Genomic DNA, 54742 nt, shown 5'->3' on the forward strand with positions numbered 1-54742 from the left:
GGGCACCGGCGCGCGCGCGGGCAGGCGGGCCGGCGCGGCGGCACCCACGGCGCGCGATGGCGCGGCGGCCGGCTCCTGCTGCGCGGGCGCCTGCGGTGCCTGCGCCGGCAGGTGCAAGGTGAAGGTGCTGCCCTGGCCCGGTTCGCTCTGCACGCTGAGCGTGCCGCCCAGCAGTTGCGTGAGGTCGCGCGAGATCGACAGGCCCAGGCCGGTGCCGCCGTAGCGGCGGCTGGTGGTGCCGTCGGCCTGGCGGAAGGCCTCGAAGATCACTTCCTGCTGGTGCGGCGCGATGCCGATGCCCGAGTCGGAGACGGCAAACGAGGCGCCGCCGTCGGCCGTGCCCGAGATCACCAGCGAGACCTCGCCCTGCTCGGTGAACTTGAGCGCGTTCGACAGCAGGTTCTTGAGGATCTGCTCCACGCGCTGGCGATCGGTGACCAGCGAGGCCGGCGCGGCCGGATGCAGCTCGAGGCGGAAGCTCAGCCGCTTCTCGTCGGCCAGCGGGCGGAAGGTGCTCTCCAGGCCCTGCGCCAGGCGGTCCAGGCGCGTGTCTTCGGGCACCAGGTCGAGCTTGCCGGCCTCGACCTTGGCGATGTCGAGGATGTCGTTGATCAGCACCAGCAGGTCGTTGCCCGAGGCATAGATCGACTCGGCGAACTTCACCTGCTCGGTGCTCAGGTTGCCCTGCGGGTTGTCGCCCAGCAGCTTGGCCAGGATCAGCGCGCTGTTGAGCGGCGTGCGCAGCTCGTGCGACATGTTGGCGAGGAATTCCGACTTGTAGCGGCTCGCGCGCTGCAGCTCGTCGGCGCGCTCCTCGAGGTCGCGCTGGGCGTGGCGCAGCGCCATGTTGCGCTGGTCGAGCGCCTCGGTGCGTTCGGACAGCTGGCTGTTGGTCTGCTCGAGCTCGGCCTGCTGGTTCTCGAGCATGGCCTGCGAGGCGCGCAGCGCGCGCGACTGCTCCTCGAGCTCCTCGTTGGCGGTGCGCAGCTCTTCCTGCTGCACCTGCAGTTCCTCGTTGAGCTGCTGGGTCTCGGCCAGCACGTCCTGCAGCTGCTCGCGGTAGCGCGCCGCGGCCAGCGAGGTGCCGATGTCCTCGGCCACCACCTCGAACAGGTCGCGCGCGCGCTGGTCGGGCGTGCCGGGCAGGCCGAGCTCGACCACGCCGTTGGACACGCCGTCGTTGGCCACCGGCAGCAGCACCACGGCGCGCGGGCGCATCTCGCCCAGGCCCGAGTTGACCTTGAGGTAGTCGGCCTCGACCGGGTCGATCAGCATCAGCCGCTTCTCGGCGGCGGCCTGGCCGACCAGGCTCTCGGTGGGCGAGAACACCTGTTGCGCGTTCTCGGCCTCGACCGAGAAGCCGTAGCTGGCCGCGCGGCGCAGCGGGCCATGACGCTCGCGCACGTAGAGCGCGCCCACGGTGCTGCCCAGGTGGCGCGAGAAGAAGGCCAGGATCTTGCGGCCCATGTCGGCCGCGCTGAGCTCGCCGACCAGCTCGCCGACCAGCTCGGTCTGGGCCGTGCGCAGCCAGGCCTGCTCGGTCAGGCGCTCGGTGTGCGCCTCCTGCTCCTGCAGCACCGCGTCGTAGCTCTCGGACAGGCGCACCAGTTGCCGGCGCCCGAAATAGGCGACCAGGCCGCTCAAGGTGAGCGTGAACAGCAGGAACAGGCCCACCACCATCCAGCTGGTGCGCTTGACCTCGGCGTTGCGCTGGAAGCGCAGCGACTGCTCGGTGTTGATGAAGTTGTCGAACTCGTTGCGGATGTCGTCGGTCAGGCGCTTGCCGCGGCCCAGCTTGACGGCGGCCTCGAAGTCGCCGCCGCTGCGGCGCGCGGCGATCATGTCGGCCGCGAACTCGTTCCAGGCGCCCTGCAGCGAGCCGATGCGGTCGACGCGCTCGATCTGCTGCGGGTTGTCGCCCACCAGCTGGCGCAGCGCCGCGGTGTCGGTCTTCACGCGCGCCAGCGCGGCGTCGTAGGGTTCGAGGAAGCGGTCCTGCCCGCTGATCAGGAAGCCGCGCATGCCGGTTTCCATGTCGATGGAGCGGCGCTGCAGCTCGCTGGCGCTGCGCACCACCTGGTCGGTGTGCTCGACCCAGGCGATGGTGGACAGCAGGTACAGGATCAGGGCGACGAAGACGACGGCACCGAACAGCCCCCCGAGCAGCGGCAGCTTGATGTTGCGGCTCAGCAGGCGCTCGAAGTCGGCGGTGTCGATCGCGGCAGCAGTTTTCATTTCGAACGTAGTTGTGAACGAACAATTGACATTGTCTTCGACCGGACGGGACGGGCGGCGCGCGGCCGCCCGCCCGGCCCCGGAACGGCGGCAAGGCGCGAGGGAAGAGGAGGGGAGGAGAGGCCGCGGGCCTCCCCGGGGCTCAGTACTCTAGCCGCGGATACCAGTCGCTGCCGCGGCCGGCCGGCGTCAGGTCGAGGATGTTCCACAACGGCGTGGGATCGACCGCGAGGCGCGGATCCTGGCCCGGGTCGGCGGTTTCGGCCAGCTCCGGCGCCCAGAAGTGATGCACGCGGCCCTCGCGCCGGACCCAGACGTCGAGCGCCGGCCATTCGCTGCCGTCGGGCGCGAGGCCGCGGTAGTCGCGCGCGAAGTCGTCGCCGACCGTTTCGTAGAACCGCAGGTTGCGCCAGCCGCGCTCGCGCGCGAAGGCCAGCTGGCGCGCCACCGGCGAGCGGCCGAGCACCGCGAACGCCACCTTCTGCGCGATGTCGCGCACCGGCACGTCGAGCGCGCCGAGGAAGGCGGTGCACATCGGGCAGGGCCGTTCGCGCTGCGGGCCGTACATCCAGAAGTAGGTGACCAGGGTGTCGTGGTCGCCGAACAGGTGGTCGAGCCCGACCGTGCGGCCGTTCTCGTCGCGGAAGCGGTAGGGCGGCGGCTCGCCGCCCAGCGGCAGTTCGCGGCGCTGGGCGGCCACGCGCTCGACGTGGCGGCGCAGCTCGATCTCCTCGGCGAGCAGGGCGGTGCGGGCCTGGCGGTAGGCCGCGCTGTCGTTGGGATAGGGGCGGCTCGCGGCGGCAGCGAGTTCGGTGGCGGATTTCAGGGCAGTCATCGGTGTCTCCTTTCGGAAGTCGGACAGGCAGGGCGAAGGCGGTGGCACATCGGACCTTTCCCGACCGGCCGCCGCTGCCGGTTCGGCCCCGAAATGCCCGTGCGCTCCAGCCTACGCGCCGGCAGGGATACTGTGAATTCCACCAGCACACTGGATGAATATCCATATACTGGCGGCCGCCGCATCCTGTCGAACCTCCACGCCGATGTCCCGCGAAGCCTCCTGCGTCACCGTTGCGCCCGTCTCCGTCAAGGCGCTTTGCGCCTTCGGCGCGAAGGCCGGCGACCTCGACCTGCGCTTCGTGCCCGCGCCCAGCGCGCAGGAAGGCATGGCCGGTCACGCGCTGGTGCAGGGGCGGCGCGGCGAGAACTACCAGAGCGAGGTCGCGCTGCAGTCCGAATGCGGCGCCCTGCTGGTACGCGGCCGCGCCGACGGCTACGAGCTGCAGTCGGGCAGTGCCCGCGTCGAGGAGATCAAGACCTTCCGCGGCGACTTCGACGCCATCCGCGGCAACCACCGCGCGCTGCACTGGGCGCAGGCGCGCTGCTACGGCTGGATGCTCTGCGAGGCCGACGGCCATGCGGCGATCACCGTGGCGCTGGTCTACCTCGACCTCGCGAGCGGCGAGGAAACCGTGCTCGAGGAACTGCACACGCGCGAGGAACTGCAGGCCCACTTCGAGGACCTCTGCGGCCGCTACATCGCCTGGGCCGAGCGCGAGGGCCGGCATCACGCGGCGCTGGCGGACCTGCTCGGCGCGCTGGCCTTTCCGCATGGCGCCTTCCGCACCGGCCAGCGCGAGCTCGCCGAGGCGGTCTACCGCGCCGCCTCGAAGGGCCACTGCCTGATGGCGCAGGCACCCACCGGCATCGGCAAGACGCTGGCCACGCTGTTCCCGCTGCTCAAGGCGCGCGCGGCCGGCCGCGTCGACAAGGTGTTCTTCCTCACGGCCAAGACCTCGGGCCGCGCGATCGCGCTCGAGGCGCTGCGGCTGCTCGAGCGCCAGGCCGCTGCGGGCGGCAAGGCGCCGGCCGATCCGCTGCGCGTGCTCGAGCTGACCGCGCGCGAAAAGGTCTGCGAGCACCCGGGCCGGGCCTGCCATGGCGATGCCTGTCCGCTCGCCAAGGGCTTCTACGACCGGCTGCCGGCAGCGCGCGCCGAGGCCGCGCGCGCCGCCTGGCTCGACCGTCCGGCGCTGCGCCGCATCGCGCTCGCGCACGAGGTCTGCCCCTATTTCCTCGGGCAGGAAATGGCCCACTGGAGCGACGTGGTGGTCGGCGACTACAACTACTACTTCGACGGCAGCGCCTTCCTCTGGGCCACCATGAAGGAGCGCGAATGGCGCGCCGCGCTGCTGGTCGACGAGGCCCACAACCTGCTCGAGCGCGCACGCGGCATGTACACCGCGCCGCTCGACGACGGCGCGCTCGAGGAGGCCCACCGCGCCGCGCCGGCCGCCGTACGCGGCCCGCTCGCGCGGCTGCACCGCGAATGGGGCGCGCTGCAGGAGGCGCAGCAGGCCAACGCGGTCGACTACGAGACCGCCGACGAGATCCCCGAGCGCTTCGCGCGCAGCCTGCAGGCCGCCAACACCGCGATGGCCGAGCACTTCGCGGCCACGCCCGACGCGGCGCAGGGCCCGCTGCAGCGCTTCTTCTTCGATGCGCTGCATTTCGCGCGGCTGGCCGAGAGCTTCGGCGACCACTCGGTGTTCGAGCGCACGCTGGGGCCGAACGGCTCGCGCGGGCTGGCCATCCGCAACCTCGTGCCCGCGCCCTTTCTCGAAGGCCGCTTCGCCGATGCCGCCTCGGCCGTCTGCTTCTCGGGCACGCTGTCGCCGTTTCCGTTCTACCGCGACGCGCTGGGCCTGCCCGAGGACGTGGCCGAGCTCGACGTAGCCTCGCCATTCAGCGGCCGCCAGCTCCATGTCGAGGTGGCGATGGATGTTTCCACGCGCTGGCGCGACCGCGCGCACTCGCTGCGCAGCGTGGCCGGCATCATCGGCAGCCAGTACGCGCGCCGGCCCGGCAACTACCTGGCCTTCTTCAGCAGCTTCGACTACCTCGAGCAGGCCTGCGCCGCCTTCGTCGCGCGGCATCCCGAGGTGCCCGTGTGGAGCCAGACCCGCGGCATGCCCGAGGCCGACCGCCAGGCCTTCGTCGAGCGCTTCGCCGTCGGCGGCCGCGGCATCGGCTTCGCGGTGCTCGGCGGCGCCTTCGGCGAGGGCATCGACCTGCCGGGCACGCGCCTCGTGGGCGCCTTCGTCGCGAGCCTCGGGCTGCCGCAATACAACGCGCTCAACGAGATCACGCGCGAGCGCATGGACGCGCGCTTCGGCAAGGGCTACGAGTACACCTACCTCTACCCGGGCCTGCAGAAGGTGGTGCAGGCCGCGGGACGCGTGATCCGCACCGAGCAGGACGAGGGCGTGCTGCACCTGCTCGACGACCGCTTCTCGCGCGCCGACATCCGCGAGCTGCTGCCGCGCTGGTGGGAGGTGCGCCTTGGCGGCCAAGGTGGGCCGGGGAGGGGCGGCGATGCGCGCCGCTAGACGCATCGAGCACGACGCGCAGCCCGACCTGTTCGGTGCCGCGCCGGTCGCCGCCATCGACGGGCTGCGCTATGCGCCGGAGTTCCTGAGCCCCGCCGAGGAGGCCGAGCTGCTGGCCATCGTCGGCGGCTTCACGCTGCGCGAGATGCGCTACAAGGCCTACACCGCGCGCCGCCGCGGCATCGGCTTCGGCGGCCGCTACGACTTCGATGCCAACCGGCTGCTGCCCGGCGCGCCGCTGCCCGAATCGCTGCATCCGCTGAGGCGCCGCGCCGCGGCCTGGGCCGGCATCGACGAGGCCGAGCTCACCCATGCGCTGATCTCCGAGTACCAGCCCGGCACGCCGCTGGGCTGGCACCGCGACGTGCCCGACTTCGAGCACATCGTCGGCATCTCGCTGCGCGGCGACGCCGTGATGCAGCTGCGGCCCTACCGGCGCGACGGCCACTACGCGGCCAACGATCCGATGGTGCAGCTGGGGATCGAGCCGCGCTCGATCTACCTGCTGCGCGGCGCCGCGCGCTGGGAATGGCAGCACGCGATCGCGCCGACGCCGGCGCTGCGCTACTCGATCACCTTGCGCACGCGCTCGCGGCGCAGGGTGGGCGGAGGCTGGCAAGGAAGCACATGAGACGCTGCTTGGGCCGCGTGGGCGCAAGCGTGCCTTCAATGGCTATTCCAGTGGCCAGTCGGTGCGCAGCGCATTGTTGAACGTGACGTCACGCAATTCGGGACGTACGCGGCGCAGGGCATCCATGTCCTCGTTCGATTCGTCGAGGATCACGAGCCTCGCGCGCGCCGGAATCAGTACTCTGAATAGAAGAGACTCGCCAAACTGAGTGTGCAGCACATGCGCGCCGATATAGGTGATCTGTCCTGGCACGACGGTGAAACGCCAGGGCGCAGCAAGAGGAAGCTGGGCCTCCCAGTTGCGAGGCCCGTGGAGCTTGACTTCTCGTTGGAGCAGTTCATAGCTGCCGGCGGGTACGCGGTAGCCAACGAGTACCCGACCGCTCGTGCCAGCGCGGCGGACGATCTCCTCCTCGCTCCAGGCCCCGTTGGTGAAGATCTGATCGGCCGTGGTCAGCTGGATTTTTTTGCCCTCCCGGTCCGGATGAGGCGTCACGACGAGGCGGATGGTCGGTTCCTGCTGGACCCTCACGAGCCGATCGACGGAAACGGTGTAGCCGAATGAGGCGACGATCAGGCCATCCTTGTCGCTGGTGAGCGGCTTGTCCTTCACCAACAGATCGGAGCGGAGCGTTGAACAGCCTGTGAGCATGGCACCGGCAACGGCGAGCGCAAGAACCAGGTGTCTACGGTGCATGGGGCGATCGATCCATTCAATGAGATATTGGGTAGCCGTCGAGGCCGGCCGGCATCGTGCCAGAAATGCGGGGCCGCTCCACTACGATGCGCCTTCCGATGGACCTCATCCCCACACGCCCCCTCTGGCAACGCTTCCTGGTCTTCCTCGGCCCTCTGGTCCTGACCAACGTGCTGCAGGCGCTCGGCGGCACGGCCATCACGATCTACCTGGGCAAGCTGCTCGGCACGCGTGCGCTGGCCGCGGCGGTCAGCTTCTTTCCGCTCTTCATGTGCTGCATGGCCTTCGCGATCGGGCTGGGCACGGGGGCCTCGGTGCTCGTGGGCCAGGCCTGGGGCGCGCGCGACACGGACAAGGTGCGGCGCGTCGCGGGCTCGGTGCTGCTGGGCACCTTGCTGCTGTCGTGCGTCATCGCTGGCATCGGCGCGGCGGGGATCGGCCCGGTGCTGCAGGCGCTGGGCACGCCCGGCGACGTGCTCGCCGATGCCGTGGGCTATGCGCGCGTGCTGTTCGCCGCGATGCCCGTGCTGTTCGTGCACCTGATGCTGGCGGCGCTGCTGCGCGGCCTGGGCGACACGGTGACGCCGCTCAAGGCGCTCGCCGTGGCGTCCTCGGTCTGGGTGCTGCTGACACCGGCCTTCATCCTCGGCTGGCTCGGGCTGCCGCGGCTCGGCACCCAGAGCGCGGCCTGGGCCAGCATGACGGGCAACGCGCTGGCCGTGCTGTGGCTGGGCTGGCACCTGCATCGCAAAGACAGCCTGCTGGCGCCCGCGAAGCTGCGCGCGCACCTGCGCTGGAACGCGCCCGTGCTCGCGACGGTGGCGCGGCTCGGCGTGCCCACCGGGCTCTTCTTCATCACGAGTTCGCTGGCCGACGCGATGCTGCTGTCGCTCGTGAACCGCCATGGCCCCGGCGCGACGGCCGCCTGGGGCACGGTGGGCCAGGTGATGGCCTATGTGCAGTTCCCGGCGATGTCGATCGCCATCGCCGCCTCGGTGTTCGCGGCGCAGGCCATCGGTGCCGGCCGCCTGGACGAGATCTACCACGTGAAGCGCGTGGGCCTGTGGATGAACCTCGCGCTCACGGCCGGGCTGGCCGTGCTGGTGTCGCTGGCGGCGCCGCTCGCGGTGAGCCTGTTCAGCAACGACCCCGTCGTGATCGAGCTCGCGGCCTCGGTGCTGCGCATCACGGTCTGGGGCAGCGTGGCCTTCGGCATGGCGAGCGTGTTCACGAGCGTGATGCGCGCGGCCGGCACCGTGCGCGTGCCCACGGCGATCTCGCTGGGTTGCCTGGCCGTGCTGCTGTTTCCGCTGGCCTGGGTGCTGCAGCAGGCGCTCGGCTTGCGCGGCGTCTGGGTCGCCTATCCGCTGACCTACCTGGTGGCGCTGGGGCTGCAGGCGCTGTACTTCCACGGCGTGTGGAAGCGCAAGCCGATCCGGCGGCTGATCTAGCGAACGCGAAGGGCTGGACAGCAAGTTCGGTCAGGACGCGCCGCGCCCGCGTGGCCGATGATCGCGGCATGGACCGACCCACCCCCGACCCGATCGCCGAGCTCATCGCCTGGATCGAGGCGCGGCTCGACGACACGCTCACGCTCGATCGCATCGCGCAGCAGGCGGGACTGTCGCCGTATCACTTCTCGCGACTCTTCACCGCGCGCATGGGCCGCAGCGTGATGGCCTATGTGCGCGGCCGCCGGCTGGTGCGCGGCGCGCGCCGGCTCTGCGACGAGCCGGAGCTCAAGCTCGTCGAGCTCGCGCTCGATTGCGGCTTCGAGTCGCAGGAAGCATTCACCCGCGCGTTCAAGCGCATCTTCGGCGTGTCGCCCGGCCGCTTCCGCGCCGGCTTCGCGCTCACACCCATCGAAGGCCAATATCCCATGAACCTGCCCACCAGCACCTCCACGGCCGTGACCCGGCTGCCCGACCTCGTGCGCCTCGAGGCCTTCAGCATCGCCGGCCCGGCCCGGCGCTTCGACCAGGAGAGCCGCGCCGAGATTCCGCAGCTGTGGTCCGCACTCATCGGCGCCTTGCCGTTCAAGGGCCAGGAACCGAGCTGGGCCACCTACGGCGCGGTCTGGAGCGTCGACCGGGAGGAGGGCAGCTTCGACTACATGGCGGGCGTGGGCATCGCGCCCGGCAGCACCTTGCCCGCGGGCTTCAGCGAGAAGCGCATCCCGGCCGCGACCTATGCGGTGTTCCGCATCACACTCGACGGATCGGCGCTGCACCCGCAGGTGAAGAACGCGATGGCGACCATCTGGGGCCAGCTGATCCCGGCCTCGGACCTCAAGCTGGCCGACAGCCCGGATTTCGAGCTCTACGACGGCAAGTTCGAACCCACGCGGCCCGGCGCGGTGATCGATTTCCACGTGCCGGTCGAGGGCTGATAGCCTCCGGCTCCCGCCCATCGCCACCGAGCACCGCATGTCCGATCTTTCCTTCAGCCCCGCCGCCGACCGCAACAAGCAACCGATCCTCGAGCGGCTGCGCGCCCTCCTCGGCGACGAGGGCGCGGCGCTCGAGATCGCCTCGGGCACGGGCCAGCATGCCGAGTGGTTCGCGACGGCCTTGCCCGGCTGGATCTGGCAGACCAGCGATGCCGATACGCGCGCGCTGCCCGCGCTCGCACGCCGCGTCGAGCAGGCCGGACTGCCCGGCCTCAGGTCTCCCGTGCTGCTCGACGTGCTGGATGCACCCTGGCCCTCGCAGGGCGCGGCCTTCGCGCAGGAGTTCGATGCGATCTACTGCGCGAACATGCTGCACATCTCGCCATGGGCCACCTGTGCCGCGCTGATGCGGGGCGCGGCGCGGCATCTGCGGCCCGGGGGCGTGCTGGTCACCTACGGGCCTTACTTCGAGGAAGGCACGGTGCCGGCACCGAGCAACCTCGCGTTCGACCGGAGCCTGCGTGAGCGCGACCCGGCCTGGGGCATCCGCCCGTTGAAGGACGTGGAAGCGCAGGCGCTCGATGCGGGGCTGCGCCTGCACGCGCGGCACGAGATGCCGGCGAACAATCTGCTGCTGGTGTTCGGGCGTTGACGGTCACGATACCGTCACATCGATCTGCCAATCCAAAGCTGCAATCTCAATTCCGGCGAATGCATTGCAATGCGATCATTCGCCATGTCGAATAGACCATCCAATTGATGCGGAATTATTTATTCCGCCATTGAACTTTCTTCTCGCAACGGATTGCCGTGGGTGCTAATCCATTGGGTTGTACAACATTCCAATTCAGCGGGAATCCACTCGTAGACGACGATTGACGGCGAAGAAGAGACTCCGCGTCCCATCTCGGGATATGTCCTAAAGGAGTCTTTCCAGTGGCAAAGAAATTCACCATCCTGGCTTTCGTGGGCGGCGGAATTCGCGGACTCATGTCGGTCACGATTCTCAAGCGACTGAAGGAATACAGGCCCGACCTGATTCGCGATGTCGACCTGATCGCGGGTTGCTCGACCGGCTCGATCATCACGAGCGAATTGCTGGCGGGCAAGACGCCCGAGGAGATCATCCATCTCTTCACGCACGGCGAGCTGAACTTCTACGACAACATGAACACCGATCCGACGGCGCCGGCCTATCCGATCAAGTCGGTGTACGAAACGCAGGACCTGCTGCACGGCGCCAAGAAGGTCGGCGACGAGACCCGGAAGAAGGTGCTGTTCGTGACCTTCAACGTGGGCGGTCTCGAACTGGTCGACGGCATCGTGGTCCCCAAGCCGTGGTCGCCCTGGATGGTCACCAACATGCTGACCGAGGCCGACCTGAAGGACGGCTTCGACGGCCATGTGAACTACCCCATCGCCAAGGCCGCGACCTCGAGCGGCTCGATGCCGGGCCAGCTCAATTCCTTCGAAGGCAATGTCGACGGTGCCTTCTTCAACCACGATCCCACGATGGCCGCGATCGCGCTGGCCGTGCACAACGGACACAAGCTCGAGGACATCTCGGCCATCACCATCGGCACCGGATTGATGCCCGACTGGGTCGCGCCCAACACCTACGAATGGGGCGCGCGCCAATGGATGGACGGCGTGCCGAATCCGTTCGAGAACACGACACCGTTCCTGATGAACCAGGAGCGGTCCTCGCCGATGCTCGACATGTGCCTCAACGGCACCTCGGACAACCTCATGCCGACCCTGGCCAAGCTGATGCTCGGGGACCGCTTCACCAACCTCAATCCGCGGCTGCCGTGCTTCATCCCCGAGAACTCGACCAGCCCGCAGGCCATCTCGCTGCTGGAAGACCACGGCAACAAGCTGGATCTCGAGACGGCCTACCAGCTCATCGACAAGTACTGGCCGGGCGGTTCGAGCGATCAGCCGCTCGAGCCCTGAACGCTGCCATTCCCACCCATTGCGAACAGGAGAAATGATGCCGATCACCGACCCGGGATTCATTGCACCCGATGCCTACTTCATCACGCCGGAACAGCCCTTCGTCATCGGCCAGTTCGGCAAGCCGAGCCTGGTCCTCGACGTCTACGGGAACAACCCCGCCCCGAACCGGCAGGTCATCGCCTATCCACCGAACGATGGACCCAACCAGGCGTGGCGCTTCATCCCCGCGGGCGCACCCGGCTGGTGGTACCTGCAGACGACCATGACCACCGGCTTCGTGCTCACCCTGGCCACCGAGCAGAACGTGGTGGTGGCGCCGATCTCCAAGGACGAGGACCAGCGCAAGAACCAACTCTGGTGCCTGATGCCCAGCGAAGTCCTCGGCTACTGGTTCATCCAGAGCAAGTCCGTGGTGAGCAACGAGCTCAATGCCAAGGTCATCGGTACCAGCAATGCGGCGGCCCCGACGATCCCCGACCCGATCGCGGTCGTGGTCGACGTGGACTACGCGAACTACACGCCGCTGGTCTGGTCGTTCAGGCCCATCCCCGTGACGGGCTGACGCGCCGCCCCTCGCGTGAGCGGGGGCATCGGCCGTCGATATTTGATCGATCGTTACAGTAAGCCCTAGAATCGATTCGAGGGGCCGGTACGGGACCGGCCCCTTCTTTTTTGGGGATGTAGACATGACCGATGCCGCGGTGCGAGAACTCGTGGAGACCCTGTTCCGCAAGAACCGGGAAGGAGCCGATCCGGCCGAGATCGCCACCCTGTTCAGCGAGGACGTCGACTGGTTCATCGCGGGCGACACGGCGACCGTGCCGTGGATCGGCCGCAAGCGCGGCCGGCATGGCGTGGCCGAGTTCTTCCGCCAGTTGCGCGAACACGTGGCGCCCGAGCGCTTCGCGATCGACGCCATCCTCGTGGGGCAGGGGCGTGCCGTGGTGCTCGGCGACCTGGCCACGCGCGTGAAGCGCACCGGCCGGCTGATCGAGACCGCCTTCGCCTTCGACATCGGCGTGCGCGACGGCCTGATCGTGCGCTACCACATGCTCGAGGACAGCTGGGCCGTGGCCGAGGCCACGCGATGAGCGGCCGGCCGCGCGGCTTCGACGACACCGCCGTGGTCGAGGCGGCGATGGACGTGTTCTGGTCGAACGGCTACGACGGCAGCTCGGCCGAGGCGCTGTGCCAGCAGACCGGCCTGGGCCGCGGCAGCCTCTACAACGCCTTCGGCAGCAAGCAGCAGCTCTACGAGCAGGCGCTGCTGCGCTACCAGGAGCTCGGCATCGAGGCGCAGACGCGCATCCTCAACGGGCCCGGCAGCGCGAAGGAGCGGCTGCGCGGCCTGATGCTGTGGGGCATCGAGGGCGACCTCGATCCGCGGCAGCGGCGCGGCTGCATGGCGCTGCTCGCGGCGCTGGACCGCGCGGGCAAGGACCCGGCGGTGGCCGAGATCAGCCGCGTCTACGTGGTGCGGCTCGAACAGCTGCTGTGCCACCTGTTCGCGGTGGGGCAGCGCAACGGCGAGTTCGGCGGCGAGCGGCAGCCGCTGGAGATGGCGCGCGCCTTTCTCGCGAGCTACTACGGCCTGCGCATCCTCGGCCAGTCGATGCCCGATCGCGCCTTTCTCGAGGACGCGATGGAGGGGACGCTCGCGAGCCTTTGACGCCGGCTTGCGTTTCATGACGGCGGACCTTCGCGGTCCGCTTTTTTCGCCCAATTCTTGAACAATCATTCCATTGAAACGATGAACCCGATTTCCATCGACGGCATGCGCGAGATTCCCACGCGCACCGGCAAGGTCGTGATCCCCGACGCGCTCGCGGCGGATGTCGCGCAGTTCCACTACGCACCCGCGCGGCGCGCCGGCGATGTCGTCCATCTCTCGGGCATCGTGGCCTGCCAGCGCGGCACCGGGGCGATGGACGAGGCCGGCTTCGAGCACGAACTGCGCAGCGTCTTCCGCCAGATCGAGCGCCTGCTGCTCGCCTGCGACGCGCGGCTCGACGACGTGGTCGAGCTGCAGATGTTCCATGTCTTCGGCAGCGCGAAGCTGCGCCTGGACAAGGCCGGCCAGCTCGCGGCCATGGCGCGCGTGCGCGACGAGTTCTTCGCGGCGCCTTATCCCGCGGCGGTGGAGTTGGCCGTCGCCGAGCTGAACCCCGACGGGGGACTGGTCGAGATCAAGGCGACGGCCTTCGCGCCGCTCGGGCGCTGAGACCGGGGTCGGCCGCTTCGCGGTCGTCGATCTCCGCGACCAGGGCGTGCAGCCAGCTGCGATGCGCCGCGAAGCTCGTCAGGCCATCCTCGGCGGCTTCGCGCGATGAGAGGTGGCGATCGAGGAAGCGGAAGCCCACGGAGTCGGCGGCCTGTTGCAACGTCTCGATGGCGAGGTCGCATTCGTAGAGGAAGTCGAAGCGGCTGGCCCAGAAGCCTTGCTCGGTTCGGGCCCGCACTTCGAAGGCGCCGGGGTCCTCGATGCTGAACTCGATGAACGCCAGGCCGTCGTGCTGGCGCCAGACGGCCGCGACGCGGCTGTCGCGGTCCCACAGCGGCACCAGCGCCGGGCCCTCGGGCACCGCGGCGCCGCGGTAGGCATAGAAGGGCGGTCCGAGGCAGCAGCCCCTGAAGGCCTCGTGCAGGCATTCGCCCGATGCGAGCCGCTGCATGGCCTCGGACACGCCGAGCTCGCGCAAGGCCGCCATCCGCTGATCCTGTGCCACCACTGCCATCCGTCGTTCTCCTGAAACGCGGGGCGAGCATAGCGAACACGATGGCGCGGTCAGAATGCACCTTCCATCCACTCCGACCACGAAGCCGATGACCACCCGTGCCGCCTTCCTCAAGCTGCTGACCCGCCAGCTCTATCCCGTGCTCCAGGCCGAAGGCTTCGAGGGCACGGGCCAGACCTTGCGACGCATCGAGGGCCCGGTGATCCACGTGTTCAACGTGCAGGGCGCGAGCGGCGGCAAGCAGTGCTACCTGAACCTCGGCGCGCACCTCGATTTCCTGCCGACCGAAGGCGGTGGCCAGGTCGCGCCGACGGAGATCGAGGAATCGCATTGCGTGTTCCGCGACCGCATGGACCCGCCGCCCGGGCCTGCCTTCGGCTGGGCCTATGGCAGCTCGATGGCGGAAACCGAGGAGACGGTCGCGTTCATCGTGAGCGAATGGTCCGGACCCGGACGCGCCTTCTTCGCGCGGCACGGCAGCTATCCGCAGGGCTTTGTGCAGATGCTGCGCGACACCGATCCGACGGCGATCCATGCGCGCACGGCGTTGCACCTCGCGCGGATCGCGGTGCACCTGGGCGAGCGATCGATCGCCCAGGCGCTGGTCGACACGGGCCTGGCGAAGGCGCCCGAGCGCGCCACCAGCCTGAAGGCGGATCTCGAGAAGGTGCTCGGGGACTGATCGCGCCCGGTGGAGGGGCGAGTCACCGCTGCTCCTACAAGGCCGGAGGCTGCCTGCCGACGGGACGGGGGAAAGGCGCTGTCTATGGTCGCGTGAGTTCAACAGGCCCACACAGACACAGAGACGCCCACGATCCATGACGGAGGACCTCAGCAGCGACACCCTCGAGCGGCTTCGGCTTCCCGCCGATCCCGCGGCCGCACTGACCCGCCTCGTCGAAGCCGGCGCCGACCGCGTGCCATGGCCCGCCCAAGGCCGCACGCTGATGCGCTGGCGCGCGTTGGCCGAGGTCGCGGCGCACGATCTCTCGCTGGCCAAGCTGTACGAAGGCCACACCGATGCGCTCGCGATCCTGGCCGAGCTGCATGGCCCGGCCGTGCCGCCCGGCTCGCGCTGGGGCACCTGGTGCGCCGAGCCGCCCGATGCGCGCGTCGCCATGCGGCCCGAGGAGGGCTGTCCCGGCGCCATGCGGCTCGACGGGCGCAAGGCCTGGTGCTCGGGTGCCGCGGGTCTCACGCATGCGATCGTCAGCGTGCACGACGAGGAGGGCCGTGCCTGTCTCGCGGCCGTGTCGCTCCGGCAGCCGGGCGTACGTGTCTCGGACGAAGGCTGGGAGGCCGTCGGCATGGCGGCGAGCGCGAGCGTCGACGTGCATTTCGACCATGCGCTCGCGGTACCGATCGGCAAGCCGGGCGATTACGTGAGCCGGCCGGGCTTCTGGCAGGGCGGTGCCGGCATCGCGGCCTGCTGGTGGGGCGGCGCGCTCGGCATCTCGCGCCAGGTGCTCGCGCTCGCGGCACAAGGCGCCAAGCCCGACGCGCATCGGCTCGCGCACCTCGGCGCCATCGATGCCGCGCTGGCCGGCGGTGCCGCGGTGCTGCAGCAAGCCGCGCACTGGATCGACACCCATCCGGCCGACGACGCCCGCCGCGTGGCATTGAACGCGCGCCTCGTGGTGGAACAGTCCGCCGAAACGGTGCTGCGCCACGCGGGCCGCGCGCTCGGCGCCGCGCCGCTGTGCCGCGATGCGCGCTTCGCGCGCGCGATGGCCGACCTGCCGGTGTACTTGCGCCAAAGCCATGCCGAGCGCGACCTGGCCGCGCTGGGCCAGATCGTTTTCGACCAAAGGAGTGCCGCATGGGCGCTGTGACGGACAAGGCACTCGACGACCCGGCCCGCCGTGCGATCCGCGGCGACGGCACCACCGAGGACGAATGGAACGACTGGCCCGGGCTGGCCCGGCTGCCCGCCATCGATGCGGAACAACTGGTGCCCGCGGGCGCGCGCGTCGTGGTGGTGGCGCCGCATCCCGACGACGAGGTGCTCGCGGTCGGCGGCCTGCTGGCGCAGCTCGCGCAGCAGGGCCGCGAGGTGGTGGTGATCGCCGTGACCGACGGCACCGCCAGCCATCGCGGATCGGCCGTGTGGCCGCCCGAGCGGCTGGCGCGCAACCGCCCGCGCGAAAGCCTGCGCGCGCTCGAGCGGCTGGGCCTGTCGATCGAGCCGGTGCGGCTCGCGCTGCCCGATGGCGGGCTGCAGGCGATGCAGGCCATGCTGGCGGCGCAACTGGTGTCGCTGCTGCGGCCGCGCGACGTGGTCTTCACGACCTGGCGCCGCGATGGCCATCCCGACCACGAGGCCACGGGCCAGGCCTGCGCGCTGGCGGCCGCGAGCGCGGGCGCGCGGCTGGTCGAGGTGCCGGTCTGGGGCTGGCACTGGGCGCGTCCCGCGGATGCGCGCATGCCATGGCGGCACGCACGGCGCCTGCTGCTCGACCCCGAGGCGCTGCGGCGCAAGCGCGACGCGGTGCGCGCCTTCACGAGCCAGTTGCGGCGCGATCCATCGACCGGCGCGCCGCCGGTGCTGCGCGCCACCACGCTGGCGCGCGCGCAGCGGCCGTACGAAGTGGTCTTCCTGTGAGCGGCGACACGCATCGTCCGTACTTCGAAGCGCTCTACGCGGCCAGCGAGGACCCTTATGCGCTGCGCGCGCGCTGGTACGAGGCACGCAAACGCGCGGTGCTGCTCGCCGCATTGCCACGACCGCACTACCGGGACGCGTTCGAGCCCGGCTGCGGCATCGGCGAACTCACGCTGGAACTGGCACCGCGCTGCGACCGGCTGCTCGCGAGCGATTTCTCGGCGCAGGCGGTGGCGACCGCGCGGCGGCGCACGGCCGGGCTCGGCCACGTGGAGGTGCGACAGCAGACGCTGCCCGGGGACTGGCCGCTCGAGCCACAGCCGGGCCCCGGCCGTTTCGATCTGATCGTGCTCAGCGAGATCGGCTACTTTCTGGACCGCGAGGCCATGGGCCGGGTGGCCGCCTGCTGCGAACGCACGCTGGATGTCGACGGCACGCTGGTGGCCTGCGACTGGCGCCCCGACTTCGCGCAGCGCAGCCTCTCGACCCCCGACGTGCACGGCGCACTGGCCGCGCTCGGCCTCGCGCGCCTGGTGCTGCACGAGGAGGACGACTTCGTGTTGCAGGTGTGGGCACGCGACGCGCGCTCGGTCGCCCAGCGCGAAGGCATCCGCTGATTGCATCGCCATCGCGGGCTGCCAGAGGCCTGAAGCGCCGCCTTCTGCCACACACCTCGATGCATCCCTGTGGCGTCGCCGACGACGGACAGCACTGACGCAGGCCGCTTGGCTTTTCTTACCCGGGGTGCACGCGGCGCGCGCAGCATGGTTTTCATCTTCATCCACACAGGAGCGATGACCATGCCAAGAGGCGACAAGTCGTCCTACACGGACAAGCAGAAACGCAAGGCCGAACACATCGAGGACGGCTACGAGAAACGCGGCGTGGGCAAGGGCGAGGCCGAGCGCCGTGCCTGGGCCACCGTCAATGCCGAGACCGGCGGCGGCAAGAAGAGCGGTTCGGGCCGCGGCAAGGCCGAGAACCATGCGCCGTCGCGCAAGGGCGGCCACAAGGGCGGTGCCGCGGCGGCGAGCCGGCCCGCGGCCGCGCGATCGGCCTCGGCGCGCAAGGCCGCGGCCACGCGCAAGCGCAACGAACAGCGCGGTTGAACGCCCGCACTCTCACGGAGACACCCATGCACATCATCCTCGGAGCCACCGGCCACGTGGGCTCGGCCCTGGCCGAAGCCCTGCTGGCCAAGGGCCAGCCCGTCACCGTCATCACGCGCCAGGCCGCGAAGACCGAGGCGCTGCGCAAGAAGGGCGCCAAGGTCGCGGTGGTCGACGTGTTCGACGTCGCCGCGTTCCAGCGCGTGCTGGCCGGCGGCCAGCGCCTGTTCCTGCTGAACCCGCCCGCGGCACCCTCGACCGACACCGCGGCCGAGGAACGGCGCAGCCTGCGCAGCATCCTGCGCGCGGTGGAGGGCGCCGACCTCGAGAAGATCGTGGCCGAGTCGGCCTACGGCGCGCAGCCCGGCGAGCGCATCGGCGACCTCGGCGTGCTCTACGAGATGGAGCAGGCGCTCGCGGCCCAGCCCATTCCTACCGCCGTGATCCGCGCGGCCTACTACATGAGCAACTGGGACCTGTCGCTGCAGACCGCGCAGCAGCAGGGCGTGGTCCACACCATGTACCCGGTCGACTTCGCGCTGCCGATGGTGGCGCCGCGCGACCTGGGCCAGTTCGCGGCCCGGCTGATGGAAGGGCCGGCCAAGGACTCGGGCCCGCACCACGTGGAAGGGCCCGAGGCCTACACCAGCGCGGACGTGGCCGAGGCCTTCGCGCTGGCGCTGAACAAGCCGGTACGCGCGGTCCAGACGCCGCGCAGCCAGTGGGAGCATGCGTTCAAGGCGATGGGTTTCTCGGACGCGGGCGCGGCCTCGTATGCGGCGATGACGCGCGTCACGCTCGAGAAGAAGTACGAGGTCGAGAACCCCGAGCGCGGGCGCGTCTCGCTGCGCGAATACATCGCGGCGCTGGTGCGCCGGAACACGGGCTGAGCGGGGCGCTCCCGTCGTCGCGGGCGGCGCGGCTTCACCGAACCGTCATCTGCCCTCCCTAGCATCCGGCGCTTCGCCCACTCGCGCAGCGCCCGATGCCTTCCTTCGTTCCTCCCTTCAAGCCCGCCGCTCTTCGTCTCCTGGCAGCGGCGCTCTGCGCGGCCACGGTCCTGACCGCCTGCGGCGGGGGTGGCGACGGCGCCGTGTTCCTGCCGGTGGCACCGGCGCCCGCACCCGCGGCGCCGCCACCCGCGCCGGCGCCCGCACCCGAGCGCAGCGTGCAGAGCGTGCGGCTGATCGGCGAACAGGTGCTGGCCAACGACCTGAAGATCGACGGCGTGCAGGTCGGCGGGCTCTCGGCGGTCGATTACGACCCGGCCACCAGGCTCTGGTACTTCCTCAGCGACGACCGCGTCTCGTCGCGCTTCCACACGGCCGAGCTGGACTACGACGGCCAGCGCTTCTCCTCGGTGCGCTTCCGCTCGACGATCGCGCTCAAGGACATGAACGGCAATGTCTATTCCAACGTCTCCGGCAGTCCCAGCATCGCGGCCGATCCCGAATCGTTCCGCATCGATCCGCAGGGTGGCGGCCTGTGGTGGGGCAGCGAGGGCGACCGCGCACGCGGCCTCGATCCCTTCGTGGCGCGCATGGCGATCGATGGCGTGGCCAACCTGATCCTGCCGGCGCCCGCGATGTTCAGGATGTCGCCGACGCAGGAGAAGGGCTCGCGCAACAACGCGACCTACGAGGCGCTGAGCTTCTCGGCCGATGGCAAGAGCCTGTGGGTCGGCATGGAAGCGCCGATCTACGAGGACGGCCCCTTGCCCACGCCCACGAGCGGCGCGGTCTCGCGCTTCACGCAGTTCGACCGCGCGGGCACGGTGCTGCGCCAGGTGGCCTATCCGATCGATGCGATCCCCAAGGCGCCCACGGGCCCGAACGCCGACAACGGCGTGTCGGAGATGCTCGCGATCAACGACCACCAGTTCCTCGTGATCGAGCGCGCGGGCGTGCAGGCGGCCGACGGCAACTACAGCAACTACATCCGCCTCTACGAGATCGAGACCGAGGGCGCCACCGACGTGCGCGGCCTCGCCAGCCTCGTGGGCGCCGACTACAAGCCGGTGCGCAAGCGCCTGGTGCTCGACCTCAACACGCTGGGGCTGGCCAAGCTCGACAACATCGAGGGCATCACCTGGGGACCGAAGCTGCCCAACGGCAACGACACGCTGGTGCTGGTGTCGGACAACAACTTCAACACCGCGAGCCAGATCACGCAGCTGCTGGCCTTCGAGGTGCAGCCGAAGAAGTAGGGCAGGGCCGCCGCGCGGCGGCCCTGGTGGCGGCTCAGCCGCGCTGCAGCGAATCCGCCATGCGCTGGCGCCGCACGCCGCCCTGGCGCTCGAGCATCCAGCCCGGGTACTCGGCCGGCAGCGCGCTGACCTTGTCGAGCCGCGCGAGCTCGTCGGCAGTGAGCTTGATGGCGGTGGCGGCGATGTTGTCGTCGAGCTGGTCGACGCGCTTGGCGCCGATGATCACGCTGGTCACCACCGGCTGGTGCAGCAGCCAGGCCAGCGCGATCTGCGCCACCGAGACCTTGCGTGCCTCGGCCAGCTCGCGCATGACGTCGATGCAGTCGAAGGCGCGTTCCTTGTCGACCGGCGGAAAGTCGAAGGCGATGCGGCGGCTGCCCTGCTCGGCCTGCTGCGCCTCGCCCGCGCGGCTGTACTTGCCGCTGAGGAAGCCGCCGGCCAGCGGGCTCCAGACCATCAGGCCGACCTCCTCGCTGCGCAGCATCGGCACCAGTTCGCGCTCGAGGTCGCGGCCCGCGATGGTGTAGTAGGCCTGCAGCGATTCGAAGCGCGCCAGGCCCTTGCGCTCGGCGATGCCCAGTGCCTTGACGATCTGCCAGGCGGCCCAGTTCGACACGCCGACGTAGCGCACGTGGCCGTGGCGCACCAGGGTGTCGAGCGCCTCCACGGTTTCCTCGATCCGCGTGGCGGGGTCGAAGCCGTGGATCTGGTAGAGGTCGATGTGGTCGAGCTGCAGCCGCTGCAGGCTGGCCTTCACGCCGTCCATGATGTGGTAGCGCGAGGCGCCGGCCGAGTTGACGCCCTTGCTGCCGGTCTCGCCGAGCACCTTGGTCGCCACCACCACCTTGTCGCGCGGCACCTTGAGGTTCTTGAGCGCCTGGCCGGTGATGACTTCCGACTGGCCTTCGGAATAGACGTCGGCGGTGTCGATGAAGTTGATGCCGGCGTCGAGCGCGCGGCCGACCAGCGCCTCGGCGTCGGATTGCTGGAGATCGCCGATCTGGCCCCAGATGCCCGAAGACCCGCCGAAGGTCATGGTGCCGAGGCAGAGTTCGGAGACGAAGAGGCCGGTGCGGCCGAATTTGCGGTATTGCATCGAAAGAATTCCTTTGCGTTGGGAGGCCCGGAGGGCTGCGAAAAGTATCCGGCCGGGCACCTGCCCGGGGCCAGCGCGTTCCTGCAAAGGTCTTGCCTAATTCTCCAGACCGGTGGCCGCGGGCGCGCGCTGGCGCCAGGGCAGGTTTAAGCTTCGAGCCGCTTGTTTCTCCACCGTGACAAGGACCCCGCCACATGTCCGACGAAACCCCCGACATCCTTTCCGCCATCGGCACGCCGCTGCCGCTCGAACCCGAACTCGACGAAGCCCGCAAGGAGCTGGTGCGCCTGATCAACCTGGTGACCGGTGGCCGCGACGGCTCCGTCGACACCGCGGTGCCCGGCCTGTTCGTCTACTGCGTCAGCAAGCCCGACGGCCCCAAGCACGCGATGCAGACGCCGGCGCTGGGCCTGATCGCGCAGGGTTCCAAGCGGATCATGGTGGGCGACGACATCTACGTGTACGACCCGATGCACTACCTGGTGACCTCGGTCGACCTGCCGGTGTGCGGCCAGGTGCGCGTGACCAGCGAGCAGGAGCCCTACCTGGGCCTGCGGCTCGAGCTCGCGGTCGACGAGATCGGCGAGCTGATCCGCAACGAGCAGCTGCCGGCCAAGGCCAATGCACCGGCCTCGCGCGGCATGTACGTCAACCGCATCGCGATGCCCGTGCTCGAGCCGGTGCTGCGGCTGCTGCGCCTGCTGGAAACGCCCGAGGACGTGCCGATCATGGCGCCGCTGATCAAGCGCGAGATCATGTACCGGCTGCTGGTGAACGGCGAGGGCGCGCGGCTGCGGCAGATCGCGCTGCAGGACAGCCACACCCAGCGCGTGGCCAAGGCGATCAGCGCGCTGCGCGTGAACTTCGCGCAGTCGCTGAAGGTGGAGGACATGGCGCGCGCGGTGCACATGAGCGTGTCCTCGTTCCACCACCACTTCAAGGCCGTGACCGCGATGAGCCCGCTGCAGTACCAGAAGCAGCTGCGCCTGCAGGAGGCCCGACGGCTGATGCTGCTGACCGGCGCCGACGTGGCGACGGCGGCGCACGACGTGGGCTACGAAAGCCCCTCGCAGTTCGCGCGCGAGTACGGCCGCATGTTCGGCGCGCCGCCGCTGCGCGACAAGCGGCGCTGGCTCGGGGAAGCGGGCAACGACGCGCTCGGGGCCGCATCGCGCGAGGCCGCCTGAGCTTCCTGCCTGCGCCGCGCGCATGGATGCCGTCCTGCACGCGCTGTCGTCCGCGTCCGGCCTCGTGGCGCCGCGCGCTCGCGACACTGCGTGGCTTCAACGCAGGAGAACGCCCGATGTCCGAAGACCTTCAGATCCGCATCCCCAGGGACGATGACCGGATCGACGTGACCGATCTCAAGGAAGTCGACTACTGGACCGAATGGTTCGGCGTGTCGGAAGAGCGGCTTCGCACCGCCGTCGCCTCGGCCGGCACCCAGCGGGACGACCTGCGCATCTATCTCGGCCTGCCCTGAAGCCGGGGCCGGCCAGCCCCGCCATGGCCGAATTCCGCATCGCCATCTACGGCGCGATCGGCGCCAACATCGCCATCGCGGTCACGAAGTTCGTCGTGGCCGGCATCACCGGCAGCTCGGCGATGCTGTCCGAGGGCATCCATTCGTCGGTCGACACCTTCAACGGCATATTGCTGCTGGTCGGCCTGCGCCTGAGCAAGCGCCCGGCGAGCGTGGAGCATCCGTTCGGCCACGGCAAGGAGCTCTACTTCTGGAGCCTGATCGTCGCGGTGCTGATCTTCGGGCTCGGCGGCGGCGTGTCCTTCTATGAAGGCATCGAGCACATCCGCCATCCCGAGCCGCTGCGCGATCCGACCTGGAACTACGTGGTGCTCGCGGCCGCGGCGGTGTTCGAGGGCACGAGCTTCCTGATCGCGCTGCGGCAGTTCCGCGCCCAGGCCGGCGGCACGCCGTTCTGGCAGGCGCTCGACCGCAGCAAGGACCCGACCACCTACACCGTGCTGGCCGAGGACTCGGCCGCGCTGGCCGGCCTCGCGGTGGCGGCGCTGGGCATCTACCTCGGGCACCGCTTCGACATGCCGGTGTTCGACGGCGCGGCCTCGATGGTGATCGGCCTGCTGCTCGCGGGCGTGGCGCTGCTCCTGATCGCCCAGTCGCGCGGCCTGCTGATCGGGGAGGGCGTGCGGCCCGAGACGGCACGCGCGATCCGCGAGCTGGCGATGGCCCAGCCCAGCGTGGAGGAGGTGGGCCGGGTGCTGTCGATGTACATCGGACCCGACCAGGTGCTCGCGATCGTCGATGTCAATTTCAAGGACGACACCGACACCGGCGAAGCCGCCGCGGCCATCGCCGCGATCGAGCGGCAGGTGCGTGCGCGCTTTCCGATGATCAAGCGGCTGTTCATCGAGGCCAGCGACGCGCCGCCCGAGCCGGTCCCGCATTCCTGATCGCGGACACCGCCGCGCGAGGCACGCTGGCGCGACAGCGTGGTGACAGCCCATTACATCGCCCCGGATCGGCTGACAACCCCTCGTCAGGACGGAAACAATTGCTTGCATTCACTTGTAAAGAATGGTTTCATTCTGTTCAGAAATAAGGGAGCCAACTGAGCAGCGAGAAGGGAGCCAGCGTGAACCATCACGTGTCGACGCTTCGAAACCTGGCACGTCCGGCAATGCTTGCCCTGTGCCTTCTGCCGCTGGCGGCCCAGGCCGCCGACGGGACCATCCACTTCACCGGCGCGATCGTCGGCGCACCTTACGAGATGCGCGTCGACGCGAGGCCGGGCGCGCTCGTTCACCGCGTGACGAGCCACGCCACGGAGATCCGTTTCCTGCGCCAGGAGATCGATCCGCCCAGCGCCAGCGTGCGGGTCGATACGCTCGGCGAACAGCCGCTGGCCATCGCGTTCATCGACGCGCGGGGGCGCACGACGCCGCTCGCGCCAAGCAGCGAGCGGTCGATCGGGCAGGACGGTGGGGTGTTGTCGATGGCGGCGCAGGCGGCCGCCGTCGCGCTCGTGACCGTGCGGTACGACTGAGCTTCTCTCGGCGGTCGAGAGAGTTTCGAAGATCCCCGGCGCGAGGGCCGGGTGAAGAAGTGCGCGCCCCGCGGGCGCGCCCATTCAGGCGATGGTCAGGGCCGGCCGATTACCGTCGCTCGACGGCTTCGCGGCTCGCACGGGCAGCCACGGCGGAGTTCACCGAGTTTTCAGAGGCCATGCGCCTGCCGCCGCACAGCGTGCACTGGTAGTGGCGCAGCCACGGGAGCCAGCGCATCCAGGCGCGACGCGGTATGCGTTCGAGATGGGCGAGCCCGCAGGAACACTTGGAAGACGAAATAGCCATCTGCATTGGGATTGGAGGTTGGTTTGCATCCGAGCTTTTTCCCTAGCCGAGGCTCTGTGGCCTGTACGCAGCTTCGTTACGATTTCCGCAATTATTCTTTGTAAATAGTGCATTTGTATTACAGATTGTCAGATTTCTGAATACTGTAGTTTTCCCGCACGTTGCCGCCGGACCCACGGCTTCCCGTCAGATTCCAACGCTAAGTCGTGTCGCCATCAGGTCGAGCGCGGCATGTCCCTGCACATTCGAAGGAATCTCGCTATCGTGCTTTCCCGAATCGCAAGCAACACCAACACGGAGAAATGCATGCTTTGGGAAAAGAAGGTCGAACAGTGGAGCGCGGCCGTCCGCGCACGTGCCAATCTGCCCGCGCGGCTGACCTTGTGGGACGGCAAGTCGTACGACTTCGGCGACTTCAGCGGCCCCGCCGTCACCCTGCACGTGAAGTCGCCCTCGGCGCTGTCGCTGATGCTCGAGCCGACGCTGGCCAACCTCGGCGAGGCCTACGTGCAGAGCAAGATCGACATCGAGGGCAAGCTCACCGACATCATCGACATCGCCTACGCGCTCGCGAAGAGCTCGCTCGACAGCAGCACCGGCGCCGGTGCCAGCGCGCTCAAGAGCATGGCGCGCTACTTCACGCACACCAAGGCGTCGGATCGCAAGTCGATCCAGTACCACTACGACGTCTCGAACGCCTTCTACCAACTGTGGCTCGACCCGAACATGGTCTATTCGTGCGCCTACTTCGAGAACGGCGACGAGGACCTCGAGACGGCGCAGCTCAAGAAGATCGACCACATCCTCGCAAAGATCCAGCTGCAGCCGGGCCAGACCCTGCTCGATATCGGCTGCGGCTGGGGCGCGCTCGTGATCCGCGCGGCGCAGAAGTTCGGCGCGCGCTGCGTGGGCGTGACCCTGTCGCAGAACCAGTTCGACCTCGCGACCGAGCGCGTGCAGGCCGCGGGCCTGGCCGACCGCATCGAGATCCGGCTGCAGGACTACCGCGACGTGGGCGGGCAGTTCGACCGCATCACCAGCGTCGGCATGTTCGAGCACGTGGGCCGCAAGAACCTGCCCGAGTACTTCCAGCGCGTGCGCGAGCTGCTGGCCGATGACGGCGTGGTGATGAACCACGGCATCACCTCGTCCGACCCCGAGGGCGGCGGCGTCTCGTACGGCGGCGGCGACTTCATCGACCGCTACGTGTTCCCGAACGGCGAGCTGCCGCACATCGGCCTGGCGCTGCAAGCCATGCAGCAGGGCGGCCTCGAGGCCTTCGACATCGAGAACCTGCGCCGCCACTACGCGCGCACGCTGCGGCTGTGGAGCGACGCCTACGAGGCGCACACCGAGCAGGTGCGCGCCATGGTCGACGAGGAGAAGTTCCGCATCTGGCGCGTGTACCTCGCGGGCTGCGCCTATGCGTTCGAGAACGACGACGTGGCGATCTACCAGATCGTGGGCCGCAAGGCCGGCCGCGCCGCGAAGACGCTGCCCTGGTCGCGGCGCTACATGTACGCCGGCGCGGTCGCGGCCTGAGCGGGCCGCATCAGCCCGCGCCGCGGCAGCCGGCCTCGACGTTGTTGCCGTCGGGGTCGAGCACGTAGGCGCCGTAGTAGTGCATCTCGGCCGGCCCGCGCGGGCCGGGGAAACCGTTGTCGATGCCGCCGGCCTGCAGTGCCGCGCGGTGGAAGGCATCGACTTCCTGCGGCGTCTTCGCCGAGAACGCAAGGTGGATCGGGCTGGCCGACACCTGGTGCGCGCCGTTCCAGAAGGCCGGCTGGTCGGTGCCGATCCAGACGAAGGGCACCGTCTGCTCGGTGCTGCGCACGAGCAGGAACGAATGGGCGCTGTTGTCGATGGTCCGCAGGCCGAGCGCGCCCGCGACCGCGTCGTAGAAGCGGCGCGCGGCGCGCAGGTCGCGCACCCTGAAGCCGATGTGGTCGAACATGGTGATCCTTTCCTGGGGGCCCGTGCATGGTCGACGCCCGATCGGCGCCCGGGAACGGCCGCGCCGCGCATCGTGCGGCCGGACATCGCCTACGCACGATGTCCCGAAAGGAGGCTTGCGCGTCCTGCAGGAATTCCCGCGGCGTGACATCCTCCGGTCGGCCTGCCTGCGTGCCGCACCGCCGGGTGCGTTGCGAGGGCAGCGAACCACCCCACGACAAGGACACGAACAACATGAAAGTCAATGGAATCGAACGCCCGCTCGACGTCGACGGCGACACGCCGGTGCTCTGGGCCTTGCGCGACGTGCTCGGCATGACCGGTACCAAGTTCGGCTGCGGCATGGGCCTGTGCGGCGCCTGCACCATCCATGTCGACGGCGCGCCCACGCGGGCCTGCCTCACGACCGTGGAATCGGTGGGCAAGGCGAACGTGAGCACCATCGAGTCGCTCGCCGCCACGCGCGTGGGCCGCGCGCTGCAGAAGGCCTGGCTCGACCTCGACGTGGTCCAGTGCGGCTACTGCCAATCGGGCCAGCTGATGTCGGCCACCGCGCTGCTGAGCAAGAACACGGCGCCGAGCGACGAGGAGATCGATGCCGCGATGAGCGGCAACGTCTGTCGATGCGGCACCTATGTGCGCATCCGCACGGGCATCAAGGAAGCGGCACGCGCGCTCTCCGGAAAGGCGGTGGCCTGAGATGCTGATCGATCGACTGACGGAACACGCGCCGGTGGATTCGCCCGCGCTGTCGCGCCGCGGCTTCCTGAGCATCGGCGCCGCGCTCGGCGGCGGCCTGCTGATCGGCGTGGGCCTGGGCGCCGTGCCCGATGCGGCAGAGGCCGCAGGAGCCTCGGCGGGAACCCCGCCCTGGACACCCAATGCCTTCGTGAAGATCGCACCCGATGGCCGCGTGACCGTGACCATGGGCTACATCGAGATGGGGCAGGGCACCTACACCAGCGTGCCGATGCTGATCGCCGAGGAGCTGGAGGTCGACATGGCCGCGGTGCGCGTCGAGCATGCGCCGCCCGACGACAAGCTCTATGGCAACCCCCTGCTGGGCTTCCAGGTGACCGGCGGCTCGACCACCATCCGCGCCGCCTACGAGCCGCTGCGGCGTGCCGGCGCCACCGCGCGCACGGTGCTCGTGCAGGCCGCGGCGCAGCGCTGGAAGGTGTCGCCCGACAGCTGCAAGGCGGCCCGCGGCGAGGTCGTGCACGCGGCCAGCGGCCGGCGCCTGAAGTACGGCGCGCTGGTCGCCGATGCCGCGAAGCTGCCGCTGCCCGAGAAGGTGGCGCTCAAGGCACCGGCCGATTTCCGGCTGATCGGCACGCCCGCGAAGCGGCTCGACTCGCCGGCCAAGGTCGACGGCAGCGCGCTCTACGGCATCGATGCCAAGGTGCCGGGCATGAAGGTCGCCACGCTCGCGCAGTCGCCGGTGTTCGGCGGCCGCCTGCGCAGCGTGGACGACAGCAAGGCGAAGGCCGTGCGCGGCGTGCGCCAGATCGTGCGGCTCGACGACTGCGTGGCGGTGGTGGCCGACCACATGGGCGCGGCGAAGAAGGGCCTGGCGGCGCTCGCGATCGAATGGGACGGCGGCGCCAACGCGGGCGTCGATTCGGCGGCGATCGTCGAATCGATGAAGCAGGCCTCGCTGCAGACCGGCGCGGTGGCGCGCAACGAGGGCGACAACGCGGCGGCGATGACCGGCGCGGCGCAGCGCCTCGAGGCCGTGTACGAGGTGCCGTTCCTGGTCCATGCGGCGATGGAGCCGCTGAACTGCACGGTGCATGTGCGGCCCGACGGCTGCGAGGTGTGGGTCGGCACGCAGGTGATCACGCGCGCGCGTGCCGCGGCGGCAGCCGCATCGGGCCTGCCGGTGGAGAAGGTCACGGTGCACAACCACCTGCTGGGCGGCGGTTTCGGCCGCCGGCTCGAGGTCGACAGCATCACGCGCGCGGTGCAGATCGCGAAGCAGGTCGACGGCCCGGTCAAGGTGGTGTGGACGCGCGAGGAGGACACGCAGCACGACATGTACCGGCCGTACTTCTACGACCGCGTGAGCGCGGGCCTCGATGCGCAGGGCCTGCCGGTGGCCTGGCGCCATCGCATCACGGGCTCGTCGATCCTCAAGCGCTGGCTGCCGCCGGCCTACAACAACGGCTTCGATCCCGAGACCATCGACGGCGCCGAGAAGCCGCCCTATGCGCTGCCGAACATCCGCATCGAGTACGTGAACCACGAGCCGCCGGTGCCCACCGCGTTCTGGCGCGGCGTGGGACCGACGCACAACGTGTTCGTGGTCGAGAGCTTCATCGACGAACTCGCGCATGCGGCCAAGGCCGATCCGGTGGACTACCGGCGCGCGCTGCTGGGTGCCAACCCGCGCGCCAAGGCCGTGCTCGAGCTCGCGGCGCAGAAGGCCGGCTGGGGCACGCCGCTGCCGCCGCAGCGCGGGCGCGGCGTGTCGCTGCAGTTCGCGTTCGGCACCTTCATGGCGCTGGTGGCCGAGGTCGAGGTGCCGAAGGACGGCGGCGAGCCGGTGGTCAGGCGCGTGGTGTGCGCGCTCGACACCGGCGTGGTCGTCAACCCCGACACGGTGCAGGCCCAGGTGCAGAGCGGCGTGATCTTCGGCATCTCGGGCGCGCTGTGGGGCGAGGCGACGGTGAAGGACGGGCGTATCGAGCAGTCGAACTTCCACGACGTGCGGCCGCTGCGCATCAACGAGACGCCGGCGATCGAGACCCACATCGTGGCCAGCGGCGAAGCGCCCGGCGGCATGGGCGAGCCCGGCACCTCGGGCATCGCGCCCGCGATCACCAACGCGATCTTCGCGGTGACCGGCAAGCGCGTGCGCAAGCTGCCGGTGTCGCGCGGGCTGACGAGCGCCTGAGCTGAAACGCTAGCGCGCGAAGACGAGCAGCGTCTGCGTCGCGAAGCCGAAGCGGCCGCGCTCGTCGTGCAGCTGGCTGAAGGTGCAGCCGCTGCCGTCGGGCGCGACCGTGGTCACGGCATCGAGGCCGATCCAGTCGCCCACCGGCTGCCGCGCGAGCTGCAGCGAGAGGTCGGCGTTGGCGAAGTTGAAGCGCTCGACCGGCAGCACCCAGCTCAGGCCATTGCCGAAGTCGGCCGCGGCGGCGGCGCGCATCGCGGGCGAATTGGCCGCGCCCGCGACCAGCGGCACGCGCAGCCGAAACCAAGCAGCCGCCGGTCCCGGTGCCGCGGCATCGCCGGCCGCCACGCGGCTTTCGGTCGCCGTGTAATAGAACGAGCGCACGTCGGGCAGGCCCGGGATGCGCAGCGGTGCCGTGCAGTCCGATGGTGCCGGCATCGACAGGGCAGGGGCCAGCGGCCTTTGCAGCGCTTCTTCGGGCGGCACCACGGGCTGCGTGCGCACCAGCAGCGCATGCGCCTTCGCCACCGGCTTGCCTTGGGCCAGCAACGAGATCTCCACGCGCGCGGTGGTGCGGCCCGCCTCGGTCGTGACGGCGGACGACAGCAGGTCGACCGGCACCGGCCGGATCAGCTCGACCGTGAGCCGCGCGAGCTGCCAGCCTTCGCCCTCCACGGCCGACTCGGCGATGTGCGCGAGCAGGCCGCAGGGCGCACCGCCATGCTGCGCGCGCGGATCCCAGGGACCGCGCGCGAGCTCGCTGGCGCGCCAGGTGTTCGCGTCCTCGCGCACGAAGACGGCATCGGTGGCGGCGAGCTCATGCATGGGCGGCGATCTCGATGCGGCGCAGGGGCGCGGGGGCCGGGACTTCGTCCTCGGTCTCGAACTGCTCGGCCCAATGGCGGAAGCGCATGATGGGTCCGTCTCCCTCGGCGAGGCTGGGGCGCTTCCAGCGCATCTTGTGCTCCCAGATCGGCACGTCCTGGCTCACCTGGTGGATCGCCTCGTCGATCAGCGCGAGGCTCATGTCGGGCGAGGCGATACCCTGCAGCCGGGCCATCAGGCTGAAGCTCACGGCAACCCGGCCGGCCTCGATCGGCACCACCGAATCGACGAACAGGATCTCGGCCAGGTCGGCGATGCGAAAGCGCACCGTCGCGAAGTAGGGGCCGTACAGCGAGGTCTGCAGGAAGCCCGGCAGCCGGCCGCGCGGCGTGTTGAAGTCGTGCAGGATGTTCACGTGCAGCGCCGGCCCCGCGGGCTCGAAGCGGTCGAGCCGCGCCAGCGTGGCCACGCCGTGCAGGTGGTGGAAGTGCGTGGTGTCGACGATGTTCTCCTGCACCTCCTGCCAGATCGTCGCGACCTCCCAGCGCTGGCGCCGGTAGCGCGACCACTGCGCATCGCCATGCTCGGGCATCGCCGGCACCTCGAAGCTGGGCGCGATGCCGCGCGGATGCCACCACACCATCACCAGCCCGTTGCGCTCGACCAGCGGCCAGGACTTCAGGTGCCGCATCTCTAGGCGCGGATTCGGACTGTAGGGAATGTCGGTGCAGGCGCCGTCGCCTGCGAACTGCCAGCCGTGGAACGGACAGCGCAGCGAGGTGCCGCAGACGCGGCCGCCATGGCCGAGATGGGTGCCGAGGTGCGGGCAGTGCGCATCCATCGCATGGGCCTGGCCCTCCATGTCGCGCCACAGCACGAACTCGCGGCCCATGGCCGTGAGGGGCTGCACCTCGCCCTTGCGAAGGTCTTCGCTGTAGGCAGCCTGGAACCAGCCATGACCGAAAGAGGAGTCGTCGAACCTGCGCATGGAGAAGCTTCCTTGGTGGTTGAACTGGACGCCGTGGCCGCCGGCGGCGTGATCGTTGTGATGCGGCCGAGGCGTCGAAGTATAGGGAGCCGGAGTGCAATTGCAATAAGAAATGAACTGTGATTCAATTCTTCGCGTGACCTACCGACGCACATCGAAAGTCGAAGAGCGCATGACGCTCACGCGCGAGCGCATCGTGCTGGCCGCGCTCGAACTCGTGGCCACCCACGGCTACGGCGGCACCACCATGCCGATGGTCGCGGCCACGGCCGAGGTCTCGACCGGCCTGCTCTACCAGTACTTCCCGTCGAAGACCGACCTGTTCGACGAGGTCTTCCGCCAGGCCTCGCAGCGCGAGATCGACGCCTGCGCCGCCGCGGCCGCCTCCGAGAGCGGCGCCGGCGAGCGGCTGGCCGCGATCATCCGCACCTTCGCGCACCGCGCGCTCAAGCGGCCCAAGCTCGCGTGGGCCTTGCTGGCCGAGCCGGTGGCGCCGCAGATCGACGAGGACCGGCTGCGCTTTCGCGAACCCTATCGCGCGATCTTCGTGACCGTGATCGAGGACGGCATCGACAGCCGCGAGTTCCGCGCGCAGAACGCGCACACCAGCGCCGCGGCGATCGTTGGCGCGCTGGCCGAAGCCATGATCGGCCCGCTCGCGCTCGGCGTGCTGTCCAAGCGCGCGGCGCAGCGCGTGGTGGAAGACATCGTCGCGCTGTGCCTGGCCGCGGTGCTCGACCACACCTCGCGCGCCGCCCCCGCGAAGAAAGGGCAGGGCGCGAATGCGCCCGCTCCGCCTTCGGCAAAGGAGACTCCATGACCGACTTCATCCAGCCCCATCCCGAGCTGTCGAACCGCTTCGCGAGCGACCGCACCCTGCACCACACGCTCGAACGCCTGCTGCCCACCGAGGTCTTCGCCGACGCGAGCCCGCTGTTCCAGCGCATGGGCGAGCGCGCGATGCGGGAGATTCCCGCGCTGGCCGCGACGGCCGAGCACAACGTGCCGCGCCACGAGCCCTTCGATGCCTGGGGCCGGCGCGTCGACCGCATCGAGGTCGATCCGGCCTGGCATCGCCTGGTCGACATCGGCCTCGAGGAGGGCCTGGTCGCGCTGCCCTACGAGAACCCCTATGGCGAATTCACGCGCGTGGTGCAGGCCGGCCTCGTGAACCTGTACGACGGCGCGGGCGCGGTGGCCTCGTGTCCGCTGGTGATGACCGATGGCGCCGCGCGCCTGCTCACGCTGCACGACGAGGCACTGGCCGCGCGCTACAAGCCGAAGCTCACGGCGCGGCAGGGCGGCTGGACCTCGGGCCAGTGGATGACCGAGAAGGAGGGCGGCTCCGATGTCGGCCAGACCTCGACCGTCGCGCGTCCGCGCGGCGACGGCACCTGGTCGCTGCACGGCACCAAGTGGTTCACCTCGGCCACCACCTCGCAGATGGCGCTCGCGCTCGCGCGGCCCGAGGACGCGGTACCGGGCAGCCGCGGGCTGTCGCTGTTCCTGGTCGAGCTGCGCCGCCCCGACGGCAGCTGGAACCACATCGCCGTGCGGCGCCTGAAGGACAAGCTCGGCACGCGTGCCCTGCCGACCGCGGAGCTCGAGCTCGAAGGCACGGTCGCGGTGCCGGTCGGCGGCATCGATCGCGGCGTCGCGAAGATCGGGGACCTGCTCAACGTCGCGCGGCTGTGGGCCTCGTGGGGCGGCCCGGCGGGCGTGGGCCATCTGCTGATGCTGGCGCGCGACTACGCGACCCGCCGCCGCGTATTCGGCCAACTGCTCACCGAGAAGCCGCTGCATGCGCAGTGGATCGCGCGCATCACGGCCGAGTACGAGGCGATGCTCGCGCTCAACTTCGAAACCGCGCTTGCGCTCAATCGCCACGAGCGCGGCACCGGCGCGCCCGGACTGGCGCGCCTGCTGGCGCCGCTGACCAAGCTGGCCTGCGCGCGCCAGAGCATCTGGGCCGCGAGCGAGCTGGTCGAGAGCTTCGGCGGCGCGGGCTATGTGGAGGACACGGGCATCCCGCGCGTGCTGCGCAACCTCCATGTGCATTGCATCTGGGAGGGCACGACCTCGGTGCTCGCGCACGACGTGCTGCGGGCGCTGCGCGCGCCCGAGGCGGGCGAGGCCTTTCTCGCCGACATCGACGGGCGGCTCTCGACGCTCGCGGGCCATGGCACGCGCGCACCCGATGCCATCGTGCATGCGCGGCGCACGCTCGCGGAGCTGATGCTGCGCGCGCAGGAGAGCGACGGCCGGCGCCTGGCCTGGGGCATGGCGCGCACCTACCAATCGGTGCTGCTGCTCGAGGCGGCCGCCTGGCGCCAGGCGCGCAAGGCCGACGGCTCGGGATGGACCGCATTGCGGCTGTTCCTGCAGGACGCGCTGGTGCCGCCGGTGCTGCCCGCATCGGACGAGGAACTCGCGGCGCTGGCCTTCGGGCGCGACACGGCCGTGGCGTCGTAAGGGAGCGGGTCGGCGGCCTGCGCGTCGACGCGATTGCCGCTATCCTCGAACGCGAAGTACCGGCGCCGACATGGCGCCTTTCTCTTTCTCTTCGCGCTCTTCCATCGCCCATGACCTACCTCGCCGCCTCCACGCGCTACGAATCCATGCCCTACCGCAAGGTGGGCCGCAGCGGCCTCGTGCTGCCCGCCATCTCGCTCGGCCTGTGGCACAACTTCGGCGACACCACGCCGATCGCCACCCAGCGCCAGCTGCTGCGCACCGCCTTCGACCTCGGCATCAACCACTTCGACCTGGCCAACAACTACGGTCCGCCCTACGGCAGCGCCGAAATCAATTTCGGCCGCCTGCTGCGCGAGGACTTCAAGCCCTACCGCGACGAACTGATCATCTCGAGCAAGGCCGGCTGGGACATGTGGCCCGGCCCCTATGGGCAGGGCGGCGGTTCGCGCAAATACGTGCTGGCCAGCCTCGACCAGAGCCTGCAGCGCATGGGCCTCGACTACGTCGACATCTTCTATTCGCACCGCTTCGACCCGCACACGCCGCTGGAGGAAACCGCCTCGGCGCTGGCCCAGGCCGTGCAGCAGGGCAAGGCGCTGTACATCGGCATCTCGTCGTACTCGGCCGGCAAGACGCGCGAGATGGCCGCGCTGCTGCGCGAATGGAAGGTGCCGCTGCTGATCCACCAGCCGGCCTACAACCTGTTCAACCGCTGGGTCGAGAAGGACCTGCTCGGCGCCACCGAAGAACTCGGTGCCGGCGTGATCGCCTTCACGCCGCTGGCGCAGGGTCTGCTGACCGACAAGTACCTGCAGGGCGTGCCGGCCGATGCACGCATCAACCGCCCGGGCGGCGGTTCGCTGAAGGCCGAGCACCTGTCGGATGCCAACATCGAGCGTGCGCGCGCGCTGAACGCGATCGCGCAGCGCCGCGGCCAATCGCTGGCCCAGCTCGCGCTGAGCTGGACCCTGCGCGATCCGCGCGTGAGTTCCGCGCTGATCGGCGCGAGCCGGCCCGAGCAGATCGTCGACAACGTGGCCGCGCTCAAGGGTGCACCACTGAGCGCGGAGGAGCTCGCCGAGATCGACCGCCATGCGGTCGAGGGTGGCGTCAACCTCTGGGAAAAACCGTCGACCGACTTCGCCTGAACGAGCCGGCGCTCACGCTCACTCGAGCGTGAAGCCGATCTTCAGCGTGACCTGCCAGTGGGCCACGCGGCCCTCGGCCACATGGCCGCGCGTCTCGACGACGGTGAACCACTGGATGTTGCGCACCGTCTCGTGCGCCTTGGCGATCGCGCCCTGGATCGCATCCTCGATGCTGGTGGTGGACGAGCCGGTGAGCTCGAGGCTCTTGTAGACGTGGTTAGACATGGTCGGTATCTCCTGGTGTGCAGCGATGCGGAGGGAAGAAAGGATGCCGGTCCATCGTACGCCGCGCACCGCGCGGCAAGGCGATCACGGAATGCATCAGGTAACTCGCAATCCGTCTTTGAGTTGCCGCATGCCTTGCGCAGAATCGATGCGTTACCCATCGAGTCCCCCATGCCCTTGCGCACCTACCATTCCGTGGCCGACCAGGCCCAGCTCGTCATCTCGCGCACCGCCACCGCGTGGCGAGTGCCGCCCGCATCGGCCCATGCGATCGCGCGCCGCGCGGCCTATGGCCATGTGCCGCGTCGTGCGCTGCGCCGCCTGCAGGCCATCGCCACGCTGCGGCCCGCGGTGCTGATGCATTCGTGGTGAACGACGGCGCCGCGCCGTCAATGCACGAAGCCACCCTTCACAAAACGCACCGGCTGCGCATCCATGCGCGTAATCAGCGCGCCGAGCCCGTCGGCCGCGGCCACCGGCGTGGCTGCCGTTCCTGAAGCAGCCTCCGCGCGGCACAGCAGGTCGTCGTCGCTCCATGCGCTCTTGCCGGGCTCGCCGCGCGCGCGCAGCCAGCCCGCGCGATCGACCAGCAACTGCGTGCCCTCGAGCTTCTCGGTGGCCGCGATCAGCGAGAAGGCCTCCCACGCCGCGGGCGAATCGGCCACGCAGGCGATGCTCCGGTCGTCCTGTTTCGAAGCAGCCGCGGGCTCGCGCTCGAGCAGCACCGTCACCAGGCGCGGGTCCTCGAGCAGCGTGGCCGCGGCATCGCCACCGGCCACGATCCGCATGCGCTGGCCGCGCCAGCTGCTGAGCATACGCACCGGCTTGCCGTCGCAACGCACCGCCATGTCGGGCGGACTCACGGGCTGGGCCCACACGCCCGCCACGCGCAGGCTTTCGCCGGCGGCCTGGGCCTTCATGTAGTCGATCAGGGCCCAGGCGTCGCTCTCGCTCAAGCGGCCTTGAAAGCCCGGCATCGTCAATGCGCCATGGCGATCGCGCGTGCCGTGCAGCACGCGCCATAGCAAGTCGCCGTCGGCGCGGCGCCAGAGCAGCGGGCCGGTGAGGTTCGGCGGCCACACGGGCTGCGCCGCCGCCAGCGGCCCCTGGCCGCGTCCGTCGCTGCCGTGGCAGGCCACGCAGTTCTGCGCATAGAGCGTGCGGCCACGCGCGATGGCCTCGGCGCTGAAGCCCGCCGCGTGCTGCTGAAAGCTCGTGGGATGCGCGGGCACCAGAACCACGTTGGCATCGGGCCAGGGGGCCAGCACCACGGGCAGCACCGCGGCGCCGAGCAGCCAGATCCGGCGCCGGCGCCACAGCAGGGCCACGAGCAGCACGAGCAGCGACAGTCCCAGCAGCACGACACTGATGCCGAGCCGGCGCGCCTGGCCCAGGTCGATCAGCAGGTTCTCGCCCGACAGCCGCTCGGCCCAGGGCCAGGCGGGCTGTCCGTGCGCATGGGCGACCAGGCCCAGCGCATCGAGCAGCCGCAGCAGTTGCAACTGCAGGGCCTGCAGGCCCTCGATCAGGACATTGAGCCAGGCCGCATCGGGCAGCGCGTTCATCGCGCCCGCGCCTCGAAGGCCGGTCTCACCAGGTCGCGTCCAGGCCCAGGTGGCGCAGCGCCTCGTGGCGCAGTTCGGCCAGGCGCGGATCGCCACGATGGCGCGGGTAGGGCAGGTCCACCACCAGCTCGGCCGCGATGCGCGCCGGCCGGTCGCTCAGCACGATCACGCGGTTGGCCAGGAACAGCGCCTCTTCGACGTCGTGCGTGACCAGCAGGGCCGAGAAGCCATCGCGCTGCCAGAGGTTCACGAGCTCGCTCTGCATCGCGATGCGCGTGAGCGAATCGAGCTTGCCCAGCGGTTCGTCGAGCACCAGCAACTGCGGGTCGTTGACCAGCGCGCGCGCCAACGCCACGCGCTGCGCCATGCCGCCCGACAGTTGATGCGGATAGGCCTTCGCGAATTCGGTGAGACCGACGCGCTGCAGCGCCTCGTCGACCCGGCCGCGCTGCGCGTCGAGCACGCCGCGCGCCTGCAGGCCCAGCGCCACGTTGTCCCAGACGCTGCGCCACGGGAACAGCGTGGGGTCCTGGAACACCACGATGCGCGAGGGATCGGGCTTCTCGATCAGTTCGCCGTTCTGCGTGATGCGGCCGGTGGTCGCGGGCTCGAGGCCGGCCACCAGGCGCAGCAGGGTCGACTTGCCGCAGCCGCTCGGACCGAGCAGCGCGACGAATTCGCCGGGCCGCACCTGCAGGTCGATGTTGTCGAGCACCTGCAGCACGCCCGTGGGCACCTCGAACCAATGGCTCACGCCGTGGATGTCGATCAGCGCGCCGGTGTTGGCGGCGGTGCCTTGCTCGATGATGGGGGAGAGGACGGCTTCTACCATTTGACGGTTCCCTTCTGCCACGACAGCACGCGGTCGCGCACCTTGAACAGCAAGGTGATCAGGCCCGAGCACAGCGCGGCCATCACCAGCAGCGCCGCGTACATGTTGGCGTACGAGGCCCAGCCCTGGGCCCACTGCAGGTACCAGCCGAGGCCGGCTTTCACGCCCATCATCTCGGCCGTGATCAGCACCGAGAACGAGGCGCCCAGGCCCATGAACAGGCCCACGAAGACCTGCGGCAGCGCGGCCGGAATGGCCACGCGCAGCACCAGGAAGCGCTCGGAGGCGCCCAGCGTGCGCGCCACGTCGTAATAGCTCTTGCCGACCGAGGCCACGCCCGACCAGGTCAGCACCGCAACCGGGAAGAAGGTGGCGAGGCCGACCAGGAACACCGCGGCCACGTAGCTCGAGGGCGCGAAGAAGAAGGCCAGCGGCAGCAGCGCCGAGGCCGGAACCGGGCCGAGAAAGCGCAGCAGCGGATGCACCCAGTAGCCAGCGATGCGCGACCAGCCGACCGCCACGCCGGTGACGAAGCCGACCAGCGCGCCGATCACGAAACCGTTGGCCAGCAGGCGCAGCGAGTAGGCGGTGGACAGGCCCAGGCGCTGCCAGTCCTCGTGCAGCACGTCGATCAGGCTCTGCGGCGGCGCGAAGAAGGGGGAGGGCAGCACGGCCAGCTTGGCGGTGGCGATCTCCCACAGCGCGAGCACCAGCGCCGAGGCCACCAGCCATTGGCCGGCGGGACGCAGCGCGCGCGCGACGCGGCCGGCGCGCGGGCCGAGCAGCGCGATGACGAGGAAGACCGCGGCGATCACGAGCGTGGCGTAGCCGAATTCCTCGGTGAAGTTCCAGTCGCTGAAGCCGATCGGCTTGTTGGGCCACAGCAGCGTGAGCAGGCCCAGCGCCAGCCAGGCCGCGGCGGCCAGCACGCCGGTGCGCCAGAGGCCCGGCGGCAGCGCGTGGCGGCGCGCGAGCACGGTGGCGGCATCGGTGGCCACCGGTGCGGGCGGACGCGGCGCGCGCGGCGTCGGGGCCGCTGTGGTGCCGCGGAACTCCGGCGCGTTCAGCACGCCGGACACGTCGAGTGCGTGATCGGCCGAGGTCATGCCTGGGCGCTCCCGGTGGCAGGTTGATCGTCGATGAGGGTCATGGGAATTGCTCCGCCGGAGGATGAAGAAGGGAAGGGCGAGTGTTGGCGCTGCACCCGCCCCGGCCAACGAATGAATGCACGCATGGATATGCGGATTCGTCGGCTGCGGCATGTCGCCGCCGGGGCCTTCAGGACGAGACGTTCGCGCCCACGGCCCAGTAGAAGGTGGGCCGGGCGCCGTTGAGCAGGTGGTCGCCGACCACGCGGCCCTTGTAGATGGTCGGGTTGTGCGAGGCCAGCGTGCGCGCGTTGCGCCAGTGGCGGTCGAGCCGGATGTCCTCCTGCAGCGCCGAGGCACCGCCGACGTCGAACAGCCGCGTGCCGGCCTGCAGCACCGCGTCGACGATGCCGGCCTGCGCCTTGGCGGTCTCGAGTTCGACCTGGAACAGCAACTGATCGGGGATCGCTTCGCCGCGCTGGCGCAGGCGGTCGATCTCGCCGAGCGTGCGCGCCACCGCCTGCACCGTCGAACTCGCGACGAAGGCCGTGCTCGCGAGCTGGCCGACGACCTGTTGCACCAGCGGGTCCTCGCGCGGCGTGCTGCCGCTGCCATGGCTGTAGACACGCTTGCGCGGCTGCACAAAGTCGACCGCGTCGCGCACGATCGCGCGCGCGATGCCGGCCAGGGTGGCGAGGTGCGTGAGCTGGAACTGCGCGGTCAGCGGCGTAGGCTGGTCGCGCACGTAGAGCAGCACGTGCGCCGGATCGACGCGCACGTTGCGAAAGCGCGTGGTGCCCGAGGCGCTCAGGCGCTGGCCGAAACCGCGCCAGTCGTCGACGCGCTCCACGCCCGGCGCTTCCGATGGCACCAGCGCGATCACGCGGTCGCTGCTGCCGTCGTCGTTGTGGCGCTGCGCCGAGACCGCGATCCATTCGGCATAGAGCGTGCCGGTGCTGTAGTACTTGTCGCCCTCGAGGCGCCAGCCGTCGCCGTCGCGGCGCAGCGTGGTCTGCATCTGGCCGAGCGGGCCTTCGCCGAGCTCGGTGGTGGCGTTGCCGAAGATCACGCCGTCGGCCGCGAGCCGCAGCCAGGGGCCGTGCAGCGCGGGATCGATCTCGGCGAACAGGCGCTCGATGAAGCCGAAATGGGCGCGCAGGATCTGCGGCAGGTTGGAGTCGGCCTCGCCGAGCTCGATCAGCAGGTCGAAGAACTGCTCGACCGAGGCGCCGAGCCCGCCTTGAGCGACCGGCACGCGCAGCGCGCCGAAGCCGGCCTGGGCCAGCCAGGCCACGGCGTCGTGGGCCAGCAGGCGTTCGTTCTCGCGCTGCACCGCGCCTTCGGCGATGCGCGCGAAGATCGGGCGGAAGCGGTCGGCGAGCTGGTCGTAGGAGGGCGGTTGCGGTTGCGAGGCGCACGGCGGCACGGCCACGGGCGATGGGGTGCCGGGCGCGGTGCGCGGCGGATGCGTGAGGGATTCCATGGGGCAGCGACTTTGCAGCCGCGCCCTTCGATTGGGAAATGCGCTTTTCGAGTTTTCTTATGCCGCGCGACTCAGGCGCGCGGCCTCGGCATCGTCGGCCAGCGCTTGCCCGCCAGGCCCGGTATGCGGGTGGCGAGTTGCTGTGCCCCGAGTTCCAGCATCCACCAGGCGGCGCCGAGCAGGCCCGCCATGAGCGCGCCGAACATCAGCCCGACCGCGATGTCGAGCGGGAAATGCACGCCCACATGGATGCGCGCCCAGCCCGTAGCAGCCGCCACCGCGAACAGCGCGATGCCCGGTGCGCGCAGCGCCGGCCGCGCGAGGAAGGCGAAGGCCACCATGAACATCACCGAGGCATGCGTGCTCGGCAGCGCGGCGCTGGCGCCGTGCGGGATGTAGGCCGGTACCAGGCCCAGGATGAAGGGCCGCGGCATATTGATGCGCGCGGCGATCTCCTGGCACAGCATGGCGGTGAGCCCGGCGCCCGCGAGGATGAAGAGGACATAGGCCCGATGGCCGGGCCGGCGCCAGGCGGCGGCGCCGATCACGGCCGTGGAGAGCCAGGGACCGCCGAGCGCGAGTCCGACCGCGATCGCCAGCACCCAGGGCGTGGGATGGGTGCCGGCGGCAAGCCACTGCAGCAGGTCGAGATGGAATGCGTTCATGCAGCCTCCCGGAACGAACGGGATGGGGCAAAGACGGTGCGCGGGCAGGCACGAGCGGCGCGGCAAGGACGCGGACGGGCGAAGGACATGGAGGAGGCCTCGTGGGCGAAGTGAAGCGGCCCTGCCGCAGGGGCGTCAGGGAAGCGATGGATGCGGCGCGGGCGCGCCGCCGGAATGGATCAGGCGAAGGACGGCGGTGCCGTGGTCGGCGGCAGCCGCAGCCAGGGGCGGGGCAGGGGAGGCGCCCCACTCCGCGCACCGATGCGCCGCGGCGGTTCGTGGCGCGCACCGGTCAGGCCGGTCGCCACGACGATGGTCAACGGCAGCAGCGCGAGCACGATGCCCATGAAGCCATCGAAGGCCGCGCTCAGGACATTAACCATGACCGTGCAGCAGGACGCCTGCGCGAACATGGTGGTCTCGAGGCTTTTCGCATGGCCGGCGCGCTCGTCGGGTTCGAAACGCACGGTCTCGCCGGCATTGCGCACCTTGAGGCCGGGCTCGTCTTCGAGGCCGTCGCTGTGGAAATGCGCCGAGATGAACGGGTGCAGCAGCACCAGCCAAAGGCCGATCACGCACCCGATGCATCGGTGCGCGTCGATCCATCGGCGAAGCCTGGCCAGCAGCATGCGGCGGATGCTAGGCGGCAAATATGAACAGAATATGAGTACTCGCCGAATTCATGCGGATTCGAGGGCCTCCCGAAAGCCCCGAACTATCGGCGCCGTCCGACACGGACATTCATCACGAAGACTCAGCATCCCGGTGTCCCGAGCGACTCCTCCTCCCTGGCTTGGGGCACCTACCGTGACAGCTGTAGGTTCTTGAGCGCCCGGCCTTGGTGCCGGGCGCCTTTTCTTTTGCGGGGTCGATGGGCTTCGTGGGGACGGGGCAGCGGTGGCCTCTTCAGGTCGCATTTCCGCAATCACGCGTCACAACGGTCTTGCCTCGCTTGGCTGCCATCGGGCCAAACAACAAGATCATTAATTTTACATAATGCACATTGTGCGGATTAACCGGAAAAGCAGAGAGGCGGGGTTTCGTGGGCCATGGCTCCCAGCGCTGCAGGAATGTCAGTCGATGCCGCGAATCCTCAGCCGCTCATGGCAACAACTCGATCCGGGTACTGCAGGCATGTGGCCCCCATGCCCACGACTGCGATCGCAGCTTCTGCATTCGCGGGCACCCGGCCCCGCATGCGAAACCTCAATCCCGCGCGTCCAACCCGCCATCAATCGCCAGGTCCGCTTGCCGGATCTGCCGGCGCCGACGCAGCGCCTCGCTCATGCCGTCACGCACACCGGCCTTGATGACCAGGTACAGCAGCCAGCCCACGAGCGTGCCGGCGATCAGGATCGCTGCGAGCAAAGACATCTGCCATGCCAAGGCGCCGCCGCCGAGCTGCTGGATGGTGACTTGCATGGATGTTCAGGGCGAAAAAAAGGGCTTCATCGAAGCCCTCATTCTGTCCGCGCCTGTTTCCAACAAATACAAACTTCATCAAGCTTTCACTTGATCGGCAGGAAATAAGTCACGAACTACAGCCGCCAGAAACAAAAACTACTACTTTATTAACAATTTACTACCACTTCCCATCCTTCGGAATCGGCTTCGCCGCCGACGTCGCGCCGATCAGCGCCGCGGCTTCCGAACGATTGGCGCGGTTGGCGAAATCGACCGCGGTCATGCCCAGCTGGTTCTTCATCGTGACGTCCGCGCCCTCGGCCAGCAGCAGCTTCACCGCGTCGGTCGAGCCATACATCGCGGCCATCATCAGCGGCGTGGTGCCGTTGGGCGATTGCGCATCGATGAAGGCGAAGTTGTCGAGCAGCTGCTTCATGATCGCCAGGTGCCCGCCGGTGGCCGCATAGTGCAGCGGCGTCCAGCCGGGCTTGTTGATGTCGGCATCGCGCTTGATGAGCTGGGTGACCAGGTCCTGCTGGCCCTTGATGGCCGCGAGCATCAAGGGGCTCTCGTCCTTGGCGTTGCGCAGCTCGACATTGGTCTGCGGCGACTCGAGCAGCACCTGGATGACTTTCGGCGACGGCTCGCGCAACGCGATCAGAAGGCCCGTCTGGCCACGCTCGTCGCGCGTGTTGGGGTCGAAGCCGCGCTGCAGCAGGCTGCGGACACCGCTCGGGTTGTCGGCGCGCACGGCCCGGAAGAAGTCCTCGAACGAACCCGCGTGCGCGGAGAAAACTGCTGCAAAAGCAGACAGATAAACGAGTTTCTTGAAGTTTTTCTTCATCATTGTCGAACCCCCTTGAACAGTGTCTCGAAGTTGTCGCTGGTCGCCTGGGCCACGGCCTCGACCGGCAACTGCCGCAGCTCGGCGATCTGCCGCGCCACGTACGGCACGTAGGCCGGCGTGTTGGTCTTGCCTCGGTACGGCACCGGGGCCAGATACGGGCTGTCGGTCTCGATCAGCATGCGATCGAGCGGCACGAAGGCCGCCACGTCACGCAGATCCTGCGCCTTCTTGAAGGTCAGGATGCCCGAGAAGGATATGTAGAAGCCGAGGTCCAGCGCGGCGCGCGCCACCTCGGCGGTTTCGGTGAAGCAGTGGAACACGCCGCCGGCCGCGCCCGCGGAGCCGTCCTCGCCCTCCTCCTTGAGGATCGCGATGGTGTCGGCCGAAGCCTCGCGCGTGTGGATCACGAGCGGCTTGCCGGTCTGCCGGGCGGCCCGGATGTGTACGCGGAAGCGCTCGCGCTGCCATTCGAGGTCGGCGATGCTGCGGCCGCCCTTGCGTTCTTCCATCTGGTAGTAGTCGAGGCCAGTCTCGCCGATCGCCACAACGCGCGGGCGCGCGGCCAGGCGCACGAGGTCGTCGACGCTGGGCTCGAGGGTGTCCTCGGTGTCCGGATGCACGCCCACGCTGGCCCAGAAGTTGTCGTAGCGCGCGGCCAATGCCTGCACCTCGTCGAACTCCTCGAGCCGGGTGCAGATGCACAGGGCCCGGTCGACCTGGGCGGCGGCCATGGCGGCGCGCACCGTGTCCATCTGGTCGGCGAATTCGGGAAAAGTCAGGTGGCAGTGGGAGTCGGTGAACATCGCCAGGAATCTGAGGAAACGAAGGGAGCCGGAAAACTGGCGAGCGCAAGAGGCGGCCGGGCCGCCCCGGATGTCAGATCGTCTGCGTCGGCCGGTCGGAAGCCATCGAGCCGCCCAGCGCGGCCTCGATGCGGGCCTTGAGCTGGCGCGATTTCTCGTCGGACGGAAAACGGATGCCCACGCCGGGCGCGCGGCTGCCGGCCGCGCGCGCCGGCGTGATCCAGGCGACCTTGCCGGCCACCGGATAGCGCTGCGGGTCTTCGGGCAGGGTCAGCAGCACGTAGACGTCGTCGCCGAGCCGGTATTCGCGCGAGGTCGGAATGAAGATGCCGCCCTCGGAGAACAACGGGATGTAGGCCGCGTAGAGCGCGCCCTTCTCCTTGATGGCGAGCTGGATGACGCTCGGCCGGTGCGGCGTGGCGCCACCCGCAGCGGCGGCGGCTGCTGCGGCAGCGGTCGCTGCGGAATTGGCGGAGGGGGCTGCGGGTTGGTTCATGGGCGGCGAGCGGCTGAGTTGAGGGTGCTGCGCGCTTCGCTCACGAGCGCTTCCAGCATGAGTCCTGCATTGAACGGATGTTCCGCGGTCCGGGCCGACGCGGCCAGCGATTTCGACCAGCGCGCCAGCGCGAGCCGCGATGGCGCGGCCGGCAGGTCGCCGGGTTCGAAGAAGCGCGGCGCGGCGCCATTGCCGACGGCCATCAGGTCGTGGCAAAGCTTCTGCAGCGCGCCGACCGCCTGGGCCGGCGCCTGGTCGGCCAGCGCGCCGACGTCGCCGCGCAGCACGGCCTTGGGCAGCAGCGCCCAGGCCTTGGGCGACTGGCCGGTGCGCGCGAGCCGCAAGGCGTCGCTCGGGCGTCCGCCGGCCGCGCGCAGCAGGGCGGCGGCATCCGCGGCGGGAACATCCTGCGTTGCGAGCCAGGCCTCGGCCTGCTGCGTGTCCGGCCAGGGCAAGGTGAAGCCGAGGCAGCGGCTGCGGATGGTCGGCAGCAGTTGCCAGGCGGCCTCGCTCGCGAGCACGAAACGCACGTCGCCCACCGGCTCCTCGAGCGTCTTGAGCAGCGCATTGGCGGTGATGGTGTTCATGCGCTCGGCCGGATAGACCAGGACCACCTTGCCGCGGCCGCGCGCGCTGGTGCGCTGCGCGAAACCGACCGCGTCGCGCATCGCCTCGACGCGGATCTCGCGGCTGGCCTTGCGCTTCTTGTCGTCGATGTCGGCCTGGGCCTTCTCGTCGAGCGGCCAGCCCAGGTCCAGCATCGCCACCTCGGGCATCAGCACGCAGAGGTCGGCATGGGTACGGACCTCGATGGCATGACAGCTCGGGCAATGGCCGCAGGCGGCGCCCTCCTCCGTCGGCTGCTCGCAAAGCCAGGCCGAGGCCAGCGCGAGCGCCAGGTCGTATTGCCCCAGGCCCGAGGGCCCTTGCAACAGCCAGGCATGGCCGCGCTGGCGCAGCAGCTCGACCAGCGGCTGGCGCAGCCAGGGCGAGAGTTCCGCTGCGCTCATGCGCGCCCCTCCCCGGCCAGGCCGCGCGCCACCAGCGCCGCCTCGACCTGTTGCCAGACCTGGTCGCGGCTCTGGCTCGCATCGATGCGCACGAAGCGCGCCGCATCGGCCGCCGCGCGCTCGGCATAACCCTGCGCAACCTTGCGGAAGAACTCGACCGGCTGGGCCTCGAACTTGTCGGGCACGCGCGCGCCGGCCAGGCGCTGGGCCGCGATCTCGGGTGCGAGGTCGAACCACAGCGTGATGTGCGGCTGCAGCAAGGCCACGTCGGACTGCCCGCCGCGCCCGGCCTGCGCCCAGCGCTCGAGCGTGGACAGCACCTCGGCGTCGAAGCCACGGCCGCCGCCCTGGTAGGCGAAGGTGGCGTCGGTGAAGCGGTCGCACAGCACCACGTCGCCGCGTGCCAGTGCTGGCTCGATCACCTGCACGATGTGGTCGCGCCGCGCGGCGAACACCAGCAGCGATTCGGTCAGCGGGTCCATCGGCTGTTCGAGGATCAGCGTGCGCAGCGTTTCGGCGAGCGGCGTGCCGCCCGGTTCGCGCGTGCGCGTGACCGTGCGGCCCCGGCCCTCGAAGAGCGCCTGCAAGGCATCGAGGTGGCTGGACTTGCCGGCCCCGTCGATGCCCTCGAGCGTGAGAAAGAGTCCGCCAGCGTTCATTGGGCCGCCTTCGTCGCAGGGGTGCCGCCGCCGCGCTGGTAGCGGTTGACGGCACGGTTGTGGTCGTCGAGCGAGCTGCTGAACTGGCTGGTGCCGTCGCCGCGCGAGACGAAATACAGCGACTTGCTCTGCGCCGGCTGCACGGCCGCCAGCAGCGCGGCCTTGCCGGGCATCGAGATCGGCGTGGGCGGCAGGCCGTTGCGCATGTAGGTGTTCCAGGGCGAGTCGGTCTGCAGGTCCTTCTTGCGCAGGTTGCCATCGAAGGCGGTGCCCATGCCGTAGATCACGGTCGGGTCGGTCTGCAGCGGCATGCCGATGCGCAGCCGGTTGTTGAAGACGGCGGCGATCTCGGCCCGGTCGGCTGCCTTGCCGGTCTCCTTCTCGACGATGCTCGCGAGGATCAGCGCCTGCTCGGCCGATTGCAGCGGCAGGTTGCTGCCGCGCGCGGCCCAGGCGGCCTCGAGCTTCTTGTCCATGGCACGCATGGCGCGCTGCAGCAGCGCGATGTCGGTCGAGCCCTTCGAGTAGGTATAGGTGTCGGGGAAGAAGCGCCCTTCGGGGTGCTGGCCGGGCCGGCCGAGCTTTTCCATCAGCGCCTCGTCGCTCAGGCCCACGCTGTCGGGCTTGAGCTGCTCGGCCTTGGCGAGAGCGGCGCGCACCTGGCGGATGTTCCAGCCTTCCACCAGCACCAGGCTGCGCGTGGCCTCCTCGCCGCGCACCAGGATGTTGAGCAGCAGCTTGGGCGTCACGCCGCGGTCGAGCTCGTAGCTTCCGGCGCGCATCTGCCGGTCCTGGCCCGAGATGCGGAACCACAGGTAGAGCAGCTGGGGGTCGACCGCCACGCCGGCGTCGGCCACGGCCTGGGCGATGCCGCGCGGCGTGGTGCCGGGCTCGACCGACAGATCGACGTTGGGCGCCGGCAGCTTGAGCGGCTGGTGCACCCACCAGAGCCCGCCGGCACCGGCGGCCAGCGCGGCCAGGGCAGCGAGCAGGAAGAGCGTGAGGATGAAGCGGCGCACGGATCCGATGGAAGAGCGGAGGAGGATGAGGTGGCGGAACGGGCTGGACGGGGCTTTTCGCGGCAGCGTGGCGGCCGCTCGAGGCGGTGGCCCTGCAAGAAGAAAGGCTGCCGTCGCCGCGGTCCTGACGAATCAGGCCCGGCCATGATAATTCAGCGATGACCACAGTCGTTCTCAATGGCGTTGCGCCCCTCGCCCATCTGGGCGTGATCCGTGCCGAGGGCCCCGATGCCGCGGCCTTCCTGCATGGCCAGCTCACTCAGGATTTCTCCCTGCTCGGCGCCGCCGAGGCCCGCCTGGCGGCGCTGTGCACCGCCAAGGGCCGCGTGATCGCGAGCTTCATCGGCATCCGCCCGCAGCCCGATCTCGTGCTGCTGGTCTGCAGCCGCGACATCCTGGCCGCCACGCTCAAGCGCCTGTCGATGTACGTGCTGCGCGCCAAGGCCAAGCTCAGCGACGCGACCGAGCAGTTCGCGCTGTTAGGCCTCGCGGGCACCGCGCTCGCGGCCAACGGCCTCGACGCCTCGGCCGCGCCCGGCCAGCGCCGTGCGATCGAAGGCATCGAGGGCGGCAGCGCCATCTCGCTCTACCCGGCCGATGGCGTGCCGCGCGCGCTCTGGCTGGCCCCGGCCGGCAGCGCCGCGCCACAGGGCGCCGCGCTCGACGCGGCCCTGTGGTCGTGGAGCGAGGTGCGCAGCGGCATCGTTACGCTCACCACCCCGGTGGTCGAGGCCTTCGTGCCGCAGATGATCAATTACGAATCGGTGGGCGGCGTCAACTTCAAGAAGGGCTGCTACCCCGGCCAGGAAGTGGTGGCGCGCAGCCAGTTCCGCGGCACGCTCAAGCGCCGCACCTACCTCGTGAAGGCCGACGGCGAAGTCGCGGCCGGCCAGGAAGTCTTTGCCGCCAGCGATGCCGAACAGCCCGTGGGCACGGTCGCGCAGGCCGCGCCGGCGCCCGACGGCGGCTGGGCCGCGCTGATCTCGATGCAGATCGCCGCGCTCGAGGCCGGCGGCCTGCATGCGGCCTCGGCCAGCGGCCCGGCGCTCCAGGTGGAACCTTTGCCTTATCCGCTGCTCGAAGATATCTGAGTCTCCGAACAGCACCGGGCGCCGACCACCGGCACCGCGCTGCAGCTTGAAGCCCAATCAGTGAGGCGTTTTGGGCTTCCAACGCCCGTCGTTCGGGCGCAAGGCGCTATCTTTCAGATAGCGCCTTTTTTTGTGCGTCTTTCTTAACCCCGTTGCCGCCGGTGCGCCGTAGAAGCCTGCACCGACCACTTCCGGCAAGGAAAGAGAGACCTCCATGAACCGCAGATTCTTCTCGACCGCCCTCGCGCTGGCCGCGCTCTCGGCCTGCACCCAGACCCCGGCGCGCCCCTATCTGCCGCCCTCGCCCGTCGACCGCCTCGGCGGCCTGATGGAAGTCAGCGTGATCGACCGCGCTACCGGCCGCGAGCTGCCGATCTACCGCGCCAACGGCGAGTACTGGGTGGCCGGGCGTCCCGGCGCGCGTTATGCGCTGCGGCTGCGCAACCGCATGGGCGAACGGCTGATGACCGTGATGTCGGTCGACGGCGTCAACGTGCTGACCGGCGAAACCGCGGGCGTGCAGCAGAACGGCTACGTGCTCACGGGCGGCGAGCGCGCCGACATCGCGGGCTGGCGCAAGAGCGATTCGCAGATCGCGGCCTTCGAGTTCACCGCCAACGGCAATTCCTATGCGAGCCGCACCGGCCGGCCCGACGAGGTGGGCGTGATCGGCGTCGCGGTGTTCCGCGAGCGCGTGGCACCGCCGCCGCCGCCCGTGCCGATGCCCTTCCCGCGCCGCGACGGCTACAGCCGCGAGGAGTCGGCGCCGCGCGGCGATTTCGAGGCCCGCAACAAGTCGATGGCGCCGGCGCCGGGAACCGCGCCCTCGGCCGACAGCGCGGCCCCCGCGGAATCCTCCGCCATGGCCCAGTCGCGCAGCCAGCCCGCTCCCAGCCTGGGCACCGGCCATGGCCGCCGCGAGACCTCGTACGTCGGCCACACCACGTTCGAGCGCCTCCGTTCCTCGCCCGACGAGGTGGTGCGCATCCGCTACGACAGCCGCGAGAACCTGGTCGCCGCGGGCGTGATCCCGGCCAATCCGGCGCCGCGCTGGCCGCGTCCCGCGGGACCCACGCCGTTCCCCGAATCCGAAGCGGGCTACGTGCCCGATCCGCCGCCGCGCTACTGAACGACGCTCAGCGCAGCACGCGCCGCATCTCGATGTGCGGGATGTCGGCCTCGACGAAGGGCTCGCCGTGCACCGCATAGCCGAGCCGTTCGTAGAAGCGCTCGGCGCTGCGCTGCGCGTAGAGCGCGATCTCCGCATCGCCGCGCGCCCGGGCCGCGGCCTCGAGCGCCTGCACCACCGCCACGCCGTGGCCGCCGCTGCGCAGCGCGCGATGCACGGCGATGCGGCCGATCATCGAGCGGCCGTCCTGCGCCGGCAGCAGCCGGCCGGTGGCGATCGCCTGGCCGAGCCGGTTGCGCACCACCACATGCGGCACGGCCGCGTCGTGCTCGTCCCATTCCATCGCCTCGGGCACCTTCTGCTCCTCGATGAAGACCGCGCGCCGCAGCGCCGCCGCGCCTTCGCCGAGCGTGGCCCAGTCGCCGGTGTCGATCGCGCGCATCGTCTCGCCGGCCTCGAAGCCCTCGAGGATCGCGCGCAGCGAGGCCGGCACCGGCTTCGAGGTCTGCGTGGCCGGGTCGGCGAATACGTAGACCAGCTCGCAGCCGACCAGGAACTCGCCCTGGCGGAACAGCCCGCCCTCGAAGGTCATCGACGAGGTGCCGATGCGCGCGCAGCGCATGCCCACGTCGATCACGTCGTCCATGCGCGCCGAGCCGCGGAAGTCGATGGTCGCCTTGCGCACGTAGAGATCGCCGCCCAGCGAATGCATCGCCTCCTCGTAGGGCAGCGCCAGCGCGCGCCAGTAGTCGGCGATGGCGGTGTCGAAGTACATCAGGTAGTGCGCGTTGAAGACGATCTTCTGCATGTCGACTTCGGCCCAGCGCACGCGCAGGCGGTGGAAGAAACGGAAATCACTGCGTTGCATTCTTCTTGTCTCCAGGGGAAATGAAATCGGGGTCGTCAGGGCCGCAGCGCGTCGCGCAGCGCTTTCGCCGCGTCGTCCTGCGCCTGCAGCGCCTCGGGCACCGCGCGGCCCATCTTGAGGAACTCGTGGATCACGCCGCGGTAGATCTCGAGGTCGACCGGTACGCCCGCGGCGCGCAGCTTGTCGGCATAGGCGATGCCCTCGTCGACCACCGGGTCGCACTCGGCCAGCGCGATCCAGGCCGGTGCCACGTCGTCCACGTCGTCGGCGATCAGCGGCGCGAAGCGCCAGTCGTCGCGGTCGGCCGGGCTACGCACGTACTGGCCGAAGAAGTAGTCGATCAGCGCCTTGGTCAGCAGCGGGCCCTGCGCATAGCGGCGGTGCGACTCGGTGTCCTGGTGGCCGGTGGTGCCGGGGTAGATCAGCAGCTGCAGCGACAGCGGCAGGCCCGCGTCGCGCGCGAGGATCGCGCAGACCGCGGCCAGCGTGCCGCCCGCGCTGTCGCCGCCGACCGCGAGCCGCGCGGGATCGAGGCCCAGGCTCGCGCCCTCGCGCGCGACGAAGGAAAAGGCATCCCAGGCATCGTCGGAAGCGGTCGGGAACTTGTGCGCGGGCGCGAGCCGGTAGTCGACCGACACCACGGCGCAGCCGCTCTTCTTGCAGAGGACGCGGCACAGCGTGTCGTGGGTGCGGATGTTGCCGACCGTGAAGCCGCCGCCGTGGAAGTACACGAGCACCGGCAGCACCTCGGCCGAGGGCGCGTAGAGCCGCGCGGGGATCGCATGGCCGTCGCGCGCGGCGATCTCGAAGTCCTCGATGCGCGTGAGCTCGGGCTTGGGCACCTCGAGCACGCCCGCGCCGCGTTCGTACGAGGCCTTGGCCTCGTCGGGCGTGAGCTGGTCGAGCGAGGGGTGGCCGGCGCGCGCCATGCGCTCGACCACGCTGGCCATCTTGGCGGTCAGCGGATGGGGAAGTCGTTGTGCGGTGGGATTCGTCGTCATGTCACTTGAAGGAAACGACCACGGGCTGGGCGCGCGCCAGGCCTTCGTAGGTCACGAGCACCGTCTGCCCCGCCTTGGGCGGCAGCAGCGGCGAGAAGGAACCGAGGCTGATGAGGTCGCCGGGCTTCATGGCGATGCCCTCCTTGCCGAGCGCGGCGGCCAGCCACACCACGGCATTGAGCGGATGCTCGAGGATGTCCGAGCCCTTGCCGCGCGCCAGTTCGTTGCCGGTGCCGTCCTTCATCACCACCGTCATGTCGCGCAGGCTCTGCAGCAGCACGGCCTGGCCCGCGCTGTCGGCAGGCACCTCGATCGCCACGCCCCTGACGCCCAGGCGCGCCGCCACGTTGATGGCCGCGAGGCCCGGGCCGCCGAGCTTGGGCGGGGTCTGCACCGCGAGGTCGGGCAGCTCGATGAAGGGAATCACCTGGTCGATGGCGGCGAGCACCTCGGCCGATGTCTTCGCGGCGTTGATGTCGGCGCTCTTCACGCGCACCAGCATGTCGGCCTCGAACAGCGGCCGCGCGCCGAAGGCGGCATCGACCACCGCGCCGGTGTCGAGCACCATGTCGCGGTAGAGCACGCCCCACACCGGCTGGTCGTAGTTGAAGCGCTTCTGCACCGCGGGATTGGTGAGCCCGGCCTTGTAGCCGACCACCGGGCCGAGCTTGCGCGCATGCAGCGCATTGAGCTTCGCGCGCGTGCAGGAGGCATCGGTCTCGCCCATGTTCTCGATGTCGGCCGCGGGCCGGTGGGCCTCGAGCGCGGCCGCGAAATCGGCGACCTGTTCGTCGCTGAGGCAGGCGGCCAGCGCCGGGGCGGCGGACAGCGCGGCGATCGCTGTGCCGAGCGCGACAGCGGCAAGGGTTTTCTTCGTGTGCAAGGTGCCTCCCTCCTGATAGTTTCGGTAGATTCGATGGTCCGCCATCGTACTGCCCGCAAGCTCCGGAACCCCTCCCCCACCCCATGGCCCTCATCCAATACCTGACCCAGATCCAGTTCGAATTCGGCGCGGTGAAGCTGCTGTCGAGCGAGTGCGCGCGCATCGGCATCCAGCGCCCGCTGATCGTGACCGACGCCGGCGTGCGCGCGGCCGGCATCCTGCAGAAGGCGATCGATGCCATCGCCGACCTCGAGGTCACGATCTTCGACCAGACCCCGTCCAACCCGACCGAGGCCGCGGTGCGCGCGGCCGTCGAGCTCTACCGCAGCGGCCGCTGCGACGGCCTGATCGCCGTGGGCGGCGGCTCGGCCATCGACTGCGCCAAGGGCGTGGCGATCGCGGCCACGCACGAAGGCCCGCTCAAGACCTACGCCACCATCGAGGGCGGCTCGCCGAAGATCACCGACCGCGCGGTGCCGCTGATCGCGGTGCCCACCACCAGCGGCACCGGCAGCGAGGTCGCGCGCGGCGCGATCGTGATCGTCGACGACCACCGCAAGCTCGGCTTCCACAGCTGGTTCCTGATGCCCAAGGCCGCGATCTGCGACCCCGAGCTCACGCTCGGACTGCCGCCGCGCCTGACCGCCGCCACCGGCATGGACGCGATCGCGCACTGCATGGAGACCTTCATGTCGGCCGCCTTCAACCCACCGGCCGACGGCATCGGCCTCGACGGCCTCGAGCGCGCCTGGGGCCACATCGAGCGCGCCACCAAGGACGGCAGCGACCGCGAGGCGCGCCTCAACCTCATGAGCGCCTCGATGCAGGGCGCGATGGCGTTCCAGAAGGGCCTGGGCTGCGTGCACTCGCTGAGCCACAGCCTCGGCGGCGTCGATCCGCGCCTGCACCACGGCACGCTCAACGCGCTGTTCCTGCCCGCCGTGATCCACTTCAACGCCGGTGCCGAGTCGGTGCAGAAGGAGCAGCGGCTGCAGCGCATGGCGCAGGCCATGCACCTCGATTCGGCCGGCGACCTCGGCGATGCGATCCGCGACATGAACGCACGCCTGGGACTGCCCAAGGGCCTGGCCGAAGTGAGCGTGACGCCCGCGCTGTTCGAGCAGATCATCGACGGCGCGATGGCCGACCACTGCCACAAGACCAACCCGAGGCTGGCTACGCGCGACGACTACCGCGCGATGCTCGAAGCCTCGATGTGAGGCCGGGCCGGGGCGCCGACCCCGGCCTTATAAACAGTTCGTCTTAAGCGCGCGGTCTTAGCGCGCCGCATGCGCCATCGCGTCATGTCGATGACATGAGGGCTTCCTAGACTGGCCTCGACGACCCGCACCCGCCGGGTCCTTCGAGAACAGGGAACACCTTCGAATGACGCGAACCATCCGGGTCCACACCGCACTGAGCGCCGAGCAGTTGAAGTTTCGCGCGATGCGGGGACAGGAAGGCCTCTCCCGACTCTTCGAGTTCGAGGTCGACATGGTCAGCACCAGCTTCAACCTCGACCTGAAGACGCTGCTGGGCACCTCGCTGAGCATCGAGGTCTCGGACGACGCCGGCCCGCGCTTCCTCAACGGCACCGTGGTGCGCTTCGAACTGCTGGGCCGCGCCAACGAGACCGGCCGCCACTACGTCTACCGCGCGCTGGTGCAGCCCTGGCTCTGGTACCTCACGCGCACCACCGACAGCCGCATCTTCCAGAACCGCAGCGTGCCCGAGGTACTCGACGAGGTGCTCGGCAAGTACGGCTTCGAGTACGAGAAGCGCCTGACCGGCAGCTACCGCAGCTGGGAGAACTGCGTGCAGTACCAGGAGAGCGACTTCGCCTTCGCGAGCCGGCTCATGGAGCACGAAGGCATCTCCTACCACTTCGAGCATTCGAACGGCTCGCACCTGCTGGTGCTGGCCGACGATGCCGGCGCCTACCGGCCGCTGCCCGGCTACGCCAGCATCCCGTACCGGCCGCGCGATCGCGTGGTCGATGCGCTCGAGCCTTGCATCGACCGCTGGCGCGTGGCCGAGCAGATCACCTCGGGCCGCGTGATGCTCGACGACTTCGATTTCCGCAAGTCGCGCGCCTCGCTGCAGAGCGTGCAGCAGGACCCCAAGGGCCACGACCACGCCTCGTACGAGGTCTACGAGTGGCTGGGCGGCTACAGCGAGCACCAGCAGGGCGACACCTATGCGCGCATCCGGCTGCAGGAGCTGCAGTGCGCGCACGAGCTGGCCGCGGGCCACACCAACGTGGCGGGCATGGCGCCGGGCTACCTGTTCTCGCTCACGCATTGCCCGCGCGAAGCCGACAACCGCGAGTACCTGGTCACCGAGACCCGCTACGACCTGCAGGAGCCCGAGTACTCGAGCGGCGGCAGCGCCGAATCGGTGTGCGAGTTCGACTTCAGCGTGCTGCCCTCCTCCGTGGTCTACCGGCCCGCGCGCAAGACGCCGCGCCCGCGCACCAACGGACCGCAGACCGCCACCGTGGTCGGCCCGCAGGAGATCTGGACCGACCGCTTCGGCCGCGTGAAGCTGCAGTTCCGCTGGGACCGCTACGGCCAGGCCGACGAGAACAGCTCCTGCTGGGTGCGCGTGTCGAGCAGCTGGGCCGGCGCGAACTTCGGCACCATGCACATGCCGCGCGTGGGCCAGGAGGTCATCGTCGACTTCATCGGCGGCGAACCCGACCGGCCGATCATCACGGGTCGCGTCTACAACAGCGACCAGATGCCGCCGTGGGAACTGCCGGCCAACGCCACGGCCAGCGGCATCCTCACGCGCTCGAGCGAAGGCGGCGCGGCCAACCAGGCGAACATGCTGCGCTTCGAGGACCGCACCGGCGCCGAGCAGATCCTGCTGCATGCCGAGCGCAACCTCGACGTGGAGGTCGAGGCCGACGAGACCCACACCACCGACGGCACCCGCACCACGCTGATCAAGGGCCACGAGTCGGCCACCTACCAGGACGGCGAGACGCGCGACATCACCGCGGGCGCGCAGGAG

At 69.8% G+C, this 54742-nt stretch carries 57 protein-coding genes (1 of these 57 cut by a window edge); 32 read left to right on the plus strand and 25 right to left on the minus strand.

The genetic code is table 11. The features are described from left to right. Both AC07RM_RS14300 and AC07RM_RS14305 read right to left on the minus strand, forming a co-directional pair. On the minus strand, positions 1-2235 hold a 2235-nt coding region (locus tag AC07RM_RS14300; RefSeq protein ID WP_495334972.1), incomplete at its 3' end, for a CHASE3 domain-containing protein. 142 nt (positions 2236-2377) lie between these two features. Continuing rightward, entirely contained in the window at positions 2378-3070 is a 693-nt protein-coding gene (locus AC07RM_RS14305; RefSeq protein WP_495334973.1) for a DUF899 family protein, read from the minus strand. Between the two features lie 205 nt (positions 3071-3275). On the opposite strand from AC07RM_RS14305, the gene AC07RM_RS14310 reads away from it, so the two are divergent. Next, the gene (locus tag AC07RM_RS14310) at positions 3276-5621 is read left to right on the plus strand and encodes an ATP-dependent DNA helicase (protein WP_495334974.1); all 2346 of its coding nucleotides are present in this window, start codon (positions 3276-3278) and stop codon (positions 5619-5621) included. Beyond that, the gene (locus AC07RM_RS14315) at positions 5608-6252 is read left to right on the plus strand and encodes an alpha-ketoglutarate-dependent dioxygenase AlkB (RefSeq protein ID WP_495334975.1); all 645 of its coding nucleotides are present in this window, start codon (positions 5608-5610) and stop codon (positions 6250-6252) included. The genes AC07RM_RS14310 and AC07RM_RS14315 overlap by 14 nt, the downstream gene beginning before the upstream one ends. Positions 6253-6294: 42 nt before the next feature. Here AC07RM_RS14315 and AC07RM_RS14320 read toward each other — a convergent pair whose 3' ends face one another. Beyond that, positions 6295-6948 (minus strand): hypothetical protein, encoded by a 654-nt coding sequence (locus AC07RM_RS14320; RefSeq protein WP_495334976.1) that lies wholly within the window; start codon positions 6946-6948, stop codon positions 6295-6297. 98 nt (positions 6949-7046) lie between these two features. On the opposite strand from AC07RM_RS14320, the gene AC07RM_RS14325 reads away from it, so the two are divergent. From AC07RM_RS14325 to AC07RM_RS14360, 8 genes are all read left to right on the plus strand, one after another. Beyond that, positions 7047-8399 (plus strand): MATE family efflux transporter, encoded by a 1353-nt coding sequence (locus tag AC07RM_RS14325; RefSeq protein WP_495334977.1) that lies wholly within the window; start codon positions 7047-7049, stop codon positions 8397-8399. Positions 8400-8467: 68 nt separating this feature from the next. Further along, positions 8468-9337: a GyrI-like domain-containing protein gene (locus tag AC07RM_RS14330; RefSeq protein WP_495334978.1), complete on the plus strand. Its 870-nt coding sequence runs from the start codon at positions 8468-8470 to the stop codon at positions 9335-9337. Between the two features lie 37 nt (positions 9338-9374). Beyond that, positions 9375-9989 carry a DUF938 domain-containing protein gene (locus AC07RM_RS14335; protein WP_495334979.1) on the plus strand — a complete coding sequence of 205 codons (615 nt, stop codon included), beginning with the start codon at positions 9375-9377 and terminating at the stop codon, positions 9987-9989. A gap of 314 nt (positions 9990-10303) precedes the next feature. After that, positions 10304-11293, plus strand: a complete 990-nt coding sequence (locus tag AC07RM_RS14340) for a patatin-like phospholipase family protein (protein WP_256222471.1) — start codon at positions 10304-10306, stop codon at positions 11291-11293. 37 nt (positions 11294-11330) lie between these two features. After that, on the plus strand, positions 11331-11858 hold the full coding sequence (locus AC07RM_RS14345; RefSeq protein ID WP_143129113.1) for an RICIN domain-containing protein: 528 nt from the start codon (positions 11331-11333) through the stop codon (positions 11856-11858). Positions 11859-11982: 124 nt separating this feature from the next. Next, positions 11983-12387: a nuclear transport factor 2 family protein gene (locus AC07RM_RS14350; RefSeq protein WP_495334980.1), complete on the plus strand. Its 405-nt coding sequence runs from the start codon at positions 11983-11985 to the stop codon at positions 12385-12387. Further along, entirely contained in the window at positions 12384-12965 is a 582-nt protein-coding gene (locus tag AC07RM_RS14355) for a TetR/AcrR family transcriptional regulator (protein WP_495334981.1), read from the plus strand. The genes AC07RM_RS14350 and AC07RM_RS14355 overlap by 4 nt, the downstream gene beginning before the upstream one ends. 81 nt (positions 12966-13046) lie before the next feature. After that, positions 13047-13517, plus strand: a complete 471-nt coding sequence (locus AC07RM_RS14360; RefSeq protein WP_495334982.1) for a Rid family hydrolase — start codon at positions 13047-13049, stop codon at positions 13515-13517. Here the strand turns inward: AC07RM_RS14360 and AC07RM_RS14365 are convergent. Further along, on the minus strand, positions 13483-14031 hold the full coding sequence (locus tag AC07RM_RS14365) for a hypothetical protein (RefSeq protein WP_495334983.1): 549 nt from the start codon (positions 14029-14031) through the stop codon (positions 13483-13485). The genes AC07RM_RS14360 and AC07RM_RS14365 overlap by 35 nt on opposite strands. Before the next feature lie 88 nt (positions 14032-14119). On the opposite strand from AC07RM_RS14365, the gene AC07RM_RS14370 reads away from it, so the two are divergent. The 7 genes from AC07RM_RS14370 (at position 14120) to AC07RM_RS14400 (ending at position 19948) form a co-directional block, all read left to right on the plus strand. Continuing rightward, entirely contained in the window at positions 14120-14713 is a 594-nt protein-coding gene (locus AC07RM_RS14370; RefSeq protein WP_495334984.1) for a DUF4304 domain-containing protein, read from the plus strand. 136 nt (positions 14714-14849) lie between these two features. Next, positions 14850-15863, plus strand: a complete 1014-nt coding sequence (locus tag AC07RM_RS14375; RefSeq protein WP_495334985.1) for an acyl-CoA dehydrogenase family protein — start codon at positions 14850-14852, stop codon at positions 15861-15863. Continuing rightward, entirely contained in the window at positions 15851-16633 is a 783-nt protein-coding gene (locus AC07RM_RS14380; RefSeq protein ID WP_495334986.1) for a PIG-L deacetylase family protein, read from the plus strand. Before AC07RM_RS14375 ends, AC07RM_RS14380 begins: the two co-directional genes overlap by 13 nt. Continuing rightward, on the plus strand, positions 16630-17250 hold the full coding sequence (locus AC07RM_RS14385) for a class I SAM-dependent methyltransferase (RefSeq protein WP_495334987.1): 621 nt from the start codon (positions 16630-16632) through the stop codon (positions 17248-17250). The genes AC07RM_RS14380 and AC07RM_RS14385 overlap by 4 nt, the downstream gene beginning before the upstream one ends. Positions 17251-17433: 183 nt before the next feature. Further along, a complete protein-coding gene (locus AC07RM_RS14390) occupies positions 17434-17742 on the plus strand; it encodes a plasmid stabilization protein (RefSeq protein WP_093342450.1) in 309 nt (102 codons plus the stop codon). Between the two features lie 26 nt (positions 17743-17768). Then, positions 17769-18632, plus strand: a complete 864-nt coding sequence (locus tag AC07RM_RS14395; RefSeq protein WP_495334988.1) for an NmrA family NAD(P)-binding protein — start codon at positions 17769-17771, stop codon at positions 18630-18632. 95 nt (positions 18633-18727) lie between these two features. After that, positions 18728-19948 (plus strand): esterase-like activity of phytase family protein, encoded by a 1221-nt coding sequence (locus tag AC07RM_RS14400; RefSeq protein WP_495334989.1) that lies wholly within the window; start codon positions 18728-18730, stop codon positions 19946-19948. 34 nt (positions 19949-19982) lie between these two features. Here the strand turns inward: AC07RM_RS14400 and AC07RM_RS14405 are convergent, their stop codons facing one another. Beyond that, complete coding sequence (locus tag AC07RM_RS14405; protein ID WP_495334990.1) at positions 19983-21044, minus strand: aldo/keto reductase; 1062 nt, start codon at positions 21042-21044, stop codon at positions 19983-19985. Positions 21045-21238: 194 nt separating this feature from the next. Between AC07RM_RS14405 and AC07RM_RS14410 the strand changes: the two genes are divergently transcribed. The 5 genes from AC07RM_RS14410 to AC07RM_RS14430 all read left to right on the plus strand — a co-directional run bounded on the left by AC07RM_RS14410 (position 21239) and on the right by AC07RM_RS14430 (position 25916). Beyond that, the gene (locus tag AC07RM_RS14410; RefSeq protein ID WP_093341925.1) at positions 21239-22231 is read left to right on the plus strand and encodes an AraC family transcriptional regulator; all 993 of its coding nucleotides are present in this window, start codon (positions 21239-21241) and stop codon (positions 22229-22231) included. A 116-nt stretch (positions 22232-22347) separates the two neighbouring features. Continuing rightward, a complete protein-coding gene (locus AC07RM_RS14415; protein ID WP_093341927.1) occupies positions 22348-22527 on the plus strand; it encodes a DUF3606 domain-containing protein in 180 nt (59 codons plus the stop codon). A 23-nt stretch (positions 22528-22550) separates the two neighbouring features. Next, positions 22551-23474 (plus strand): cation diffusion facilitator family transporter, encoded by a 924-nt coding sequence (locus AC07RM_RS14420; RefSeq protein WP_495334991.1) that lies wholly within the window; start codon positions 22551-22553, stop codon positions 23472-23474. 182 nt (positions 23475-23656) lie between these two features. Further along, positions 23657-24067 (plus strand): hypothetical protein, encoded by a 411-nt coding sequence (locus AC07RM_RS14425; RefSeq protein ID WP_495334992.1) that lies wholly within the window; start codon positions 23657-23659, stop codon positions 24065-24067. A 613-nt stretch (positions 24068-24680) separates the two neighbouring features. Continuing rightward, entirely contained in the window at positions 24681-25916 is a 1236-nt protein-coding gene (locus AC07RM_RS14430) for a class I SAM-dependent methyltransferase (protein ID WP_495334993.1), read from the plus strand. A 10-nt stretch (positions 25917-25926) separates the two neighbouring features. Here AC07RM_RS14430 and AC07RM_RS14435 read toward each other — a convergent pair whose 3' ends face one another. After that, positions 25927-26328 (minus strand): VOC family protein, encoded by a 402-nt coding sequence (locus AC07RM_RS14435; RefSeq protein ID WP_495334994.1) that lies wholly within the window; start codon positions 26326-26328, stop codon positions 25927-25929. Between the two features lie 233 nt (positions 26329-26561). Between AC07RM_RS14435 and AC07RM_RS14440 the strand changes: the two genes are divergently transcribed. Together AC07RM_RS14440 and AC07RM_RS14445 are read left to right on the plus strand one after the other, a co-directional pair. Beyond that, the gene (locus AC07RM_RS14440; RefSeq protein ID WP_093342451.1) at positions 26562-27026 is read left to right on the plus strand and encodes a (2Fe-2S)-binding protein; all 465 of its coding nucleotides are present in this window, start codon (positions 26562-26564) and stop codon (positions 27024-27026) included. Position 27027: 1 nt separating this feature from the next. After that, complete coding sequence (locus AC07RM_RS14445) at positions 27028-29223, plus strand: xanthine dehydrogenase family protein molybdopterin-binding subunit (protein ID WP_495334995.1); 2196 nt, start codon at positions 27028-27030, stop codon at positions 29221-29223. A gap of 9 nt (positions 29224-29232) precedes the next feature. Here AC07RM_RS14445 and AC07RM_RS14450 read toward each other — a convergent pair whose 3' ends face one another. Then, positions 29233-30048: a thioesterase family protein gene (locus AC07RM_RS14450; RefSeq protein ID WP_495334996.1), complete on the minus strand. Its 816-nt coding sequence runs from the start codon at positions 30046-30048 to the stop codon at positions 29233-29235. Continuing rightward, complete coding sequence (locus AC07RM_RS14455) at positions 30041-31036, minus strand: Rieske 2Fe-2S domain-containing protein (RefSeq protein ID WP_495334997.1); 996 nt, start codon at positions 31034-31036, stop codon at positions 30041-30043. Before AC07RM_RS14455 ends, AC07RM_RS14450 begins: the two co-directional genes overlap by 8 nt. A 172-nt stretch (positions 31037-31208) precedes the next feature. On the opposite strand from AC07RM_RS14455, the gene AC07RM_RS14460 reads away from it, so the two are divergent. The 3 genes from AC07RM_RS14460 (at position 31209) to mgrA (ending at position 34659) form a co-directional block, all read left to right on the plus strand. Beyond that, positions 31209-31856: a TetR/AcrR family transcriptional regulator gene (locus AC07RM_RS14460; RefSeq protein WP_495334998.1), complete on the plus strand. Its 648-nt coding sequence runs from the start codon at positions 31209-31211 to the stop codon at positions 31854-31856. Continuing rightward, positions 31853-33508, plus strand: a complete 1656-nt coding sequence (locus AC07RM_RS14465; protein ID WP_495334999.1) for an acyl-CoA dehydrogenase family protein — start codon at positions 31853-31855, stop codon at positions 33506-33508. The genes AC07RM_RS14460 and AC07RM_RS14465 overlap by 4 nt, the downstream gene beginning before the upstream one ends. 110 nt (positions 33509-33618) lie before the next feature. Further along, complete coding sequence (gene mgrA, locus AC07RM_RS14470) at positions 33619-34659, plus strand: L-glyceraldehyde 3-phosphate reductase (protein WP_495335000.1); 1041 nt, start codon at positions 33619-33621, stop codon at positions 34657-34659. A gap of 18 nt (positions 34660-34677) precedes the next feature. Here mgrA and AC07RM_RS14475 read toward each other — a convergent pair whose 3' ends face one another. Continuing rightward, complete coding sequence (locus AC07RM_RS14475; protein ID WP_093341942.1) at positions 34678-34884, minus strand: dodecin; 207 nt, start codon at positions 34882-34884, stop codon at positions 34678-34680. 171 nt (positions 34885-35055) lie between these two features. Here AC07RM_RS14475 and AC07RM_RS14480 point away from each other — a divergent pair, with 171 nt between their 5' ends. Beyond that, positions 35056-35256, plus strand: a complete 201-nt coding sequence (locus AC07RM_RS14480; RefSeq protein WP_296782597.1) for a hypothetical protein — start codon at positions 35056-35058, stop codon at positions 35254-35256. 17 nt (positions 35257-35273) lie between these two features. Here the strand turns inward: AC07RM_RS14480 and AC07RM_RS14485 are convergent, their stop codons facing one another. From AC07RM_RS14485 to mltG, 13 genes are all read right to left on the minus strand, one after another. Continuing rightward, positions 35274-36449, minus strand: coding sequence for a c-type cytochrome (locus AC07RM_RS14485; RefSeq protein ID WP_495335001.1), 1176 nt, complete (start codon positions 36447-36449; stop codon positions 35274-35276). Between the two features lie 25 nt (positions 36450-36474). Further along, the gene (locus AC07RM_RS14490) at positions 36475-37281 is read right to left on the minus strand and encodes an ABC transporter ATP-binding protein (RefSeq protein ID WP_495335002.1); all 807 of its coding nucleotides are present in this window, start codon (positions 37279-37281) and stop codon (positions 36475-36477) included. Then, complete coding sequence (locus AC07RM_RS14495) at positions 37275-38387, minus strand: ABC transporter permease (protein WP_495335003.1); 1113 nt, start codon at positions 38385-38387, stop codon at positions 37275-37277. Before AC07RM_RS14495 ends, AC07RM_RS14490 begins: the two co-directional genes overlap by 7 nt. Before the next feature lie 172 nt (positions 38388-38559). Next, positions 38560-39852 (minus strand): acyl-CoA dehydrogenase family protein, encoded by a 1293-nt coding sequence (locus AC07RM_RS14500; protein WP_495335004.1) that lies wholly within the window; start codon positions 39850-39852, stop codon positions 38560-38562. Between the two features lie 71 nt (positions 39853-39923). Continuing rightward, positions 39924-40517 (minus strand): phosphatase PAP2 family protein, encoded by a 594-nt coding sequence (locus AC07RM_RS14505; protein ID WP_495335005.1) that lies wholly within the window; start codon positions 40515-40517, stop codon positions 39924-39926. Positions 40518-40696: 179 nt separating this feature from the next. Further along, positions 40697-41146 (minus strand): hypothetical protein, encoded by a 450-nt coding sequence (locus AC07RM_RS14510; RefSeq protein WP_093341951.1) that lies wholly within the window; start codon positions 41144-41146, stop codon positions 40697-40699. A gap of 577 nt (positions 41147-41723) precedes the next feature. Next, the gene (locus AC07RM_RS14515) at positions 41724-41939 is read right to left on the minus strand and encodes a hypothetical protein (RefSeq protein ID WP_495335006.1); all 216 of its coding nucleotides are present in this window, start codon (positions 41937-41939) and stop codon (positions 41724-41726) included. A gap of 160 nt (positions 41940-42099) precedes the next feature. Beyond that, on the minus strand, positions 42100-42765 hold the full coding sequence (locus AC07RM_RS14520; protein ID WP_495335236.1) for an ankyrin repeat domain-containing protein: 666 nt from the start codon (positions 42763-42765) through the stop codon (positions 42100-42102). Continuing rightward, positions 42765-43571, minus strand: a complete 807-nt coding sequence (locus AC07RM_RS14525; protein ID WP_490878980.1) for a TatD family hydrolase — start codon at positions 43569-43571, stop codon at positions 42765-42767. Before AC07RM_RS14525 ends, AC07RM_RS14520 begins: the two co-directional genes overlap by 1 nt. Before the next feature lie 73 nt (positions 43572-43644). After that, positions 43645-44067: a PilZ domain-containing protein gene (locus AC07RM_RS14530; RefSeq protein ID WP_256222426.1), complete on the minus strand. Its 423-nt coding sequence runs from the start codon at positions 44065-44067 to the stop codon at positions 43645-43647. Then, the gene (locus AC07RM_RS14535) at positions 44064-45077 is read right to left on the minus strand and encodes a DNA polymerase III delta subunit-related protein (RefSeq protein ID WP_296795452.1); all 1014 of its coding nucleotides are present in this window, start codon (positions 45075-45077) and stop codon (positions 44064-44066) included. Before AC07RM_RS14535 ends, AC07RM_RS14530 begins: the two co-directional genes overlap by 4 nt. Then, positions 45074-45736, minus strand: coding sequence for a dTMP kinase (tmk, locus tag AC07RM_RS14540; protein ID WP_495335007.1), 663 nt, complete (start codon positions 45734-45736; stop codon positions 45074-45076). Before tmk ends, AC07RM_RS14535 begins: the two co-directional genes overlap by 4 nt. Further along, positions 45733-46755: an endolytic transglycosylase MltG gene (gene mltG, locus AC07RM_RS14545; RefSeq protein WP_093341959.1), complete on the minus strand. Its 1023-nt coding sequence runs from the start codon at positions 46753-46755 to the stop codon at positions 45733-45735. Before mltG ends, tmk begins: the two co-directional genes overlap by 4 nt. A gap of 158 nt (positions 46756-46913) precedes the next feature. Between mltG and ygfZ the strand changes: the two genes are divergently transcribed. Continuing rightward, a complete protein-coding gene (gene ygfZ, locus AC07RM_RS14550) occupies positions 46914-47846 on the plus strand; it encodes a CAF17-like 4Fe-4S cluster assembly/insertion protein YgfZ (protein ID WP_495335008.1) in 933 nt (310 codons plus the stop codon). Between the two features lie 214 nt (positions 47847-48060). Continuing rightward, the gene (locus tag AC07RM_RS14555; protein ID WP_495335009.1) at positions 48061-48975 is read left to right on the plus strand and encodes a hypothetical protein; all 915 of its coding nucleotides are present in this window, start codon (positions 48061-48063) and stop codon (positions 48973-48975) included. Positions 48976-48982: 7 nt separating this feature from the next. On the opposite strand, the gene AC07RM_RS14560 is transcribed toward AC07RM_RS14555, so the two are convergent. From AC07RM_RS14560 to AC07RM_RS14570, 3 genes are read right to left on the minus strand one after another with little or no spacing between them, the layout of a single operon-like run. Beyond that, positions 48983-49843: a YbgC/FadM family acyl-CoA thioesterase gene (locus AC07RM_RS14560; RefSeq protein WP_093341963.1), complete on the minus strand. Its 861-nt coding sequence runs from the start codon at positions 49841-49843 to the stop codon at positions 48983-48985. Positions 49844-49878: 35 nt separating this feature from the next. After that, positions 49879-50844, minus strand: a complete 966-nt coding sequence (locus AC07RM_RS14565) for an alpha/beta hydrolase (RefSeq protein ID WP_495335010.1) — start codon at positions 50842-50844, stop codon at positions 49879-49881. Position 50845: 1 nt separating this feature from the next. Beyond that, positions 50846-51727, minus strand: a complete 882-nt coding sequence (locus AC07RM_RS14570; RefSeq protein WP_495335011.1) for a 2-keto-4-pentenoate hydratase — start codon at positions 51725-51727, stop codon at positions 50846-50848. An 83-nt stretch (positions 51728-51810) separates the two neighbouring features. Here AC07RM_RS14570 and gbd point away from each other — a divergent pair, with 83 nt between their 5' ends. Both gbd and AC07RM_RS14580 read left to right on the plus strand, forming a co-directional pair. Next, entirely contained in the window at positions 51811-52947 is a 1137-nt protein-coding gene (gene gbd / locus AC07RM_RS14575) for a 4-hydroxybutyrate dehydrogenase (protein WP_495335012.1), read from the plus strand. A gap of 166 nt (positions 52948-53113) precedes the next feature. After that, a protein-coding gene (locus AC07RM_RS14580) for a type VI secretion system Vgr family protein (RefSeq protein WP_495335013.1) crosses the window boundary here: on the plus strand, positions 53114-54742 show its 5' portion. Its footprint extends 717 nt past the window's final position; only the first 1629 of its 2346 coding nucleotides appear in the window; it begins with the start codon at positions 53114-53116; the stop codon falls past the right edge of the window.

This window comes from Variovorax sp. GW821-FHT09B05 (genome assembly GCF_059418265.1).

Excerpts from the sequence above, each read along its gene's own strand:
- AC07RM_RS14305 (WP_495334973.1), bottom strand. The coding sequence starts at position 3,070 with ATGACTGCCCTGAAATCCGCCACCGAACTCGCTGCCGCCGCGAGCCGC.
- AC07RM_RS14310 (WP_495334974.1), top strand. The coding sequence starts at position 3,276 with ATGTCCCGCGAAGCCTCCTGCGTCACCGTTGCGCCCGTCTCCGTCAAG.
- AC07RM_RS14315 (WP_495334975.1), top strand. The coding sequence starts at position 5,608 with ATGCGCGCCGCTAGACGCATCGAGCACGACGCGCAGCCCGACCTGTTC.
- AC07RM_RS14320 (WP_495334976.1), bottom strand. The coding sequence starts at position 6,948 with ATGCACCGTAGACACCTGGTTCTTGCGCTCGCCGTTGCCGGTGCCATG.
- AC07RM_RS14325 (WP_495334977.1), top strand. The coding sequence starts at position 7,047 with ATGGACCTCATCCCCACACGCCCCCTCTGGCAACGCTTCCTGGTCTTC.
- AC07RM_RS14330 (WP_495334978.1), top strand. The coding sequence starts at position 8,468 with ATGGACCGACCCACCCCCGACCCGATCGCCGAGCTCATCGCCTGGATC.
- AC07RM_RS14335 (WP_495334979.1), top strand. The coding sequence starts at position 9,375 with ATGTCCGATCTTTCCTTCAGCCCCGCCGCCGACCGCAACAAGCAACCG.
- AC07RM_RS14345 (WP_143129113.1), top strand. The coding sequence starts at position 11,331 with ATGCCGATCACCGACCCGGGATTCATTGCACCCGATGCCTACTTCATC.
- AC07RM_RS14350 (WP_495334980.1), top strand. The coding sequence starts at position 11,983 with ATGACCGATGCCGCGGTGCGAGAACTCGTGGAGACCCTGTTCCGCAAG.
- AC07RM_RS14355 (WP_495334981.1), top strand. The coding sequence starts at position 12,384 with ATGAGCGGCCGGCCGCGCGGCTTCGACGACACCGCCGTGGTCGAGGCG.
- AC07RM_RS14360 (WP_495334982.1), top strand. The coding sequence starts at position 13,047 with ATGAACCCGATTTCCATCGACGGCATGCGCGAGATTCCCACGCGCACC.
- AC07RM_RS14365 (WP_495334983.1), bottom strand. The coding sequence starts at position 14,031 with ATGGCAGTGGTGGCACAGGATCAGCGGATGGCGGCCTTGCGCGAGCTC.
- AC07RM_RS14370 (WP_495334984.1), top strand. The coding sequence starts at position 14,120 with ATGACCACCCGTGCCGCCTTCCTCAAGCTGCTGACCCGCCAGCTCTAT.
- AC07RM_RS14375 (WP_495334985.1), top strand. The coding sequence starts at position 14,850 with ATGACGGAGGACCTCAGCAGCGACACCCTCGAGCGGCTTCGGCTTCCC.
- AC07RM_RS14380 (WP_495334986.1), top strand. The coding sequence starts at position 15,851 with ATGGGCGCTGTGACGGACAAGGCACTCGACGACCCGGCCCGCCGTGCG.
- AC07RM_RS14390 (WP_093342450.1), top strand. The coding sequence starts at position 17,434 with ATGCCAAGAGGCGACAAGTCGTCCTACACGGACAAGCAGAAACGCAAG.
- AC07RM_RS14395 (WP_495334988.1), top strand. The coding sequence starts at position 17,769 with ATGCACATCATCCTCGGAGCCACCGGCCACGTGGGCTCGGCCCTGGCC.
- AC07RM_RS14400 (WP_495334989.1), top strand. The coding sequence starts at position 18,728 with ATGCCTTCCTTCGTTCCTCCCTTCAAGCCCGCCGCTCTTCGTCTCCTG.
- AC07RM_RS14405 (WP_495334990.1), bottom strand. The coding sequence starts at position 21,044 with ATGCAATACCGCAAATTCGGCCGCACCGGCCTCTTCGTCTCCGAACTC.
- AC07RM_RS14410 (WP_093341925.1), top strand. The coding sequence starts at position 21,239 with ATGTCCGACGAAACCCCCGACATCCTTTCCGCCATCGGCACGCCGCTG.
- AC07RM_RS14415 (WP_093341927.1), top strand. The coding sequence starts at position 22,348 with ATGTCCGAAGACCTTCAGATCCGCATCCCCAGGGACGATGACCGGATC.
- AC07RM_RS14420 (WP_495334991.1), top strand. The coding sequence starts at position 22,551 with ATGGCCGAATTCCGCATCGCCATCTACGGCGCGATCGGCGCCAACATC.
- AC07RM_RS14430 (WP_495334993.1), top strand. The coding sequence starts at position 24,681 with ATGCTTTGGGAAAAGAAGGTCGAACAGTGGAGCGCGGCCGTCCGCGCA.
- AC07RM_RS14435 (WP_495334994.1), bottom strand. The coding sequence starts at position 26,328 with ATGTTCGACCACATCGGCTTCAGGGTGCGCGACCTGCGCGCCGCGCGC.
- AC07RM_RS14440 (WP_093342451.1), top strand. The coding sequence starts at position 26,562 with ATGAAAGTCAATGGAATCGAACGCCCGCTCGACGTCGACGGCGACACG.
- AC07RM_RS14445 (WP_495334995.1), top strand. The coding sequence starts at position 27,028 with ATGCTGATCGATCGACTGACGGAACACGCGCCGGTGGATTCGCCCGCG.
- AC07RM_RS14450 (WP_495334996.1), bottom strand. The coding sequence starts at position 30,048 with ATGCATGAGCTCGCCGCCACCGATGCCGTCTTCGTGCGCGAGGACGCG.
- AC07RM_RS14455 (WP_495334997.1), bottom strand. The coding sequence starts at position 31,036 with ATGCGCAGGTTCGACGACTCCTCTTTCGGTCATGGCTGGTTCCAGGCT.
- AC07RM_RS14460 (WP_495334998.1), top strand. The coding sequence starts at position 31,209 with ATGACGCTCACGCGCGAGCGCATCGTGCTGGCCGCGCTCGAACTCGTG.
- AC07RM_RS14465 (WP_495334999.1), top strand. The coding sequence starts at position 31,853 with ATGACCGACTTCATCCAGCCCCATCCCGAGCTGTCGAACCGCTTCGCG.
- mgrA (WP_495335000.1), top strand. The coding sequence starts at position 33,619 with ATGACCTACCTCGCCGCCTCCACGCGCTACGAATCCATGCCCTACCGC.
- AC07RM_RS14475 (WP_093341942.1), bottom strand. The coding sequence starts at position 34,884 with ATGTCTAACCACGTCTACAAGAGCCTCGAGCTCACCGGCTCGTCCACC.
- AC07RM_RS14480 (WP_296782597.1), top strand. The coding sequence starts at position 35,056 with ATGCCCTTGCGCACCTACCATTCCGTGGCCGACCAGGCCCAGCTCGTC.
- AC07RM_RS14485 (WP_495335001.1), bottom strand. The coding sequence starts at position 36,449 with ATGAACGCGCTGCCCGATGCGGCCTGGCTCAATGTCCTGATCGAGGGC.
- AC07RM_RS14490 (WP_495335002.1), bottom strand. The coding sequence starts at position 37,281 with ATGGTAGAAGCCGTCCTCTCCCCCATCATCGAGCAAGGCACCGCCGCC.
- AC07RM_RS14495 (WP_495335003.1), bottom strand. The coding sequence starts at position 38,387 with ATGACCTCGGCCGATCACGCACTCGACGTGTCCGGCGTGCTGAACGCG.
- AC07RM_RS14500 (WP_495335004.1), bottom strand. The coding sequence starts at position 39,852 with ATGGAATCCCTCACGCATCCGCCGCGCACCGCGCCCGGCACCCCATCG.
- AC07RM_RS14505 (WP_495335005.1), bottom strand. The coding sequence starts at position 40,517 with ATGAACGCATTCCATCTCGACCTGCTGCAGTGGCTTGCCGCCGGCACC.
- AC07RM_RS14510 (WP_093341951.1), bottom strand. The coding sequence starts at position 41,146 with ATGCTGCTGGCCAGGCTTCGCCGATGGATCGACGCGCACCGATGCATC.
- AC07RM_RS14515 (WP_495335006.1), bottom strand. The coding sequence starts at position 41,939 with ATGCAAGTCACCATCCAGCAGCTCGGCGGCGGCGCCTTGGCATGGCAG.
- AC07RM_RS14520 (WP_495335236.1), bottom strand. The coding sequence starts at position 42,765 with ATGAAGAAAAACTTCAAGAAACTCGTTTATCTGTCTGCTTTTGCAGCA.
- AC07RM_RS14525 (WP_490878980.1), bottom strand. The coding sequence starts at position 43,571 with ATGTTCACCGACTCCCACTGCCACCTGACTTTTCCCGAATTCGCCGAC.
- AC07RM_RS14530 (WP_256222426.1), bottom strand. The coding sequence starts at position 44,067 with ATGAACCAACCCGCAGCCCCCTCCGCCAATTCCGCAGCGACCGCTGCC.
- AC07RM_RS14535 (WP_296795452.1), bottom strand. The coding sequence starts at position 45,077 with ATGAGCGCAGCGGAACTCTCGCCCTGGCTGCGCCAGCCGCTGGTCGAG.
- tmk (WP_495335007.1), bottom strand. The coding sequence starts at position 45,736 with ATGAACGCTGGCGGACTCTTTCTCACGCTCGAGGGCATCGACGGGGCC.
- ygfZ (WP_495335008.1), top strand. The coding sequence starts at position 46,914 with ATGACCACAGTCGTTCTCAATGGCGTTGCGCCCCTCGCCCATCTGGGC.
- AC07RM_RS14555 (WP_495335009.1), top strand. The coding sequence starts at position 48,061 with ATGAACCGCAGATTCTTCTCGACCGCCCTCGCGCTGGCCGCGCTCTCG.
- AC07RM_RS14560 (WP_093341963.1), bottom strand. The coding sequence starts at position 49,843 with ATGCAACGCAGTGATTTCCGTTTCTTCCACCGCCTGCGCGTGCGCTGG.
- AC07RM_RS14565 (WP_495335010.1), bottom strand. The coding sequence starts at position 50,844 with ATGACGACGAATCCCACCGCACAACGACTTCCCCATCCGCTGACCGCC.
- gbd (WP_495335012.1), top strand. The coding sequence starts at position 51,811 with ATGGCCCTCATCCAATACCTGACCCAGATCCAGTTCGAATTCGGCGCG.